Source organism: Mycobacterium sp. IS-1590 (assembly GCF_001500025.1).
Classification (GTDB): Bacteria; Actinomycetota; Actinomycetes; order Mycobacteriales; family Mycobacteriaceae; genus Mycobacterium.
In genome coordinates, this window is the sequence record NZ_LQIW01000012.1 from 396,163 (window position 1) to 452,605 (window position 56,443).

Genomic DNA, 56,443 nt, shown 5'->3' on the forward strand with positions numbered 1-56,443 from the left:
GCCCGACGCCCCTGCCGTATTCGGTGTCGGTGACGACGACCGTCGCGGTGAACTCCTTGTCGTGGTCTGGTCCCGTCGAGGTGACGACGTAGGCCGGCGCGCCCAGGCCCCGCGAGGCGGTCAATTCCTGCAGGCTGCTCTTCCAGTCAAGCCCGGCTCCCAATGTGGGCGCGGTGTCCAGCAGTTTGCCGAAAAGCCGAAGGATGACGTCGCGCACGACCGCGTTGCCATGCTCCAAATATATTGCGCCCAACAGGGATTCGACGCCGTCGGCCAGGATGCTGGCCTTGTCCGCGCCGCCCGAGTTCAGCTCGCCTTTGCCGAGCAACAGGTAGGCGCCGAGCCCGTCATCGGACAACTGGCGACCGACGTCTGCGAGCGCCTGGGTGTTGACGATGCTGGCGCGCAGCTTGGCCAGATCGCCCTCGGACCGGTCGGGGTGCCGGTGGTAGAGCTCCTCGGTGACGGTCAGTCCGAGCACGGCGTCGCCGAGAAACTCCAGTCGCTCGTTGGTCGGCAGCCCGCCGTTCTCGTAGGAGTAGCTGCGATGAGTGAGCGCCATGGTGAGCAGTTCGTCGGGCAGCTCGACACCCAGCGCCGCCAGCAGCGCGGCGCGGTCAGTCACGCGTGTCCTCGCGATCGTCGGCTCCGCCCACAGTGTCGAACATGCCGGCCAGTTTCGCCCAGCGCGGATCGATCTGCTCATGGCGGTGACCCGGTTCGGCGGTGGCCAACGCCACGCCGCAGTCCGGGCACAGGCCCGCGCAGTCGGGCCCGCACAGCGGCGCGAACGGCAGCACCAGACCGACGGCGTCGATGATCGGCTGTTCGAGGTTGACGGTGTCGTCCACCACGCGACCGACCTCGTCGGCTTCGGTGGTCTCGTCGGTGGCGCTGTCGGGATAGGCGAACAGTTCGGTGAGCTGAATTTCGACATCGCCGGTGACCGGCGTCAGGCATCGTGCACAGTCGCCCGACGTCGGCGCCGACACCGTCCCGGAGACCAGGACGCCCTCCGACACCGACTCGATGCGCAGGTCGAGCGCCAGCGGTGCTCCCGGCTCGATCCCGATCAGGTCGAGTCCGATGCGTGACGGGCTGGGCACCGTCTCGCAGACAGCCATCATCGACCCGGGCCGCCTACCGAGCCGGGAAATGTTGATCACGAGCGGCGATTGTGACGCGCGATGCGCCGCCGCTTTGGCATGCGTCGCCATGAGTATCGAGTTTACGGCGACGGGTTATTGGCGGCCCTCCGCGCTCAGCGGGCCGCGTAGTCGTGCGTGCCCGCGGCCGTGCGAAGTTGGTGACGACCTCGACCGACGGAGCGCAACGTGCCGTTGAGGAAGTCCTCGAATTCGGCGAGCTTGCTGTCGACGTAGATGTCGCACTCGCCGCGCAGTCGATCGGCCTCGGCGTGGGCCGAGTCGATCAACCGCGTCGCCTCGGCGGTCGCGGTCTGCACGATCTCGGTCTGCGACACCAGACGCTGCTGTTCCTTGATGCCCTCTTGCACAGCCTTCTCGTAGGCCAGGTTGCCGCTCTCGATGAGCCGATCGGCTTCGGTCTTGGCCCGTCCGGTGCTGGCCTCGTACTCGCGCTTGGCGGTGGCGGCGACGCGGTTGGCCTCCTCGCGGGCCTCGCCGACCATCCGCTCGCTGTGCTGGCGAGCCTCGGCCACCATGCGATCGGCCTGCGCCTTGGCGTCGGCAAGCAACCGGTCAGCCTCCGCGCGGGCGTGGTTCAGGACGGAGTCCGCCTCGGCGGTGGCCGTGGACACCATCGAGTCGGAGTGGTCCTTGGCCTCGCGCAGCATCCCGTCGCGGGCATCGAGGACGTCCTGCGCATCGTCGAGCTCACCGGGAATCGCGTCCTTGATGTCGTCGATCAGCTCCAGGACATCGCCGCGGGGCACGACGCAGCCTGCCGTCATCGGCACGCCGCGGGCTTCTTCCACAATCGCGCTCAGTTCGTCGAGCGCCTCAAAAACTCGGTACACGGCAACACCCTCCAGGCGTAGTTGACAGTTACTAGTGTGCCTGGTGTTACCCCTGTGACTCAGCTTCCGCCCCGGTGTGTCGCCCGGGACCTCGGAAATTCATGGATTGCTGAGTCCCTCCACTCCCCAGGCCGCAACTCCCGGCTGAATTGCTGCTCGCATTATGTCAATCCGCATCAGAGGGGTCGAATGCAGCGGAAAAACCCGCCCCCGGTCGCCGTCACGCCATGGCGTCCGGCCGGCCGGGGGCGGGCGAGTTCTCGTCGAAACTGAACGTGTGCGCGAGAAAATCCACGATTCGCCGAACACAGGTTCAGAATCGGCGGCAGATGAGGGCGGCTATTTCACCGCCGCGCCGATGAGGTCACGAGCCCGGTCGAGCATCGAGGCGAACGGTCCGAGCGCGAAATTGGCCTTGGCCGACTCGACGCCGGCGTGCGGGTGGGTCGGCGCGATCGCCTCGGCGGCCTGAACGGCGCCCGCCATCCGCTTGAGGTCGTCACCGTCGAGGTTCTTCTGCAGGTGGCTGAACTCCTCGCGCTCCTCGAGCTCGGCGTGCTCGATCACGTCCTCGCGGAACTTCTTGAGCTCGTCGATGAACTCCTTGGACCCGATGTCCATCTTCTCCAGCCGCGAGAGGAACTCCTTGGCCTCGTGCTCCTCCTTGAGACGGGCGTCGACGATCGCCTCGCCGTCGGCGACCTCCTTGCGGGCGCGCGGGTGGACCACCATCTCCTCGGCGGTCTCGTGGACGGCCAGCAGCTGCCGCAGGTCGGCGAACGCCTTCTCACGCGCTTCGGTTTCCGATGCGTTCAGCACTTCTTCGAACAGGTCCTTGATCAGGTTGTGTTGATCGGTCAGAAACTTCACGACGTCGTCGGTGTTCTGGACGAACGTTTCAGCCATGGCAGAAACCTCCTGCATTTCGGTAGTGGTGGGGGCGCGAATGGGCTGTGCGCCTCCACCTGACTACCCCGACTGAAGCGGGTTAACCCTGGCCGAGCTTGGCCTGCAGGCGCGTGTTGACCGCGGCCGGAAGCAGTTCGGAGACGTCGCCGCCCATGGACGCGACCTCCTTGGCCAACGACGACGACACGAACGAGTATTGCGGCGTCGCGGCGACGAAGAACGTGTCGACGCCCGCGATGTGCTTGTTCATCTGCGCCATCTGCAGTTCGTATTCGAAGTCGGCGCCGCTGCGCAGACCCTTGACGATCGCTGTGACGCCGCGCTGCCGGGCGAAATCGACCACCAGGCCCTGACCCGATTCGACGCGAAGGTTCGGCAGGTGCTCGGTGGACTCCTCGATCATCGCGATGCGCTCGTCGAGCGTGAACATCCCCTTTTTGTTGGGGTTGACCAGAACGGCGACGATCACCTCGTCGAACTGCGCGGCCGCGCGCTCGAAGATGTCGACGTGGCCGAGGGTGACCGGGTCGAAGGATCCGGGGCATACCGCGCCGCTCATGAGCGAAGACGCTAGCAGGGTCGCTCCGGGGCCTCGGCAAGCTCCAGGCGGGTGTCGCCGTAGGTGCGCGACGGCCAGACGTGCCACCCCGGCGGCCACGTCAGAGGCCGTCCACTCGCCGCGCGCTCCACGACGACGACGGTTCCCGGTCCGGCCCAACCCCGTTCGGTGAGCAGCGTCAGCACCGACTCGACCTCCTCGGCGGTGACGTCGTACGGCGGATCGGCAAGGACGAGGTCGACCGGTCGCGTGCAGCCCGCGGTCAGCACATCGGCGACGGCACCGCGCCGCACGCTCGCCCCGGTGACGCCGAGCGCCGCGATGTTGTCGGCGATGACTTGCGCGGCGCGCCGGTCGGACTCGACGAATGTCGCCTCCGCCGCACCGCGCGAGAGTGCCTCGAGCCCGAGTGCACCCGACCCGGCGTACAGATCGAGCACCGCGATCCCGCCGAACTCGACGCGCGCGGCCAGCACGTTGAACAACGATTCCCGCACCCGGTCGGTGGTGGGACGGGTTCCTCCCCCAGACCTGTTCTGGGGCACGGTGATTCGTCGACCGCCCAGCGCGCCGGCGATGATGCGGGTCAGCTGACCACCACCAGCAGATCGCCGCCTTCGACCTGTTCTGTCTCCGCGACCGCGATGCGGGTCACCTTGCCTGCCTTGGGTGCGGTGATGGCGGCTTCCATCTTCATGGCCTCGATCGTGGCGATCGTCTGACCGGCCTGCACCTCGTCGTCGACGGCGACGCCGACGGTCACCACACCGGCGAAGGGCGCCGCGATGTGGTCGGGATTGGACTTGTCGGCCTTCTCTGCGGTGGGGATGTCGCTGGCGACGTTGCGGTCGCGCACGAGCACCGGACGCAGTTGGCCGTTGAGGATGCACATCACCGTGCGCATGCCGCGCTCGTCGGGATCGGAGATCGCCTCGAGCCCGATCAGCAGTTCGACTCCCCGCTCCAGCCGGACCCGATGCTCCTCGTCGCTGCGCAGCCCGTAGAAGAACTGGTTCGCCGACAGGCTCGACGTGTCACCGTACTGCTCGCGGTGGGCCTCGAGTTCCTTTGTGGGGCCGGGGAACAGCAACCGGTTCAGCGCGGCCTGCCGTTTCGGGCCCGCCTGGGCGAGCACCGCTTCGTCCTCCTCGCTGAGTTCCTCCTGCGACTTGGCCGGCGCACGACCGGCCAGCGCCTTGGTGCGCAGCGGTTCGGGCCATCCGCCGGGCGGGTCGCCGAGTTCGCCGCGCAGGAAGCCGATCACCGAATCCGGAATGTCCAACCGCGCTGGGTCCGAGGCGAATTCATCGGCGCTGATGCCCGCCCCGAGCAGCGCCAGCGCGAGGTCGCCCACCACCTTCGACGACGGGGTCACCTTCACCAGCCGGCCCAGTACCCGGTCGGCAGCGGCGTAGTTGGCTTCGATCTCCTCGAAGCGGTCGCCGAACCCGAGCGCGATGGCCTGCTGGCGCAGGTTCGACAGCTGGCCGCCGGGGATCTCGTGGTGATACACCCGCCCCGTCGGAGAAGGAGGCCCAGACGCCACAACATCGAACGGCGCGTACACCTTTCGCAGCGCTTCCCAGTACGGCTCGAGGTCGCAGACCGCCTGCAGCGACAGCCCGGTGTCGTACTCGGTGTGCGCGGCCGCGGCCACGATCGAGCTCAGCGCCGGCTGGCTGGTGGTGCCGGCCAGCGGCGCCGACGCACCGTCGACGGCGCTCGCGCCCGCCTGCCACGCCGCCAGATACGTCGCCAACTGGCCGCCCGGGGTGTCGTGGGTGTGCACGTGCACGGGCAGATCGAACCGGCTGCGCAGCGCGCTGATCAACGTGTGCGCGGCGTGCGGGCGCAGCAGCCCGGCCATGTCCTTGATCGCCAGGACATGGGCGCCCGCGTCGACGATCTGCTCGGCGAGCTTCAGGTAGTAGTCCAGCGTGTAGAGGTTCTCGCCGGGGTCCGACAGGTCCCCGGTGTAGCTCATCGCGACTTCGGCCACCGCCGTGCCGGTTTCGCGTACCGCGTCGATGGCCGGGCGCATCGATTCGACGTTGTTGAGCGCGTCGAAGATGCGGTAGATGTCGATGCCCGTCGCGGTCGCCTCGGCGACGAAGGCGTGGGTGACGGTCTCCGGATACGGGGTGTAGCCGACGGTGTTGCGGCCGCGTAGCAGCATCTGCAGGCAGATGTTCGGGACGGCTTCGCGCAGCGCGGCCAGCCGCTCCCACGGGTCTTCTTTCAAGAACCGAAGCGCCACATCGTAAGTCGCCCCGCCCCAGCATTCGAGCGAGAGCAGCTGCGGGGTCATCCGCGCGACGTAGGGCGCCACCATCAACAGCCCGGTGGTACGCACCCGGGTGGCCAGCAGCGACTGATGGGCGTCGCGGAACGTCGTATCGGTGACCGCCAACGGTTTGGAGTCGCGCAGCCAGCGGGCGAACCCCTCGGGACCGAGTTCGGTGAGCAGTTGCCTGCTGCCGTCGGGCGCCGGCGCCTGCAGATCGATGTCGGGCAGCTTGTCCTGCGGGTACACCGACGCGGTTCGCGGGCCGTGCGGCTGATTGACCGTCACGTCGGCCAGGTAGTTGAGGATCTTGGTGCCGCGGTCGGCGGGCGTTCTGGCGGTCAACAGATACGGGCGCTCGTCGATGAACGACGTGTTGACGCGTCCGGCCCGGAAGTCCGGATCGTTGACCACCGCTTGCAGGAACGGGATGTTCGTCGACACCCCGCGGATGCGGAACTCGGCCAGCGCGCGGCGGGCGCGCGCCACCGCGGTGCCGAAGTCGCGTCCGCGGCACGTCAGCTTCACCAGCATCGAGTCGAAGTGCGCGCTGATCTCCGCGCCCAGGTGGGTGCCGCCGTCCAGCCGGATGCCCGCGCCGCCCGGGGTGCGGTATCCGGTGATGCGGCCGGTGTCGGGCCGAAAACCGTTGGCGGGGTCCTCGGTGGTGATCCGACACTGCAGCGCGAAACCACGCGGCGACGGCAGCGCCTCCTGGCTCAAGCCGAGGCTCTCGAGCGTCTCCCCATCGGCGATGCGCAACTGGCTGGACACCAGATCGACATCGGTGATCTCCTCGGTGACCGTGTGCTCGACCTGGATGCGCGGGTTGCACTCGATGAACACGTAATGGCCGCGCTCGTCGAGCAGGAACTCGACGGTGCCCGCGAACGTATAGCCGATCTGCCGGGCGAACGCGACCGCGTCCTGGCAAATCCGTTGTCGCAGTTCGTCTGAGAGGTTCGGGGCGGGCGCCAGCTCGATGACCTTCTGGTGCCTGCGCTGCACGCTGCAGTCCCGTTCGAACAGGTGCATCACGTTGCCGTGGGTGTCGGCCAGGATCTGCACCTCGATGTGGCGGGGGTTGAGCACGGCCTGCTCGAGGTACAGCGTCGGGTCGCCGAACGCCGATTCGGCTTCGCGCGCCGCGGCATCGATCGCGTCGGCCAACGCGTCGATGTCGGCTACCCGCCGCATCCCCCGGCCGCCGCCGCCGGACACCGCTTTGACGAACAACGGAAACTCCAGGGACTCCGCGGCGGCCATCAGCTCCTCGGCCGAGGCCGACGGGGCCGACGAGTTGAGCACCGGCAGCCCGGCCGAGCGGGCCGCATCGATCGCCCGCGACTTGTTACCCGTCAGCTCGAGCACCTCGGCACTGGGCCCGACGAAGGTGATCCCGGCCTGCGCGCACGCCGCCGCCAATGCCGGATTCTCCGACAGGAAGCCGTATCCCGGATAGACCGCGTCGGCTTCTGCATGCTGTGCGACCCGGATGATCTCCTCGACCGACAGGTAGGCCCGCACGGGGTGACCGGTCTCGCCGATCTGGTAGGACTCGTCGGCCTTCAGCCGGTGCACGCTGTTGCGGTCCTCGTACGGGTAGACCGCGACGGTGTCGATCCCCATCTCGTAGGCGGCCCGGAAAGCGCGGATCGCGATCTCGCCACGATTGGCGACCAGGACTTTAGAGATCATGGGCGATCACGCACGTACTTTAACCTCCGGGCGGATCAGATCAGCGTGGACCAGTAGCTCCAGAAGCGCACGAGGATCAGCAGGAGCAGGCCGGTGAACCACAAGGTGACCAACGACCACCGCCACGTGTGGAGCACTCGCGCAACGGTGTTTCCGCGTTGTGGTGCGAGCGCGATGACCGCGACGACCACCAACAACGGGATCGTCACCGCCCACACCACCATGCAGTACGGGCACAGCGCGCCGATGCGGTAGAGGCTCTGGAAGATGAGCCAGTGCACGAAGGCGGCACCCAACAGCGTGCCGACAGCCAGGCCGGCCCAGTACCAGCGCGGCAACTCGACCTTGGCGAGCGCGAGCACACCGGTCACCACCACGATCGTGAACGAGATGATGCCGATCAACGAGTTCGGAAAGCCGAGCGCGGACGCCTGCGGGGTGACCATCACCGAGCCGCAGGACAGCACCGGATTGAAGCTGCAGGACGGGGTGTACTGCGGATCGATCAGCAGCTCGATCTTCTCGACCGTCAGCGCGAGCGCGGCCGCAAGCCCCAGCACACCCGCGATGAGGATCCACACCGCGCTCGGACGTCCCACCGACGGGCCCGCCGGCTCATGGGCGGTGGGTTCGGACGGCTGGACGGCCCCGGGCGCGGCGAGCGTCACGGCCTCGCCGGCTGGGTCGGATCGGCGTTGGGCGGCGGCGCGCCGGCGTCCAGTGCGGGCACCTCGCCGACGATCTTCTCGATCTCGGCGATCAGCGCGTCGGGTGTCGACGGCGAGTAGTCCTCACCGTTGATCCGGATGGTCGGCGTCGAGTTGACCCCGCTCGCCTTGGCCAGACCCTTGACCATGTCGTTGAAGCGTCCCCCGTTGATGCAGGCCGGAACCTCACCGGTCACCCCTGCCTGACGGGCGACCTCGATCAGCCGGGCGTTGTCCGGGAAGGGTCCCACACCCTCGGGAGGCTGTTGCGCGAAGAGCGCGCCGTGGAACCGCCGAAACGCTTCCGTGTCCGCTTCGGCGACGCAGTAGCCGGCGTTGGCCGCGCGGGTCGAGTAGCCCTGTCCCGCCCGGTCGAGGATCGACACCATGTTGTAGTCGACGGCCACCGCACCGCTGTCGATCAGCCGGTTGATCGTCGGGCCGAACTGCTTCTCGAAGTTCCCGCACGCCGGGCACAGGAAATCCTCGTAGAGCGCCAGCACCGCTTTGGGCTCGGAGGTGCCCTCTTGGGTGATCACATTGCTCGACGCGACGCGGACCGCCCTGGTCTCGCCCTCACCGGGTTTGTCCTCTTTGGTCATCACGATGTAGAGCACCAGCGCGACCGCGAAGATCACGACGACGGCGGTCAGGCCGATCTGCACAGCCCGGTTCCGCCTGCGGTCGGCCGCCTTCAGGTCGTAGCGCGGGGTCTTCTTGGGTTTCGAGGCCACGCAGGTAAGAGTACCGGCGCGATTCCGCCGCCCCGTCAGCCGCGGGCCAGATGCGCGCGCAGCGCCGAGATGACCTCGGCCATCGCGGTGGCACTGTCACCGCCGAACGGGAAGAAGTTCGCGAAGCCGTGGATCAGCGATCCGAACTCCCGGTGGTCGACGCGAACGCCTGCGGCCCGCATGGCCTCGGCGTACTGCCTGCCTTCGTCGCGCAGCGGGTCGAAACCGGCGGTGATGATCAGCGTCGGCGCCAAGCCCGACAGGTCGTCGGCGAGCAACGGTGACACCCGTGGGTCGCCGGGATCGATCCCGCCGCTGAGGTATTTGTCGCGGAACCAGTCGATGTCGTCGCGCGTGAGGAAGTAGCCCTCGGAGAACAGCACCTGCGACCTGGTCGTGTCGCGGTAGTTGACGACCGGATACAGCAGGAACTGGAGGGCGGGTTGCGGTCCCTCGCTGCGGGCGCGGTGCGCGACGAGCGTGGCCTGGTTGCCGCCCGCGCTGTCACCGCCCACGGCGACGCGGTCGGGGTCGGCACCCAGTTCGGTGGCGTGTTCGCACGCCCAGCGGAAGGCGGCGTAGGCGTCGTCGGTGCCCGCGGGGGCGGGATGCTCGGGCGCCAGGCGGTAGTCGACGGACAGCACGTGCATCTGCCCGCGGTGGCAGATCTCGCGGCACAGGTCGTCGTGCGAGTCGATGCTGCCGATGACCTGTCCGCCGCCGTGGAAGAAGACCAGCAGGGCTCCTTCATCGTCGACGGGCCGGTAATGACGCGCGCGGATCGTCCCGGCGGGTCCGGGAATCGACAGATCGGTCACCGACGCGACGGGGATGTTCTGCTTGAAACCAGCGGCCAGGGTTTCGAGTTGGCCACGGGCGGCGGCGACGCCGTCGGCGTTGACCAGACCGTCGATCCCGGTGAGTTTCTGTCCGGCGAGCATCAACTGCAGCGTCGTGTCCAGCGTGTTGCCGTCGATGCTGACCGTGCGGCGCCCGAGCAGGAGGCGCTTGACCGGCTCGGGGATCCGCGGCAACGCGCGAAGGGTGACGCCTGCCGCGGTGTTGACCAGGGCTTCCTTGCGGGTAGGCCGCCACCGGTCATGGACTGGCAGACTTTGGGTCATGGCTTCTCCCTCGATCACGTTGAACGACGGTAATTCGATACCTCAGGTTGGACTCGGAGTTTGGCAGACCCCGCCCGAGGACACCGAACGCGCGGTCGCGACCGCACTGGAGGCCGGATACCGCCACATCGACACCGCCGCGGCGTACCAGAACGAACGTGAGGTGGGTGCGGCGCTCGAGAAGTCGGACGTTCCGCGCGGCGAGGTGTTCATCACCACCAAGCTGTGGAACTCCGATCAGGGTTACGACAGCACGCTGCGCGCCTTCGACAAGAGCATGAAGCGGCTGGGGCTCGACTACCTGGACCTCTACCTCATTCACTGGCCGATGCCGGCCAAGGGTGCGTTCGTCGAGACGTTCAAGGCCTTCGCGCACCTGCGTGAGCAGGGGCGCATCCGGTCGATCGGGGTGAGCAATTTCGAGCCCGAACACGTGCGCGAACTCGTCGACGCGACGGGAATCGTGCCCACGGTCAACCAGATCGAACTGCACCCGCTGCTACAGCAGGAACAGCTGCGCGAGGTGCACGCCCAGCTGGGCATCGCCACCGAGGCGTGGAGCCCGCTGGGCCAGGGCTCGCTGCTGAAGAACGACACCGTGGTCGCGGTCGCCGAGGCGCATGGCAAGACACCGGCCCAGGTGTTGATTAGGTGGCATATGCAGCTCGGCAATATAGTCATCCCGAAGTCGGTGACCCCCGAGAGAATCGTGAGTAACTTCGACGTGTTCGATTTCGAGCTGAGCGAGCAGGACATGGCGTCCGTCTCGGCGCTCGGCGACGGAACTCGGTTGGGCCCCGATCCGCGAACATTCGAATTCACGGGGTAGGTGAAATGACCGAAACGCCGGGCAATGCGGCCGCGGTTCCGACCGTCACGCTCAACGACGACCACACGATGCCGGTCTTCGGACTCGGCGTCGGCGAGCTGTCGGAGTCCGAGACCGAGGAGGCGGTGCTGGCGGCGCTCTCCGCCGGGTACCGGCTGATCGACACCGCCGCGTCGTACGGCAACGAGGAAGCGGTCGGACGGGCCATCAAGGCGTCCGGGGTGCCTCGCGACGAGATCTTCGTCACCACCAAGCTCGCCACTCCCGATCTGGGCTTCCAGTCGTCGCAGGACGCGCTGAAGGCCAGCCTGGGCAGGCTCGGGCTCGATTACGTCGACCTCTACCTCATCCACTGGCCCGCCGGCGAGCAGGGCAAGTACGTGGACAGCTGGGGCGGGTTGATGAAGCGCAAGGAGGTCGGCGACACGAAGTCGATCGGGGTGGCCAACTTCCACGCCGAGCACCTTTCGGACGTCATCGACCTGTCGTTCTTCACCCCGGCGGTCAACCAGATCGAGCTGCATCCGCTGCTCAGCCAGGCCGAGCTGCGGGAGGTCAACGCCGGTTACGGCATCGTCACCCAGGCGTACGGCCCGCTGGGGGTCGGCCGCCTGCTGGAGAACGAGACGGTGACTACGGTGGCGCAGGCGCACGGCAAAACCCCGGCGCAGGTGCTCATCCGGTGGAACGTGCAGCTCGGCAACGCGGTCATCGCCCGCTCGTCGAAGCCCGAGCGCATCGCCTCGAACCTCGAGGTGTTCGACTTCGAGCTCACCGACGACGAGATGGCCTCACTCAACGGCCTCGACGAGGGCACGCGGTTCCGCCCGGACCCCGAAACCTACACCGGCACATAGCCCTTGGCGGGGCTCACCCCGGCCCCTTTTAGGGCCTCAGCCCGTCGGGCAGGTGGCGGCGGCGTCGCGCAGCGCGGTGGCCGACGGTGCGTCGATCGGCAGTCGGTATCCGCGCAGCACCGCGATGAACTGCATCGCGTACTGGCAGTGAAACGCCGCATTGGGCGGCATCCAGGTCGCGGGCTCCTGATCCCCCTTGTCCTGGTTGGCGTTTCCGGCCACCGCGATGAGGTTCGCTGGATCGTTGGCGAACCGGACGCGTAGGTCTTCTGGCCAGTTGCGCGCCCCGAGATCCCAGGCGAGCGCCAACGGCACTATATGGTCGATCTGCACTGCGGCCCCGGTCTTCTCGCCGCGGGTGAACGCGACGACGGCGTTGGTGTACGGGTCGTGCAGCGTTCCGGTCGCAACGGCGTCGGGACAGCGCTTGATCGACACGAATGTCTTGTCGTCGAGGTCGCGATTGAGAATGTCGTTGCGGGTGTCGCAGCCGTTGTGCCCGCCGGGGGCCGAGTTGTCGTCGGTCCAGCTGTCCCCGAAAGCCGCTCTGCGATAGTCATATCCGCGAATTCGCAGCGGTATGACGGGAACGTCCACGAGAACGTCGACGCCGGGCGCCACGGTCGGGATGTCGGCGCGCGCGATGAATTGGGCCCGATCGCCCGCCGAGTTGACCGCCTGTACGGCGACGATCACCGCGATCGCGACGATCGTCGTCAGCCACAGCAGATGCCTGCGCTTCATGCCTTGTCCAGGAACTCGACGCGGTCGTCGCTGACGAACGGGGTGGCCAGCGCCGCCATACCCGGGTTGTCGGGATCGTCCTCGTACAACCGCGCGCAGAAGTCACGGGCCGTCAGGATGATGTCGAGGTGCTCCTGCAGCGACAGGAACCGGAGCGTGATCGCGCGACCGGATTGGTTGAAGCCCAACACATCTCCCTCCTGCCGCTCGTAGAGGTCGAGGTCGGCGAGCTTGAACCCGTCCAGGGTTGATGCGACGGCGGTCAGCCGGGCGCCGGCCTTGGAGCCCTGCGGGAGTCTGGTGACGAGCAAACACAGGCTCGGGTGCTGCCCGCGGCCGATCCGCCCGCGCAACTGGTGCAGCTGGCTGATGCCGAACCGGTCGGCGTCCATCACGACCATCACCGTCGCGTTCGGCACGTCGACGCCGACCTCGATGACGGTGGTGCACACCAGCACGTCGATCTCGCCCGCGCGGAAGGCGGCCATCACGGCGTCCTTCTCGTCGGCGGGCAGCCTGCCGTGCATGAGCCCCAACCGCAGGCCCGCGAGCGGGCCGCGGCTGAGTCGGGCGAACAACTCGACGACCGTGATCGGCGGCGGACCACCCTCCTTGTCGTTGGCCGACTTGTCGTTCTCGTCGATCCGCGAGGCCACCACGTACGCCTGCCTGCCCTGGCTCACCTCTTCGGTGATGCGTTGCCATACGCGTTCCAGCCAGCGCGGGTGCTCGCTGAGGAAGACGGTGTTGGTGGTGATCGGTTGCCTGCCCCGCGGCAGCTCGCGCAGCGTCGAGGTCTCCAGGTCGCCGTAATGGGTCAGGGCGACGGTGCGCGGTATCGGGGTGGCCGTCATCACCAATAGATGTGGTGTGACGCCCTCAGGGGCCTTGCCGCGCAACCGATCCCGTTGCTCCACGCCGAACCGGTGCTGCTCGTCGACGACCACCATGCCGAGGCGGTCGAACTCGACGGCGTCCTGCAGCAAGGCGTGGGTGCCGATGACGATGCCCGCCTCGCCGCCTGCTACCTCGTCGCGTACCGCGCGTTTCTGCTGCGCCGTCATTGATCCGGTCAGCAGCGCGATGCGGGTGGCACCGTCCACACCACCGAGTTGGCCCGCCATCGCCAGTGGGCCGAGAACGGCGCGGATCGAGCGGGCATGTTGTGCGGCAAGGACTTCGGTGGGTGCGAGCAGTGCGCACTGATAGCCGGCGTCGACCATCTGCAGCATCGCCAGCACCGAGACGATCGTCTTACCCGAACCCACTTCACCCTGCAGCATGCGGTTCATCGGTCGAGTGCTTGCCAGCTCCTCGGAGATGACGTCGAGCACGTCCTTTTGGCCGTCGGTCAATTCGAACGGCAGCTGTTCGCGCATGGCGCCGACGAGCCCGTCGTCACGACGCTCGGCGGGCGGACCCGACTCGCTGCGCTCGCCGTGACGTCGACCGACCAGTGCCCATTGCAGACCGATGGCCTCGTCGTAGGTCAGACGTGCGATGGCCGCGTCCCGGGCGGCCGACCTCTCAGCGGTGTGGATCGCCCGCAGCGCCTGATCCTCGGTGATCAAACCGTGTTGTCGGAGAAAGGCTTTCGGTAGCGGTTCGGGGATGGGATCCAACACGTCGAGCACTTGACGCACACAGGCGTAGATCTCCCAGGTCTGGACCTTCTTGTTGGCGGGATAGATCGGGAAGAAGTCGCGTTCGAATGCCGCCAACAGGTCCTCACCGGTGGCCCCCGATGCTTCGGCGATCGCCTTGAGCGATCTGGACCCCCGCACACCGCCGGTCTCGTGCAGCACGAGGAATGCCGGATGGGTCAGCTGCATGGTGCCCTTGAAGTAGCCGACCTCCCCCGACAGCATCACCTTCGCACCTTCGACCAACTGCTTCTTGAGGTACTTGACGTTGAAGAACGTCGCGGTCACCTTCGGTGTTCTGTGCCCGAGGGTGACGACGAGGTACTCGCGGCGGGGTTGCCGGTTCGTCAACTTCAGGTCCGCCTTGGTGATGGTGTCGACGAACGTGACGTGGACGCCCTCTTCGAGCTCCTCACCCTCGCCGGCCGTCGTCATCTCGTCGCTGTACTTGCGGGGATAGTGGCGCAGCAGATCGTTGACCGTGTGGATGCCGAAGTGCTCGGCGAGTGGGTCGGCGGCCTTCTTGCCGAGCACGAAGTCGAGACGGTCGGACAACGTCGCCACGGTTACTCCACCCCGATCAGCAAGGCGTCGCCGCGGTGGCCGGTGTGGTAGGTCACCAGTTCGGCGCCCAGATGCCGGTCGTGCACGTGCTCGGCGAGGGCGGCCGCGACGCCCTCGTCGACCCCGGTGCCGGTGAGAACCGTGACGAGTTCGCCGCCGGCGGCCAGCAGCAGATCGATCAGCCCGGCCCCCGCCGCGACCAGGTCGTCGCCGACGATCAGAACCTCGTCGCCGGAGATGCCGAGGCCGTCGCCCGGCTTGCACATCCCGGCCCAGGTGAGCGCCTCCTCGGTGGCGATCCGTACCGAGCCGTGCCGGGCGCCCGCGGCGGCCCTGGCCATGGTGTAGCCGTCGTCGACGGCCTCGCGCGAGTCGTCGTGGACCGCTAGCGCCGCCAACCCCTGAACCATGGACGCCGTGGGTACGGGCACCACGTCGACGCCCCAGCCCATGGCGGCCGTGCAGCCGGCGACCAGTTCCTCGGCGGCGACGTATCCGTTCGGCAGGATCATCGCCTGGCCCGCGTCGGCGTTGACCAGCGCGTGCAGCAGCTGCTTGGCGCTGACGGGCGCGTCGTCCTCGATTCGCAGCACGTGGGCGCCCTCGGCCGCGAACAACGCCTCGGCGCCCTGCCCGTCGACGACGGCGAGCACCGTCCGCCCACGCGACCATGCCCCCACCGGGCGGGTGCCGGTGCCGGTGAGAGCGGTGATCTGAATGCGGCTGGTCGTGCCCACCGCGAGGCCGGCCTCGACGGCGGCGCCGGCGTCGTCGGCGTGCACGTGCACCGAGTAATGGCCGCTACCGGCCGACGGGGCGGCGATGGCCACCGAGTCACCCAGCGCGTCGAGGTCGCTGCGCAGTTTGTCCACTCCCGCCGGGTCGCATCCGCTGAGCAGGTACATCACCTCGAACTGTGGAGCCGCGTGCGGCCGGGTGGCAGCGGGGTCGGCGGGCGGCGGCGCGGAGACGTACTCCGGCCTACGCGGAGCGCTGCCGGTCAGCGTCGTGCTCATCGCGTCCAGCAGTACCAGCAGGCCGCGGCCTCCGGCGTCCACCACGCCCGCGCGGGCCAGCACGTCGAGTTGGCCGGTGGTCCTCTCCAACGACCGCGCCGCGGCATCGGCGGCCCTGCCGACGACGTCGGGCAGTTCGGCGCCGTCGGTCGACGCGCGCTCGGCAGCCTCGGCCGCGTCCTGGAGCACGGTGACGATGGTGCCCGGCACCGCCTCACCCATCGCCCGAATCACCAGCACCACGGCGTGGTTCAGCATGGCGGCGAACAGCGGACCGTCCACCCTGTCGAGAGCACCGCGCAGGTCGGCCGAGGCTTGCGCGGTGACCTCGGCCAACGCGCGCAGAATCTGGGACAGGATCACGCCGGAGTTACCCCGCGCCCCGTGGATGGCGCCCCGCGCCAGCGCGGCCGCGACCTCGGCGACGTCGTGGGCGCCGGCCAGCGCGTCGGCCTGCGCCCATGCCGAACGCATGGTGAACAGCATGTTCGTGCCGGTGTCGGCGTCGGCGACCGGGAACACGTTGAGCCGGTTGATCTCGTCGGTGTGGGTGATGAGGTCACCGACCGCGGTGTGTGACCACTTCTGCAGCGTCGCGGCATCGAGCAGTCGAGCCGACATGCTTAACCTCCGCAGAAATGTGACACCCCACGCACCCCGCCGTGCCGGTCAGCCTAGCGATCGGACCCGACAGCCTCGGCACAACGTTCACCGGCCGGTAGGCTGATGCGGGCTCGCACTCAGCGGTGGGATGGCATTTTGGCGTTCGATGCGGCTGCCGGTATCCTGGTCAGGTTGTCGGGTCGAGCCGCGCCGGTCGCGGTGCCGCGACCCGGACCCCACGTACTGATCTGAGGAGTTCTGCATATGGCTGCCGTGTGCGATATCTGCGGGAAGGGACCCGGCTTCGGCAAGTCGGTCTCGCACTCCCATCGCCGGACCAGCCGTCGCTGGGATCCCAACATCCAGACCGTGCGCGCCGTGACCCGTCCCGGGGGCAACAAGCAGCGCATGAACGTGTGCACCTCGTGCATCAAGGCCGGGAAGGTCTCGCGGGGCTGACCCGCGGGCGGTTGCCGCAGCCGGCGACCGGGTAGCCCGTACTGCATGACCTCTCGTGCAGCTGCAAGATCGACCCTGATCGCTCTGGCGTCCGGATGTGCGCTGGCCCTTCTGACGGCGTGCGGCGGCGGAGACTCCGCCGGCGACGAGACCACCACGTCGACGACAACCAATACCACGTCGGTTGAGGTGACGGTGGAGACCAGTGCGCCGGAGACCACCACACCGTCGCCGGAACTGCCGAACACCACCACCGAGGGCGGGGGCGCTGACGGGGGCACCGTCGAGGTTCCAGTTCCCGACGTGCCGTCACCCCCCGCGATTCCGTCTCCTCCGCCGATTCCGTCGCCGCCGCCGATTCCGGGCGTCGGATAGCTAGGGAAGCCGCCAGTCGACCGGCTCGGCGCCCATCTTCTCGAGCAGTTCGTTGGCGCGGCTGAACGGCCGGGAGGCGAAGAAGCCGCGCGACGCCGACAACGGTGACGGGTGCGCAGACTCGATCGCCACGCAGTCGGTGCCGTCCAGCATCGGTTTCAGCGTCGAGGCGTCGCGCCCCCAGAGCACCGCGACCAGCGGCTCACCGCGTGCGATTAGCGCGCGAATGGCACACTCGGTCACCGCTTCCCAGCCCTTACCGCGGTGCGAGGCGGGGGTGCCCGGTCGAACGGTGAGCACCCGGTTGAGCAGCATCACCCCGCGTTCGGCCCACGGCGTCAGGTCGCCGGTGGCCGGGGCGGGATAGCCGAGGTCGCTTCGGTACTCCTTGAAGATGTTCTCCAGGCTGCGCGGCAGCGGGCGCACCTCGGGCGCCACCGAGAAACTGAGGCCGACGGCGTGACCGGGCGTCGGGTACGGATCCTGCCCGACGATCAACACCCGCACCCGGTCCATCGGAAACGTGAACGCGCGCAACACGTTCGGGCCCGCGGGCAGATATCCGTTGCCGGCCGCCAACTCCGCGCGGAGAAACTCACCCATCTGCGCAACCTGACCCGCGACCGGATCCAGAGCCTTGGCCCAGCCCTGCTCGACGAGTTCGTGCAGCGGCCGCGCGGTCATGCCAAACCCTCGATCAGCATCACCACCGAATCGGCGCCGGCTCGGCGGTCCTTCGAGATCTCCTGGTAGTCGGGCGAGTTGGCCCAGTCCCGAAACGAAGGCTCATCGGGAAACGACATCAACACGACCTTCTCGCGGTCGGACTCGCCCTCGAGAATCCGCGGGGACTCATCGGCCGCGAGCAGCGTTCCCGAATACCGATTGAAGATCTCCAGGAACCGGGCCTGGTAGCGGTCATAGGCCGCACGGTCCGTGAACCTCAACTGGGCGATGGCGTACACGGTCACGAGTCGACACCCTAACTAGTCGAACGACTGCCACCCGGGATTCCCCTGCCACGCCGCGCCGTCGACCGACACCCGCTCGCGGCCCTCCTGCACGCGGCCGATCGCCCTCCACCCGGGCGGCGGCGGCCCCGGAAAGGTCGCGACCAGCGCATGATCCTCCCCGCCGCCGAGGATCCACGCCCACGCATCGGCGCCCACCGCTTCGGCGGCGCCGGCGAGGACGTCGCGATCGTCGGACAATGCCGCAGTCGACAGGTCGATGCCGACTCCGGACGCCTCGGCGATGTGGCCGAGGTCGGCCAGCAGCCCGTCGGACACGTCGGTCATCGCGGTGGCGCCGTTCTCGGCCGCGACACGGCCCTGTCCGTACGGCGGCCGCGGCGCCACATGGCACCGACGTAGCTCGTCGAATCGATGAATATCGTTGCGCCACAATTCGAATCCAGCGGCTGAACGACCGATGTCACCAACGACGGCCACCACGTCGCCGGGCCGTGCCCCGCTGCGGCGCACCGGCTCACGGCCGTCGAGGTCACCGAGTGCGGTCACCGAGATCACCCATTGCGGCGCGCTGACAAGGTCTCCGCCGACGATGCCCGCGCCCATCGACTGGGCCTCGCGCCACATGCCGTCGGCGAGTTGCAGGGCCTGGGCAGCCGGCGTATCCGCGGGCGCTCCGAACGCGACGACAAAGGCGGTCGCGCGTGCGCCCATCGCCTCGATGTCCGCGGCGTTCTGCGCGATCGCCTTGCGCCCCACGTCATACGGAGTCGACCAGTCCAGCCGAAAGTGGCGCTCGGCCACCAGCATGTCGGTGCTCACCACGGTCTGACCGTCGGGCGCGAACACCACCGCGGCGTCGTCGCCGGGCCCCAGCGCGACGGCGCCCGGCTGGCGGCGCCCGGCCACCAATCGCCGGATCACTCCGAACTCGCCCACTTGCGCCAGGGTTTCGGCGTCGAACGCCATGTCACCTCCCGTCGCTGCCGCATCTGTCCGTTCCGTGCCGGCCTGAACACCGGCCGCACCTGCGGTACGTTAAGCGCCTGCGGCGTGGAGTCTATGCAGCGATGTGGAGGAACAGCGGGTGGTCGAGGCTTTCATGCTGATTCAGACCGAGGTGGGCCGCGCCGAGGTCGTCGCCCAACAACTCGCCGCGCTGCCCGGTGTGGTCTCTGCGGAGTCCGTGACGGGGCCGTATGACGTGGTGGTGCGCGTGAGCGCCGACACCTTGGCCGACCTCAAGGCCACCGTGGTTCCCAATGTTCAACAGGTGACCGGTATCACCCGCACGTTGACCTGTCCGATCGCCAACGGGACGCCTCTCTGAAGTCTCTAGAGTTGGGCCGTGGCTTCGCAGACCGGTGACGGGCCCCCGCGGGCGCTGCTGATCGCCGCTCTGGTGGTGGGGGTCGCGGCGATCGGGACGATTCTGGTGATCGCCGCGCTGCGCCAGAAACCCGCGGAGCCGCAGGCGGTGCCGTTGGTGTCGGTGCCGGCCCCGCAGGCCACGAGTTCCGAATGCGCCGACCTGATCGCCGAACTGCCCGAGAGCCTCGGCGATTCCACCCGCGCGCCGCTGGCCGACCCCGCGCCGGCGGGCGCCGCAGCGTGGCGAGCCGAGGGCCAAGGTGAGCCGATCGTGCTGCGCTGCGGCGTGGAACGGCCCGCGGAGTTCGTCGTCGGCGCGCCCGTGCAGGTGGTCGACGAAGTCCAGTGGTTCCGGGTGGGCGAGGCCGGTGTCGACGATGCGGGTGCCGAACAGGCGCGCAGCACGTGGTACGCCGTCGACCGAGGCGTGTACGTCGCCCTGACATTGCCGCAGGGCTCGGGTCCGACGCCGATCCAGTTGCTGTCCACGGTGGTCGCCGAGGCGCTTCCCGCCAAGCCCGTCACTCCGGCGCCGGTGCGTTGATCCTGCGCCCAAGCGCGCTGTGGCGGCAGTCTCGACGAAGTGGCGCCCGTCAGCGCAGACCGGTACCGCGTTCGAGTGCGGTTTCCACCATCGTGGCCAGCAGGGTCGGGTAGTCGACGCCGCTGGCCGCCCACATCTGCGGGTACATCGAGATGGTGGTGAAACCAGGCATGGTGTTGATCTCGTTGATCACGGGCCCGTCGTCGGTGAGGAAGAAGTCCACGCGGGCCAGCCCCTGGCAGTCGATCGCATCGAAGGCCTGAATCGAGAGCCGTCGCACCGCGTCGACGACATCGTCGTCGACCTTGGCGGGCACGTCGAGTTCGGCGGCGTCCTGCAGATATTTCGTCGCGAAGTCGTAGAAGCCGTCCTCGCGCCCGCGCACGCCCGCGACCCGGATCTCGCCGACCGTACTGGCCTCGATCCGGCCGTCGGGGAATTCGAGCACGCCGCATTCGAGTTCGCGCCCCGGCACCGCTGCTTCGATGATCACCTTCGGGTCGTGCCGGCGGGCTTGTTCGATCGCCGACGGCAGCTGATCCCACGCCGTGACCCGGCTGACGCCGATCGACGAGCCACCACGCGCCGGTTTGACGAAGACGGGGAGGCCGAGCCGTTCACGAGCCTCGAAGCCCAAGGTGTCCTGGCGGGGCCGCAGCACCTCGTGATCGCCGATCGGCAGCCCGGCGGCGCCCAGCAGCTTCTTGGTGAACTCCTTGTCCATGCCGACCGCGCTGGCCAGCACACCGGCCCCGATGTAGGGCACCCCCGCCAACTCGAGCAGCCCCTGGATCGTGCCGTCTTCGCCGTACGGACCGTGCAGGACGGGGAACACGACGTCGACCGTCGCCAACATCTCCCCCGCCCCCTGACCCAGCGACAGCAGCTGCCCACCGCGACCCGGATCGGCGGCCAGGGCCAGTTCGGTGCCCGACGCGGCGGTGACCTGCGGCAGTCGGCCGTCGGTGATCGCGAGGCTGTCGGGCTGCGCGTCGGTCAACATCCACGTGCCCCCGGGGGTGATGCCGACAGCGACGACGTCGAAGCGCTGCGGATCGAGATTGCGCAGGATGCTGCCTGCGGATACGCAGGAAATCGCGTGTTCGGAGCTGCGTCCGCCGTAGACCACGGCAACCCGGACGCGTCCGGTGCCTGAATCATGGCGGGCAGTCACAACCTAGAGAGGCTACCGTCCGCATCCGCGGCCGGCCGTCCGGCGATGCCCGGCCGCGGTGTCAGCCCAGCGCCTGCTCGATGTCGGCGACCAGGTCGTCGGTGTCCTCGATCCCCAGCGAGATGCGCGCGAATCCGTCGCTGACATCGTCGCCCCAGCGGGCGCGCCGGTCCACCGACGTGTGGATGCCGCCGAAACTCGTCGACGCGATCAGCAGCGCACTGCGCTCGACCAGCCGGTGCACCGCTGCGGCGTCGGCCAACTCCACGGCGACCAGGCCGCCGAACCGTTTCATCTGCGCGCACGCGATGCGGTGTGACGGATCGTCGGGCAGACCGGGATAGCGCACCGCACGCACGGCGGGGTGTGCGTGCAACGCCACGGCCAGCGCCGCCGCGTTGTGGCACTGCCGTTCGAATCGCAGGCCCGCGGTGCCCAGGCTGCGCAACAGCAGCCATGCCTCGAAGGCGCCGAGGATCGCACCGGAGTGCAGCCGCTCACGTGCCACCTCGGCCATCAGGTCGGTGTGCGCGCTCGCGACATAACCGGCGAGGAGATCGCTGTGGCCCGACAGTGCCTTGGTGGCACTGGCGACGACCACGTCGGCGCCCAGCGAGAGCGGTTGCTGGCCGAAGGGCGTGGCGGTGGTGTTGTCGACGACGAGCGTCGCGCCCCTGCTACGGCACTGCAGCGCGAGCCCGTGCAGATCGACGACATCGAGGCCCGGATTGGCCGGGCTTTCGGCGAGCACCACATCGGCGTCCGCCGATGCCGCGCACATGTCACCGCTGGCCGCGGTGATCACCGTAACTCCTTGCTCAGCAAGGTATTCGGAGGCATACCGGCGGACCTGATAGTAACCGTCGGCGGGTACGACGAGCTTATGTCCCGGTTTGGCCAGCACCCGCAGAACGGAAGTGATCGCGGCCATCCCCGACCCGAAGGCCAGCGCGGAGGGCGCACCCTCCAGTTGTGCGAGTGCGGACTCCAGGTGGCGCCAGGTCGGATTGGAGCTCCGCCCGTAGGAGTCCTGCATGTCGGACGGGTCGGACGACAGGTGGAAGGTCGATGCCGGAACCGGTGACGGTGCCACTGCTTGTCCCGGAACAGCTTCCGATGCAACGGCTTTGACGCTGCGAGTCGAATCGCCGTACTGACCGTCCACCGGTCACTCCGGTTTGGTGCTGCGGCCGAGCAGCAAGATGACGGCCTCGTCGACCGACAAACCCCTGTGGCACACCCGGAATACGGCATCGGTCAGCGGCATTTCGACGTCGTAGCTCTCGGCCAACGCCAGCACCGACTGGCACGAAGCGACGCCTTCGGCGACGTGGCCACCGGTGGCGAGCATCGCCGATTCCATGGTGCCGCCCTGGCCCAGGCGCAGCCCGAACGTGCGGTTGCGCGACTGCCCGGATGTGCACGTCGCGACGAGGTCGCCGACCCCGGCCAAGCCGGCGAGGGTCGCGGGCTTGGCGCCCAACGCGATTCCCAGCCGCATGATCTCGGCCAGCCCGCGGGTGATGATCGCCGCGGCGGTGTTCTCCCCCAGCCCGACCCCGGCGGCCATACCGGATGCGAGCGCGATGACGTTCTTGCACGCACCACCGACTTCGGCGCCGATGACGTCGGCATTGGTGTAAGGCCGGAAGTACGCCGTCGAAAGGGCCCGTTGCAGAGCGACGGCCCGTCCGGAGTCAGTGCAGGCGACCACGGTGGCCGCCGGTTGTTCGTCGGCGATCTCGCTGGCGAGGTTCGGACCCGAGACCACCGCGACGCGTGCGGGGTCGGCGCCGGTCACCTGGACGATCACCTGGCTCATACGCATGAGCGTGTCGAGTTCGATGCCCTTGGCCAGGCTCACCAACGTGACTTCGTCGTCGATGAGTCCGGACCACCGTTCGAGATTGCCGCGAAGCGTCTGGGCGGGCACCGCGAACAGCACGGTGCACGCGCCATCGAGCGCCTCGGCCGCATCGCCGGTGGCCCTGATGGTCTTGGGCAGTTCGGTGTCACCGAGATACCCGGTGTTGCGATGGGTGTCGTTGATCTCGTCGGCGACTTCTTGATGACGTGCCCACAGCGTCACCTCATTGCCCGCATCGGCAAGGACCTTCGCCAGTGCGCTGCCCCACGCACCGGCCCCCATCACCGCCGCCTCGACCACGCCTTCAGCGTAACCCGCGGCCCACTGCTGGCAGGATGACGCACATGAGCGGGTCACCGGATGCCGAGATCGCATTGGTGATCGCCGTAAAACGCCTCGCCGCGGCCAAGACCCGGTTGGCCCCCGTCTTTTCCGCATCCACCCGCGAGAGGGTCGTGCTGGCGATGCTGATCGACACGATCACCGCCGCGTCGGCGGTTTCGGCGATCGGCTCGGTCACGGTGGTCACACCGGATGAAGTCGCCGCCGAGGCCGCGGGTCGACTCGGAGCGCGGGTGCTCGCCGACCCGACACCCGACAACCACCCTGATCCGCTGAACAACGCGATCGCCGCCGCCGAAGCCGAAGTCCGTCATGAGACATCGAACGTCGCTGTGTTGCAAGGGGATCTACCCGCATTGCAGACGCACGAGTTGACGGCTGCCGTCGCGGCGTCCCGCAAACACCCACGCAGCTTCGTCGGTGACCGGCACGGCACCGGTACGTCGGCGTTGTTCGCGTTCGGGGTCGCCTTGGACCCGCACTTCGGCGCCGACTCCGCTCAACGCCACCGGCGCTCCGGCGCACTCGAGCTCACCGGCGCGTGGCCGGGGCTTCGCTGCGACATCGACACACCCGATGACCTGCTGGTGGCCCGTCGGCTCGGTGTCGGTGCGGCGACGGCGGCGGCCATCACCGTTTCGAGATGAACGTTCAACTGCGCGCTGGCACGAAGACCGCTGGATAGGGGATCATCGCAGGCATGACGAAAGCCGGAATCGAGGTTCGCGACAGCGACGCCGAACCACCGTCGACCAGCATCCGAACGCTGCGGTCGGACTCCGGTGACTCGGCGCCCGAAGCCCCTCCCGCGGCAACCTCGCCCGCCGTCGAGAACGCGCTGCCCGAAGATCGTTATCTGAACCGGGAGCTGAGTTGGCTCGACTTCAACTCCCGGGTGTTGGCATTGGCCGCCGACACATCGCTGCCGCTGCTGGAGCGGGCGAAGTTCCTTGCGATCTTCGCGTCGAATCTCGATGAGTTCTACATGGTCCGGGTCGCCGGGCTGAAACGTCGCGACGAGATGGGGCTGTCGGTGCGCTCCGCCGACGGGCTCTCACCCCGCGAACAGTTGCGTCGCATCAACGAGCGGACGCAGCACCTCGCCAACCGGCACGCCCACGTCTTCCTCGATTCGGTGCGCCCCGCGCTGGCCGACGAAGGCATCGTCATCGTCACGTGGGCCGAACTCGACGAGGCCGAACGCGCGCGGTTGTCCACCTACTTCCACGAGCAGGTGTTCCCGGTACTGACGCCGCTCGCCGTGGACCCGGCCCACCCGTTCCCCTTCGTCAGTGGCCTGAGCCTGAATCTGGCGATCACCGTCAAACATCCCGACGACGGTGGGCAGCACTTCGCGCGAGTCAAAGTGCCCGACAACGTGGAACGGTTCGTCGAACTGGCCGCCCGCGAAAGCGATGCCAAGATCGTTCGCTTCCTGCCGATGGAGGAATTGATCGCGGCGTTCCTTCATGTTCTGTTTCCCGGGTTGGAGATCGTCGAGCACCACGCGTTCCGCATCACGCGCAACGCCGATTTCGAGGTCGAAGAGGACCGCGACGAAGACCTGCTGCAAGCGCTCGAGCGGGAACTGGCACGGCGTCGATTCGGTTCGCCGGTCCGGCTGGAAGTCTCCGACGACATGACCGAGAGCATGCTCGAGTTGCTGCTGCGCGAACTCGACGTCGCACCGGGTGACGTCATCGAGGTGCCCGGCCTGCTCGACCTGTCCTCGCTGTGGCAGATCTACGATCTCGATCGCCCTGCCCTGAAAGACCGCCCGTTCGTACCGGCCACCCCGCCGGCGTTCGGCGAACGGGAGACACCCAAGAGCATCTTCTCGACGCTGCGCGACGGCGACGTGCTGGTGCACCACCCGTATGACTCCTTCTCCACCACCGTGCAGCGGTTCATCGAGCAGGCCGCGGCGGACCCGAACGTCCTGGCGATCAAGCAGACCCTGTACCGCACCTCGGGTGACTCTCCAATCGTCAACGCGCTCATCGACGCTGCCGCAGCGGGTAAGCAGGTCGTCGCACTCGTCGAGATCAAGGCCCGGTTCGACGAGCAGGCCAACATCAAGTGGGCACGCGCACTCGAGCGCGCGGGTGTGCACGTCGTGTACGGGCTCATCGGACTCAAGACTCACTGCAAGACGTGTTTGGTGGTGCGCCGGGAGGGCTCGCTGATCCGGCGCTACTGCCACATCGGCACCGGCAACTACAACCCCAAAACCGCGCGGCTGTATGAGGACATCGGGCTGCTGACCGCGGCGCCCGACATCGGCGCCGATCTCACCGACCTGTTCAATTCGCTGACGGGCTACTCGCGTAAGGACTCCTACCGCAACCTTCTGGTGGCCCCCCAGGGAGTCCGGAGGGGCATCATCGAACGCATCGAACGCGAGATCGTCGCCACCCGCGACGGCGCCGACGGGCGGATCAGGCTGAAAGCCAACGCGTTGGTGGACGAGCAGGTCATCGATGCGCTGTACCGCGCGTCGCAGGCCGGTGTGCGGGTCGAGGTGGTCGTCCGGGGTATCTGCGCGCTACGCCCCCATGCCCCTGGGTATTCGGACAACATCGTCGTCCGCTCGATCCTGGGCCGGTTCCTCGAGCACTCACGGATCATCCACTTCCGTGCCATCGACGAATCCTGGATCGGCAGCGCCGACATGATGCACCGAAATCTCGATCGGCGCGTCGAAGTGATGGCCGAGGTCAAGGATCCGCGGCTGAAGGCGCAACTGCACGACATCTTCGAATCGGCGATGAACCCTTCGACCCGGTGTTGGGAGTTGGGCGTCGACGGCAAGTGGACGGCGTCGCCGCAGGAAGGCCACACGGTCCGCGACCATCAGGTCTCGTTGATGGAGCGTCACCGGCAACCATGACGGACTTCCTCGCCGCCAGGGATATTCACAATCATCGTCGTGGGCCGCGCACGCCCCGAATGATCTGCAGGAGTTGAGGTGCCGAAGCGGACATCCGAGACCGGCTCCGATACGGAGACGATCCTGGCCGCCGGGGCGGTTTTGTGGCGGCCCAACGGCGAACCCGATGCGCCTGAGGTCGCGCTGATCCACCGCCCTCGTTACGACGACTGGTCGCTGCCGAAGGGCAAAGTGGACCCCGGGGAGACCGAACCCGTGACCGCCGTCCGCGAGGTGTGCGAAGAGACCGGATACACGGCGCATCTCGGCCGACGACTCAGTTCGGTGAGCTACCCCGTCGACGGCGGCAAGAAGAAGGTGCGGTACTGGGCGGCGCGCGTGGTCCGCGGCGAGTTCCATCCGAACGACGAGGTCGACGAACTCAAGTGGCTACCCGTCCGGGCCGCGATCAAGCAGCTGGATTATCCGCACGACCGAAAGGTGCTGCGCCGCTTCGCGAAGTACCCGGCCGACACCAAGACGGTGCTGATCGTCCGCCACGCCACCGCGGGTAGCAAGTCCCGGTTCAAGGGCGATGACCGCAAACGGCCCTTGGACAAGAATGGCCGTGCGCAGGCGGAGTCACTGGCCGGGGTGTTGCTCGCCTTCGGCGCCGACCAGCTGTTCGCGGCGGACAGGGTGCGATGTGTGTCGACATTGGAGCCACTGGCAGAAGAACTCGGGGCGACGATCCGCAGCGACGAGCTGCTGACCGAGGAGGCTTACGCCGAAAACCGCAAAGCGGCCCGGCAGCGCTTCCTCGAGATCGCCTCCACCCCTGGTACGCCGGTGATCTGCACTCAGGGCAAGGTGATTCCGGACCTCATCGAATGGTGGTGCGAGCGCGACGGCGTGCGGCCCGACAAGTCGCGCAACCGCAAGGGCAGCACGTGGGTGATGTCGCTTCACAACGGTCGGTTGATTGCGGCAGACCACATGGGCAGCCCACTGGCCGTGAAGTGACGCCCACGCGTTGAATGCAAATTCCGGCGGACTCCCGCCCGGAAAGATTGAGCCGTAGATGTTTTGGTGGGCCTGAAACGCGAACACGCCGTGGGTCGCGCAGACCCACGGCGTGTTCGGTCAGAACTACTTGCGGCCGCGCTTGGTCGCGGCCTTCTTGGCCGGCGACTTCTTGGCGGCGGTCTTCTTGGCTGCCGTCCGCTTGGTCGCGGCCTTCTTGGCCGGAGCCTTCTTCGCGGCACTCTTCTTGGCCGGCGCCTTCTTGGCCGCCTTGCGGGCACTTCCCGCAGTCACGCCTCTCTTCACTGCTGGTCCTTCCGCCGGGAGGCGCTGCGCCCCAGAGACAACGGCTTTGAACTGAGCGCCGGGCCGGAAAGCCGGCACGGAGGTGGGCTTCACCCGGACGGTCTCGCCGGTGCGCGGATTACGCGCGACGCGCGCTGCGCGGCGGCGCTGTTCGAAAACGCCGAAGCCGGTAATGGTGACGCTGTCACCCTTGTGCACCGCGCGCACGATGGTGTCAACGACATTCTCCACCGCAGCGGTGGCCGACCGACGATCCGAGCCCATTTTCTCCGTGAGTACGTCGATGAGCTCTGCTTTGTTCATGCATAACCTCCGGAAACCAGTGGTCCTCTTTGGACCGACTAGAGGACACGGTAAACCCATTCCCCATTGATTTCCAAGAGCCACGCGCAGTTTCAGGCGAAGCCAGCGAACTTTCTTGCCCCCCTTGACCTCCAGAGGGCACCCGGAGAACCGGGTTCACAGACGGTGATTTCGGCTCACCGGGCGCCGTTATCCGGCCGGCAGAGTCCGCGGTTTCCAGTCCGGCCTACGCGCTTCATAAGCCGCGATCTCATCGCATTTACGCAGCGTAAGGCCTATATCGTCGAGTCCCTCAAGCAGTCGCCAAGCCGTATAGTCGTCAATTCTGAACGGCACCATAACCGTTCCGGCGGTGATGGTTCGATCTTGAAGATTCACACTGATTTCCAGACCTGGCTGCTGCTCGATGAGCTTCCATAAAATTTCCACATCATCTTGCGGAATTTCGGCCGCCAGAAGCCCGGCCTTACCCGCATTGCCCCGAAAGATGTCGGCGAAGCGGGACGAGATGACGACCCGGAAGCCGTAATCCATAAGCGCCCACACGGCATGTTCGCGTGACGACCCGGTACCGAAATCGGGGCCGGCGACCAAAACCGAGCCTTTGTCGAACGGGGGCAGGTTCAATACGAAAGACGGGTCGTTGCGCCAAGCCGCGAACAAACCGTCCTCGAAACCCGTTCGTGTAACTCGCTTCAGGTAGACCGCCGGGATGATCTGATCGGTGTCCACATTCGACCGACGCAGTGGTACGCCGATGCCGGTGTGGGTGTGGAAAGCCTGCATGCCCTCTGCTCCTATCAGTCGGTCAGGTCTGCCGGCGAGGACAAAGTGCCGCGCACTGCGGTGGCCGCCGCGACCGCGGGAGACACCAGATGCGTGCGACCGCCCTTGCCCTGCCTGCCCTCGAAATTCCGGTTGGACGTCGATGCGCATCGCTGACCCGGTGACAGCTGGTCGGGATTCATCCCCAGGCACATCGAACAACCGGCCTGACGCCACTCCGCCCCAGCGGCGGTGAAGATCTCGCCGAGCCCTTCGGATTCGGCCTGCAGCCGCACACGCATCGACCCGGGCACGATCAGCATGCGCACGCCGTCGGCGACCTTGCGTCCGCGCAGCACCTCCGCGGTCACCCGCAGGTCCTCGATGCGACCGTTGGTGCACGATCCGACGAAGACGGTGTCGACCGCGATATCACGCATCGCAGTACCGGGCCGAAGATCCATGTAGGCCAACGCCTTTTCGGCCGCTTGACGTTGCCCCTCGTCGAACATCAGCTCCGGGTCGGGCACCGAATCGGACAGCGGCACCCCTTGACCCGGGTTGGTACCCCAGGTGACAAACGGGCTCAGGGTCGAGGCGTCGATGTAGACCTCGGTGTCGAATTCGGCGCCCTCGTCGGTACGAAGGCTGCGCCAGGCGGCGACCGCCTCGTCCCACTGTTCGCCCTGCGGCGCGTGCGCACGTCCGCGCAGAAATTCGAACGTGGTGTCGTCCGGTGCCACCATGCCGGCCCGCGCCCCGGCCTCGATGCTCATGTTGCAGATCGTCATCCGGCCTTCCATCGACAGCGATTCGATGGCGCTGCCGCGGTATTCGATGACGTGGCCCTGCCCTCCGCCGGTGCCGATCTTGGCGATCACGGCGAGAATGATGTCTTTGGCGCTCACTCCGTCGGGAAGCTCCCCGTCCACGTTGACCGCCATGGTCTTGAACGGCCGCAGCGGCAGAGTCTGGGTGGCGAGTACGTGCTCGACTTCCGACGTGCCGATCCCCATCGCCAGTGCGCCGAAGGCACCGTGCGTCGAGGTATGGCTGTCGCCACACACCACCGTCATACCGGGCTGCGTCAATCCCAGCTGCGGTCCGATGATGTGCACGATGCCCTGTTCGGCGTCGCCCATCGGATGAAGCCGGATCCCGAACTCCTCACAGTTGCGGCGAAGCGTCTCCACTTGTGTGCGCGATACGGGGTCGGCGATCGGCTTGTCGATATCGACCGTGGGCACGTTGTGGTCCTCGGTGGCGATGGTCAGATCCGGCCTGCGCACCGGACGCCCCGCCAACCGCAGCCCGTCGAACGCCTGGGGGCTGGTCACCTCGTGCACGAGGTGGAGGTCGATGTAGATCAGATCGGGCTCGCGCGCGGCGCCCTCGCCGCCGCCTTCGACGACGACGTGGTCGGCCCACACCTTTTCGGCCAACGTGCGCGGTGTGTCACCACGTCCTTGTACAGCAGTGGAACCCTCGACGGACATCTTGACTATCTCACAATCTGGGACGTTAATATCTCCTTGTGAGACAGGATAGCGGCATCGGCGTACTGGACAAAGCCGTGGGAGTGCTGCACGCGGTCGCCGATTCGCCTTGCGGACTGGCCGAACTGTGCGAGCGCACGGGATTGCCGCGCGCCACGGCGCACCGCCTTGCCGCAGGCCTGGAGGCCCACCGGTTGTTGGCGCGCAACGGCGACGGGCGGTGGCGGCTCGGTCCCGGCCTGACCGAGCTGGCCGGACAGGTCAACGATCCGCTCGTGGCCGCGGGCGCGGTCGTGCTGCCCCGGTTACGCGAGATCACCGGCGAGAGCGTTCAGCTCTACCGCCGCGAAGGCACCTCGCGGATCTGCGTGGCGGCGCTGGAACCGCCTGCCGGGCTGCGGGATACCGTGCCGGTCGGCAGCACGCTGCCGATGACCGCGGGCTCCGGCGCCAAGGTTCTGCTGGCCTACGCCGATGCCGCCACCCAGCAGGCTGTACTGCCGAACGCGAAATTCACCGATCGCACACTCGCCGAGGTGCGCAAGCGCGGCTGGGCGCAGAGCGCCGCCGAACGCGAACAGGGCGTGGCGAGTGTCTCGGCTCCGGTGCGTGACGGACGCGGCGTGGTGATCGCCGCAGTGTCGGTGTCCGGGCCGATCGACCGGATGGGCCGGCGGCCGGGTGCGCGGTGGGCCGCCGATCTGGTGGCCGCTGCCGACGCGCTGACCCGCCGCCTGTGAGAGTGACGCAGTTCGCAGAACGCGAAATCTGTACCCCCGATGGGATTCGAACCCACGCTACCGCCGTGAGAGGGCGGCGTCCTAGGCCGCTAGACGACGGGGGCTAGAACTGGTTTCCGGATCGCCAGCATATCTCAGTGAGATTTGTCGGCCTAATCACGGTCATTGGCTGGGGTACCAGGACTCGAACCTAGAATGGCTGAACCAGAATCAGCTGTGTTGCCAATTACACCATACCCCAAAGGTTTCCCGTAACCGCAGGTCACAGGCCCTTTCCGGTCCCCTTGCGCGGCGGGCGGGACCCGTCGCGCGTAGTACCGGACCGACGTGCAGACTACCAAAGATTCTCGGCCGCTTTTTCACGCCTCGGCTTGCGCCGCCGCGTGCTCGCGCCCGGAGCGCAGTCGGGCCAGACTGCGTTCACGTCCCAGCAGGTCAAGCGATTCGAACAGCGGCGGGCTGACCGATGCGCCCGTGGCGGCGACGCGGATGGGGCCGAACGCCTTGCGCGGCTTGAGCCCGAGGCCGTCGAGCAGCGCCTCTTTCAGGGCCGCCTCGATCGCCGGCGTGGTCCAGTCCCCGACGTTGTCCAGGGCGTCCAGCGCAGCGTCGAGCACCGGAACCGCCCCGGGCTTCAGTTCCTTGGCCGCCGACTTCTCGTCGAGGGTGAAGTCCGCGTCGCTGAGGAACCGCAACAGGTCCCACGCGTCGGCGAGCACCACGATGCGGGTCTGCACGAGCGCGGCGGCTTCGGCGAATCGGTCGTCGTCGAGACCGGTGTCGTGACCGTGCTCGGCGAAGTACGCACTCAGGCGGGCGGTGAACTCCTGTTCGCTCAGCATGCGGATGTGTTCGGCGTTCAGCGCGTCGGCCTTCTTCTGGTCGAATCGTGCCGGATTGGAGTTGACGTCGGCGACGTCGAAGGCCGCCACCATCTCGTCGAGGCTGAAAATGTCGCGGTCCTCGGCGATTCCCCACCCCAGCAGGGCCAGATAGTTCAGCAGGCCTTCCGGGATGAACCCCCGCTCGCGATGCAAGAACAGGTTCGACTGGGGATCGCGCTTGGACAGCTTCTTGTTGCCATCCCCCAGAACGCTTGGCAGATGGGCGAACTCGGGGATCCGGTCGGCCACACCGATCCGCATCAGCGCCTGGTACAGCGCGATCTGACGCGGGGTCGACGACAGCAGGTCCTCACCGCGCAGGACGTGGCTGATCTTCATGGCCGCGTCGTCGACCGGATTGACCAACGTGTACAACGGCTCCCCGTTGCCGCGGGTCAACGCGAAATCGGGTACCGATCCGGCCGGGAAGGTGGTTTCTCCGCGCACGAGATCGCGCCAGCCGATGTCCTCGTCGGGCATCTTCAACCGCACCACGGCGCGACGACCCTGGGCACGGAACTCTTCCCGCTGCTCCTCGGTCAGATCGCGGTCGAAGTTGTCGTAGCCCAACTTCGGATTGCGCCCGGCAGCCAGATGACGCGCTTCGACTTCCTCAGGCGTGGAGAACGACTCGTATGCGTCACCGGCCTCGAGGAGTCGGGCGATCACGTCGCGGTAGAGGTCGAGTCGCTCCGACTGGCGGTACGGCCCGTAGGGACCACCGACTTCGGGGCCTTCGTCCCAGTCGAGTCCGAGCCATCGCAGCGCATCCAGTATGGCGCGGTAACTCTCCTCGGAGTCGCGTGCCGAGTCGGTGTCCTCGATACGGAACACGAAGGTGCCGCCGGTGTGGCGGGCGTACGCCCAGTTGAACAGCGCGGTGCGGATCAGGCCGACGTGCGGCGTACCCGTGGGCGACGGACAGAACCGCACCCGGACATCACTTGTCATCGCTTCCCTTTGCGCACAACAGGATTCGTCAACGTTCCGATACCTCCGACGGTGATGCTGACGGTGTCGGAGTCCTCGATCGGGCCGACGCCCTCCGGCGTCCCGGTCAGGATCAGATCGCCCGGCAGCAACGTCATCACCCGGGATATCCATTCCACGATCGCGCCGACGTCGTGGATCATCATCGACGTCCTGCTGTTCTGCTTGACGACGCCGTTGACCTCCGTGCGGATCTCCAGGTCGGAGGGATCGACGTCGGTGACGATCCACGGCCCGACGGGGCAGAACGTGTCATGCCCCTTCGCGCGGGTCCATTGGCCGTCCTTCTGCTGCTGATCGCGGGCCGATACATCGTTGGCAATCGTGTAACCGAGGATGTTCTCCGCCGCGCGGGCGGCAGGCACGTCTTTGCACGGCCTGCCGATGACCGCGGCGAGCTCACCCTCGAAATGGACGGGATCGGCGTCGGCAGGCAACTGGATCGGCACGTTCGGACCGATGATCGACGTGTTGGGTTTCATGAAGATGATCGGGTCATCGAAAGTGGGGGGTTCCGAACGGTCCCCGGCACGTGCGGCCATTTCGGCGATGTGGGCGGCGTAGTTTTTGCCCACACACACCACCTTGGTGGCAAGGATCGGGGCGAGCAGGCGCACGTCGGCCAGCGGCCATTGCCTGCCTGTGAACTGCGGATTGCCGAAGGGGTGCTCGGCAATCTCCCTCGCGATCGCCTGAGCGGGATCGTCGGGTGGACCCTCGACGCTGACGAAGGCGACACCGTCGGGGCTGGCGATTCGGCCAAGGCGCATGGCGTTCAGCCTAGTAGCCGGGCCGGTGGCGGCCGCCGACCGCTCCCACGCCAGCCTTGTCTCGACATATGAGATGCAGATTCAGCATCGTGAGATCGCTGTGCCACGATGGACCGATGTCGGCCGAGACACTCACCACCGCCCGGCGGTGGTCGTTGCTGTGTATCGCGCTGGGAGCGACGACGAGCGCCAACGTCTTCATCAACGGCGCGGCGTTTCTCATCCCGACACTGCACAGCGAGCGTGGCCTCGATCTCGCGGCGGCCGGCCTGCTCTCCGCGATGCCGAGCTTCGGGCTGGTCATCACGTTGATCGCGTGGGGTTATGTGGTCGACCGCTATGGCGAGCGCATTGTGCTGACGGTCGGCTCGGTGCTGATATCCGCGGCGGCGTTCGCCGCTGCCTTCTCCGAATCCCTGGTCGCGGTAGGCGCTTTTCTGTTTCTCGGCGGCATGGCGGCCGCCAGCAGCAATTCGGCCAGCGGTCGGTTGGTGGTCGGCTGGTTCCCGGTCGAGCAACGCGGCCTGGCCATGGGGATCCGGCAGACGGCCACCCCGTTGGGAGTCGGGTTGGGAGCGTTGGTGATTCCGCGGTTGGCCGAAAGCCACGGTGTGACCACTGCATTGCTGTTTCCTGCGGCGGTGTGCGCGGTGTCGGCGCTGGTGTGCTTGGTCGCGGTGATCGACCCGCCACGACCGCCGCGTTCCGAGGCGCCGATCGAACATCTCACGAACCCGTATCGGGGCTCTTCGGTGCTGTGGCGTATTCACGCCTTTTCGGTCTTGCTGGTCGTGCCGCAGGCCGTGGTGTGGACTTTCACGCTGGCGTGGTTGATGTCCGAGCGCGGCTGGTCGGCCGGCTCGGCAGGCCTCGTCGTCATGGCGGCCCAATTGCTCGGAGCAGGCGGACGTATCACGGCGGGGCTCTGGTCGGATCGGTTGGGTCAACGACTTCGCCCGATCCGCGCCATCGCCGCCACCGCGGCGCTCACCATGGGAGCACTCGCGCTGTCGGACTGGCTGAACTCTCCGGTCGCGGTGGCGGCGATGGTGGCCGCCTCGGTGATCACGGTGTCCGACAACGGTTTGGCGTTCACCGCCATCGCCGAGATCGCCGGGCCGTTCTGGAGCGGCCGCGCCCTGGGCACCCAGAACACCAGCCAGCATCTCGCGTCGGCCGTCGCCGCACCGGTGTTCGGCGGGTTGATCGGGGTTGCCGGCTATCCGGCCGCATTCGCGGTCTGCGCACTGTTTCCGCTGGCGGCGATCCCGGTTGTGCCAGCAGATTCTTCAGGTGCGCCGAAACCGGTGCCGGGACTGTGATTTCGGCAAGGTGATTTCTCATTGTGATTTCTTCATTGCGATTTCCGCGCGGATGTTCACGCAGCGTCATCGGTCTCCGCCGGAACCACTTCCGTCATTGTCCGCCTATGAGCGAATAAGTCGCTGACAGCGAATTATTCGCTGTCAGCTGGGCAATGCGGGAGGTAGTCCCCCGCGGGGTGCCTGAGCGTCCGGGGCACCTGAGCGTCCGGGGCACCCGAGCGTCCGGGGCACCCGAGCGTCCGGGCACCTGGGCGTGCGGGGTACCTGAGCCTCCGGGGCACCTGAACGGCGTGACCGCCCCGAAATCGCAAACGCCGACCTATAAATAGCCCGCGATCCGGTCGCCGACCGCGGTGGTGGACAACTTTTCGTCACCGCGCGTGGCCAGATGCTGCTCGACGGCCTTGTCGACGCGGGCGGCGGCATCGACTTCGCCCACATGGGCCAGCAGCAGGGCGACCGACATGATCGCCGCGGTCGGGTCGGCGATCCCCTGGCCCGCGATGTCGGGCGCACTGCCGTGCACGGGTTCGAACATCGACGGATTGGTGCGCGTCGCGTCGATGTTGCCGCTCGCCGCAAGGCCGATACCCCCACACACCGCGGCGGCCAGATCGGTGACGATATCGCCGAACAGGTTGTCGGTGACGATCACATCGAACCGGCCCGGGTCCGTGACCAGGTGGATGGTCGCGGCGTCGACGTGCTGGTAGGCGACCTCGACGTCACCGAACTCGGCGGCGACCTCCTGAACAGTGCGCCACCACAACGCGCCCGCGAAGGTCAGGACGTTGTTCTTGTGCACCAGCGTCAGATGTTTGCGACGCTGCTGGGCACGGACGAACGCGTCCGTCACCACACGACGCACGCCGAAGGCGGTGTTGACGCTGACCTCGGTGGCGATCTCATGCGGAGTGCCGACACGGATCGCGCCGCCCGTCCCGGTGTAGGGGCCCTCCGTACCTTCCCGCACGACGACGAAGTCGATGTCGGGACTGCCCGCCAGTGGGCTGTTCACGCCGGGGTACAGACGGCCGGGTCGCAGGTTGATGTGGTGGTCGAGCTCGAACCGGATGCGTAGCAGCAGCCCACGTTCGAGCACGCCGCTGGGCACCGACGGGTCCCCGATCGCGCCCAGCAGGATCGCGTCGTGTCCGCGGAGCTCGTCGAGCACGGAGTCGGGCAGCACCTCTCCGGTGGCGTGGTAGCGGCGCGCGCCGAGATCGTAAGGCGTCTTGTGCACACCGGGAAGCACAGCGTCGAGAACCTTGACGGCCTCCCCGACGACCTCCGGGCCGATTCCGTCGCCGGCGATGATCGCCAGCTTCATGGCCGAAGTCACGACAGATCAACCACTTCCAGCATCTTCGCGCCGACTTCCTCGGCGATGGAGGACCGGACATCCTCGGGCACATCGCGGTCGATGCGCAGCAGGATGGTCGCACCGGGACCTTCGGCGTCCTCGCTCAACTGGGCGGCGTGGATGTTGATGCCCGCCGAGCCGAGGATGGTGCCGATCTTGCCTAGCGTGCCCGGCTGGTCGACGTAGTTGATGATCAGATAGATGCCCTCGGCGCGCAGGTCGAAGTTGCGCCCGTTGATCTGGACGATCTTCTCGACCAGGTCAGTGCCGGTCAGCGTGCCCGCGACATTGGCGGTCGATCCGTCGGCGTAGACGGCCCGCACGTCCACCACGCTGCGGTGGTTGGGACTCTCGCTCGCGGTGCTGATCTCGGCCTGCACGCCCCGCTCGGCGGCCAGCGCGGGTGCGTTGACGAACGTGACGGGATCTTCGATGATCGCCGAGAACAGCCCTCGCAACGCCGAAAGCCGAAGCACCTCAACGTCTTCGGCGGCGAGCTCACCCTTGACCTGTACCGCCAGCGACACCGGCAGCTCGTCGCACAACACTCCGACCAGCAGGCCGAGCTTGCGGACGAGATCCAGCCACGGCGCGACTTCTTCACCGACCACTCCCCCGCCGACGTTGACCGCGTCGGGAACGAATTCCCCGGCCAGCGCGAGCTTCACACTGGCCGCGACGTCGGTGCCCGCCCGGTCCTGCGCCTCGGCGGTCGACGCGCCGAGATGCGGGGTCACCACGACCTGCGGCAGTTCGAACAGCGGGCTCTCGGTCGTGGGCTCGGTGGCGAACACATCGATGCCCGCCGCGCGCACATGACCCGAGCGCACCGCTTCGGCCAGGGCGTCCTCGTCGATGAGGCCGCCGCGGGCGGCGTTGACGATGATCACGCCGGGCTTCGTCTTGGCCAGCGCCTCCTTGCCGATCAGCCCTGCGGTCTCCGGTGTCTTCGGCAGATGCACCGAGATGAAGTCCGCGCGCTCCAACAGCTCGTCGAGGCTGAGCAACTCGATGCCGAGCTGTGCAGCGCGGGCCGCCGACACGTAGGGGTCGTAGGCGACGACGTGGGTGCCGAACGCGGCCAGGCGCTGAGCCACCAGCTGACCGATGCGGCCCAATCCGACGACGCCGACGGTCTTGCCGTAGATCTCGGTGCCCGAGAACGACGAGCGCTTCCAGGAGTGCGCGCGCAACGACGCATCGGCGGCCGGGATCTCGCGCGCCGCGGACAGCAGCAGGGCCAGGGCGTGCTCGGCCGCGCTGTGGATGTTGGAGGTCGGCGCGTTGACGACCAGCACACCGCGCGCGGTGGCGGCGTCCACGTCGACGTTGTCGAGCCCCACTCCGGCGCGCGCGACGATCTTGAGCTTGGGCGCAGCGGCGAGCACCTCGGCGTCGACGGTCGTCGCCGAGCGCACCAGCAACGCGACCACGACGGCCACCGCGGCCAGCAGCTTGGGCCGGTCCGGACCGTCGACCCAACGGACCTCCACCTGGTCACCGAGGGCGGCGACTGTCGATTCGGCCAACTTGTCGGCGATCAATACAACGGGCAGACTCACGCGGTCAGCCTAATGGGCTTGAATGTTCGGGTGGTCGGTGGGAGAAGCACCAGCGTGGACGTCACCGTCGTCGGCAGCGGACCCAACGGTTTGGCGGCGGCCGTCATCTGCGCCAGGGCCGGGTTGTCGGTGCAGGTGCTCGAGGCGCAGCCGACCCTCGGAGGCGGTGCTCGCACCCTCGCCGACCCGGAGTTTCCCGGCGTTTCCCACGACATCTGTTCGGCCGTTCACCCGCTCGCACTGGCATCGCCGTTCCTGGCCGAATTCGACCTGCCTGCCCGTGGCGTGAGCTTGCGGGTGCCCGAGGTCTCCTACGCCAACCCACTTCCCGGGGCGCCCGCAGCGATCGGCTACCACGACCTCGACCGGACGGTCGCGGAGCTCGAGCACGGGCACTCGTGGCGCCGGCTCTTCGGCCCCATGGTCGAACGCGACGGCGCCGTTCTCGACCTGCTGCTCGGTGACAAACGATCGGTGCCGAGCAACCCGGTCGCCGCCGTCCAGGTGGCGAGCAGGCTGCTCGAACAGGGCACACCCGCATGGAGTGCGCTCAAGGGCGCCGACGCCCGCGCATTGTTCAGCGGCGTTGCCGCACATGTGATCTCGCGGATGCCGTCGTTGGTGTCGGCGGGTGGGGGCCTGATGTTGGCCACGCTCGCGCACACCGTCGGCTGGCCCATCCCCGTCGGGGGAAGTCAGGCCATCGTCGATGCGCTCATCTCGGATCTCCGTGCTCACGGCGGCGCGATCACGGCGGGTCAGGAGGTCACCGAACCACCCGAGGGTGTCGCGCTTTACGACACCGCGCCCACCGCGCTGGCGCACATCTACGGGGACAAGCTGCCCCGCCGCTACGCAAGAGCGTTGCAACGCTATCGATTCGGCCCCGGCGTGGCCAAGGTCGACTTTGTGCTCTCCGAGGACGTCCCGTTCACCGACGAGCGCTTACGCCGGGCCCCCACGCTGCACATGGGCGGCACCCGCGAACAGATGGCCCACGCCGAACGCGAGATCGTCGCCGGGCGCCACCCCGAGTGGCCGATGGTGCTCGCCGCGCAGCCGCACCTGGAGGATCCGAGTCGCATCGACGCCGAAGGCCGTCGACCGTTGTGGACCTATGCGCACGTTCCGAACGGGTCGACCGTCGACCAGTCCGAGCGGGTCACCGACATCTTCGAGCGCTTCGCGCCCGGCTTCCGCGACACCGTGGTGGCCGTCCGATCCGTTCCCGCCGCGCGCCTGGCAGAACACAACGCCAACCTGGTCGGCGGCGACATCGGCGTCGGCGGTAACACCCTCATACATGCGCTGACGGGGCCGACTCCTCGACTCAATCCATGGACCACGCCCATCCCCGGGGCGTATCTGTGCTCGTCGGCCACTCCGCCCGGCGGCGGAGTGCACGGCATGGCCGGTTACTTCGCCGCGCGCACGGTGTTGCGACGCGAATTCGGCATCAAGACGATGCCCGCGCTGTCTCCCTGACAAAGACCCGATCCGATCGATGCAAATTCGATGCATAGGTGCGCGCAGAAGGGGTACCCCGGTTGAGTTCGACCGATTCGGGTACTTGCATCGCATCGAGTGAAGGGGACGCTGCTTGCGCGGTATCAACGGAAACACGCAGACCCCGCTCCTGTCGGTGTCAGAGCTCTCCGCTCCGCCCAGAGGGCTGATGACCACGGCGTTTCCTCGTTGGCGCGACGCCATACGCCATGAGGTGCTTCGGTCACTCAACGAATTCGTGGCAACGCGCTGCGCCGACGATCTCAAGTCCGCCGGCGTCGACATCGCCGCCGACGTCCTGCGGGATTTCGTCGACGGCGGCAAGTGCGTCCGCTCGACGTTCGCCTACCTGGGCTGGCTGTCCAACGCCGACGACGACCCCGGTGCGCTGCGAGCGGCGGCGAGCTTCGAATTACTTCACGCGTTCGCCCTGTTGCAGGACGACGTGATGGACGCCTCCGCGCTGCGGCGGGGACGACCCTCGGCTCACGTCAGATTCGCGCAATGGCACCGCGAACGGGCGATGTCGGGTTCACCGGAGCGTTTCGGCGAGGCCGCGGCCGTCCTTCTCGGTGATCTGTGCCTGGTGTGGGCTCAACAGATGCTGCGGGAAAGCGGCGTCGACGAGGCTGCGCTGGGGCGCGGCTGGCAGAGATACGACGCGATGCGCACCGAACTCGCCGTCGGCCAGTTCGCCGACCTGGTCAACGATGCCGCCGAATTCCCGGAGTGGGAACGGGTTCTCGACGTATTGCGGCGCAAGTCTGGCAACTACACGGTGCGCAGACCGCTCGAGATCGGCGCCGACATGGCCGGATGTCCGCCCGGCGTGCTGATGCTGCTCGGCGAGTACGGCGAAGCGGTCGGCGAGGCGTTCCAACTGCGCGACGACGTCCTCGGCATCTTCGGGTCGCCCGAGATCACCGGGAAGCCGGCGGGCAGCGACCTCTTCGAGCACAAGGCGACCAGCGTCGTGGTGGCCGCCTACCGCCTCGCCGACGCGCCCCGACGGCGCGACCTCACCCATCTGATGAGCGCCTCTGACCTGGACGACGAAGACATCCGCCGGTGGCGCGAGCTGATCGTCGCGACCGGCGCACTGGAGTGGGTGGAACAGCTGATCGATTCGCGCCTCACCCGCGCGCTCGAGCTGATCGACACCGGGCAGTTGGATCCGTTGATCCGCACCGCACTTGCCGACATGGCCACCGCCTGCACCGAACGGGCCGCGTGATGCGCAGCGTCGCGGGACGCACCGACCACGTCGTCGTGGTCGGCGCGGGATTGTCCGGCTTGTCGGCGGCGCTACAACTCGCGGGACGGGGACGCACCGTGACGGTCCTCGAACGCGGACACCACCCGGGTGGACGCGTCGGCCGCGCCGACATCGACGGGTATCGCCTCGACACGGGGCCGACCGTGCTGACCATGCCCGACATCATCGACGACGCGTTCGCCGCCGTCGGCGAGACGGCCGCGGACCGACTGGACCTGATGAACGTCGATCCCGCGTACCGAGCGTCGTTCGCCGACGGCAGCTCACTTCACGTGCGCGCCGATGCCACCGCGATGGCAGCCGAGATCGAGGGCTTCGCCGGCCGCGGCCAGGCGGAGGGCTATCTGCGCCTTCGCGATTGGCTGACCAAGCTGTACCGCGTCGAGTTCGACGGGTTCATCGCCGCGAACTTCGACTCACCGTTGTCGCTGCTGACACCGCAGCTCGCCCGGCTGACCGCCATCGGCGGCTTCCGGCGGTGGGACCGCATGGTGCGCCGCTTCATCAGCGACGAACGGCTGCAGCGGGTGTTCACCTTCCAGGCTTTGTACGCGGGTGTGCCGCCACACCGGGCGCTGGCAGTGTACGCCGTGATCGCCTACATGGACACGATCTCCGGCGTGTACTTCCCCCGCGGCGGCGTGCGGGCGTTGCCTGACGCGCTGGCCGCGGCCGCGACCGACGCCGGCGTCGAATTCCGTTACGGTGCACCGGTTTCGGCGTTGGAACGCATAGGCGACCGAGTGGTCGCGGTCCACACCGAGGGCGGCGACCGGATCACCGCCGACGCGGTGGTGCTGACCACCGAACTGCCCGACACCTACCGGTTGCTCGGTCGCACGCCGCGACGTGCGCTCCCGCTGCGGCCCGCCCCGTCGGCGGTGGTGGCCCACGTCGGCTGCCGCGCTGTGGGTCCGGACGTCGGACACCACACCATCGTCTTCGGCGACCAGTGGGAGAGGACGTTCACCGACATCATCGATGACGGACGCGTCATGTCGGACCCGTCGCTGCTGGTGACCCGCCCCACCGCCGGCGACCCGTCTCTGGCGCCCGCGGGCCGGGATCTGCTGTACGTTCTCGCCCCCGCACCCAACCTCGCAGTGGGACACGTCGATTGGGCGTCGACCCGCGACGACTACGTGAGCCAGATGATGGACGTGGTGAGCTCACGGCTTCCGCAGGTGGGGGTGGACCCCGAGGTGCTGCACGTCGTGGATCCAGCGGACTGGGCGCGCCAGGGGATGGCCGCGGGAACCCCGTTCGCGTTGGCCCACACGTTCGGCCAGACCGGCCCGTTCCGTCCCGCCAACACCGTTCGCGGCGTCGCCAACGTGGTGTTGGCGGGGTCGTCGACCGTTCCGGGAGTCGGTGTGCCGACCGCGCTGCTGTCCGGGCGGCTGGCGGCCGACCGAATCACCGGCCTGCCAGTCCGGCGGGCCCGTAGCCAGGTGGTGCAAGCATGATCGGTTCCGAACTCGACGCCGCGGGCGTACACGACCCGGCACTGCGCGAGGCCTATCGCCGTTGCCGCACGATCAACGCCGAACACGGCCGCACCTTCTTCCTGGCCACCCGCCTGCTCGCGCCCGAACAGCGCCCCGCCGTTCATGCGCTGTACGGCTTCGCACGCCGCGCCGACGACATCCTCGACGACTTCGATCCCGTCATTCCCATGAGCGAGCGCGCCGATCAGTTGCAGCGGCTGGCCACTCAGCTGTTCAACCGGCTCGCGCAGGGCAGCTGCGATGACGGCGATCCGTCGCTCGCCGCCGTCGTGCACTGCGCCCGGCGGTACGGCATCCCGTGGGAACTGTTCGACGACTTCCTCGGCTCCATGCGCATGGACCTGAGCGTCACCGACTATCCCGACCGGGCCGCCCTCGATCGCTACATGTACGGCTCGGCGGAGGTCATCGGTTTACAGCTGCTGCCCGTACTGGGCACCGTCGGTCCGCGCGAGGAGGCCGCGCCGTACGCGGCCGCGCTCGGAAAAGCGTTCCAGCTGACGAACTTCCTGCGTGACATCGACGAGGATCTCGAACGCGGCCGGGTCTATCTGCCCGCCGACGAACTGGCCGCACACGGGGTCGACCGGGATGTGCTGACCTGGTGCCACGAGAACCGCCGCACCGACGCCAGGGTGCGCCGGGCACTGGTCGAACAACACGCCATCAATCGACGCGTGTACGACTTCGCGCGGCGCGGCATCGCTCATCTGAGCCCGCGGTCGCGCCCCTGCGTTTCGGTCGCCCTCACCCTTTACTCCGAAATCCTCGACCGTATCGAACAAATCGACTTCGCCGTATTCAGCCAGCGCGCCACCGTCGGCACGGGTCGCCGCATCCGCGTCGGGTGCGCCGGACTACTCAAGGCGTGGAGGGCACGGCGTCAGGAACCCAAGGCGTGACGATGGACAACTGGCATTACCTGTTGGTTCTTGCCGCCTGCCTGGTGATCACGGCGCCGTTGGAGATCTTCGGCGACGGCGTGTACCGGCAGGCACGCCGAGCCGCCGCCGCGGTGCTGCCCGTGGCCGCGGTGTTCGTGGCCTGGGACGTGATCGCCATCTTCGCCGACGTGTGGACCTACAACCCGAAGTACGTCACCGGCATCGACATCCCCGGCATCATGCCGATCGAGGAACTCCTGTTCTTCATCGTGATCCCGCTGTGCGGCTTGTTGACCTACAACGCCGTCTCCACGATCCTGACGCGGCTACAACGGACGCGGGATCGTGCGGAGCAAGCCAAATGAGCGGTCTCGGATACACGGTGCCCGCCGTTCTCGGGGTGATTGCGGTGTGCGCCCTGGAATTGGGTGTACTGCGCACCGGGTTGTTCCGCAAACCCGCGTACTGGATCTCGATGGCGATCGTGCTCGGCTTCCAGATTCCGGTCGATGGCTGGCTCACCAAGCTCAGCGCACCCATCGTCATCTACGACGAACGGCACACCAGCGGCATCCGGTTCCCGTTCGACATACCGGTCGAGGATTTCCTTTTCGGTTGGGCGATGGTCACCGCGGTGCTACTGCTATGGGAACGGCAGCGGCTGCGCACACAGAGGAGGAACGCGTCGTGAAAGTCAATGCGGGCCGTGACGGCCGTGACCCCGCGGATGTCCCCGCCGCCTTCGACGACGGGGCACCGGCCTATGACACGCTGGTCGATTCCAACCCCGGATACCATGAGCACCTGCGGATTTCGGCACAGCGGATGCGATTGCCCGACGATGGTCGCGGGCTGCGGCTGCTGGACGCCGGCTGCGGCACCGGCGCATCGACCGCGGCGCTGTTGTCGGTGGCGCCGCACGCGGAGATCGTGGGTGTCGACGGCTCGCGAGGCATGTTGACCGAGGCGCGAGCCAAACGGTGGCCCGGTTCGGTGCGGTTCGTCCACAGCCGGATCGAGGACCTCGCCGCAGCCGGTGTGACCGGGCCGTTCGACGGTATCTTCGCCGCGTACCTCATCCGCAACCTGCCCGACCCCGACGCCCAACTGCGTGAGTTCCGCGCGCTCCTGCGGCCGGGAGCGACGCTGGCGGTTCACGAGTACTCGGTGCGCGACTCGCGGCTCGCGACCGCGGTGTGGAACGCCGTGTGCGCCACCATCATCATCCCGAGCGGACGAATCCGCAGCGGTGACGCCTCGCTGTACCGGTACCTGCGGCGCAGCGTGAACCGCTTCGACGGTGCGGCCGACTTTCGTGATCGGCTGCGCCGCAACGGCTTCACCGCCGTGCACAGCGAGACGATGCCGGGCTGGCAACGTAACATCGTGCACACCTTCCTCGCCAAGGCGCCGCGATGACCGATCCGCACCGCATCACGCACTCTGCACCGCCGCCCGACACGCGGGTGGCGCTCGACAAACCGCATGTGGTCGTCGTCGGCGGGGGTATCGCGGGCCTGGCCGCGGCCACCGGTCTGGCCGAACGCGGTGTGAGCGTCGATGTCCTCGAACGCCAGACGTACCTCGGTGGCCGCGTCGGAGGATGGGCCGATACGCTCGACGACGGCACCCCCGTCGCCATGAACCGGGGCTTCCACGCCTTCTTCCGGCAGTATTACAACTTGCGTAATCTGATGCGGCGCATCGATCCTGCGCTGGGGATGCTCACCGCGGTCTCCGACTACCCGCTGATCGACGCGCACGGTCGACGCGACACGTTCCGGGGTCTGCCGCAGACGCCACCCTGGAATGCGTTGGCCTTCGCGCTGCGCAGCCCCACATTCCGGTTCCGCGACCTGGTGCGGCTCAACGCCCGGGCCGCGGCCCCCCTTGCCGCGGTGTCGGTCCCCGAGATCTATGACCGTCTCGACCATCTCGACGCCGATACCTTCCTGCGCGACATCAATTTTCCCGAGCCCGCTCGCCATCTGGCCTTCGAGGTCTTCTCGCGCAGCTTCTTCGCCGAGCCGACCAACCTCTCGGCCGGCGAATTGGCGACGATGTTCCACATCTACTTCCTGGGCTCCAGCGAGGGCCTGGTATTCGACGTCGCCAACGCGAACTTCGACACGGCGCTGTGGGATCCGTTGCGCGCCTATCTGCAGTCGCTGGGAGTGGGTATCCACACCGGCGTTTCGGTCACCGAGATCCGCACCGGCGACCGCTTCGCAGTGCACTCCGACGGCGGCGACCCGTTACAGGCCGACGGCGTGGTGCTGGCCACCGATGTCCGCGGCCTGCAACAGATCGTCGGCAATTCGGCGTCACTCGGCGATGACGAATGGCGGTCCCGGATAGCCGCGATGGGCACGGCCGCGCCCTTCATCGTGCAGCGGCTGTGGCTGGACCGGCCCGTCGCCCAAAACCGTGCGGCCTTTCTCGGGACGGGCGGCCGTCCGCCGCTGGACAATGTGAGCGTGCTCGACAGATACGAGCGGGAGGCGGCGGCGTGGTCGCGGCGAACCGGCGGCTCCGTGGTGGAGCTGCACTCGTATGCGGTGACCGACAGCACGGACGACGTGCTCGAGCGGCTGGGGCGGCGGATGGCCGAACTCTATCCCGAGACCGCCGACGCGAAGGTCGTCGGCGAACGGGTGCTGTGCCGTCAGGACTGCCCGCGCTTCGCCCCCGGCGACTTCGCGCGCCGCCCCACGGTCGCCACGCCGCACCCGGGCCTGGCGTTGGCCGGTGACGGTATCCGCATCGATCTGCCGGTCGCGCTGATGGAGCGCGCCGCCACCACCGGCTGGTCGGCGGCCAACCTGTTGCTGACGCGCTTCGGCCTCACCGGCCATGACCTCCACACGGTACCCACTCAGGGCCGTTTCGCCCCGTTGCGGCGGCTGGCCGAAAGGCAGTACGCATGACCATGCTCTCCGAGCTCAAGGCGCGGTTGGCGAAAACCACACCGTTTCAACTGCTTCCGCGCACCACGTGGGCCGGCCAGCGCCCGACGTACGACGATGCCCAGCCGTCGCTGATCCACAGCGCGCTGCGTCGCTCACAGCGCAGGACGAGCGGCAACTGGTATGCGTTCGCGGCCAGCGACACCATCGGCAAGCGACCACTCAGCGCCGCGGTCGGCGGACTCGAACTGGTCGCCTGGCGCGGCGAGGACGGCAGGTTGGCGGTCGGTCCGGCGTCCTGTCCGCACCTCGGCGCGGACCTCTCCACCGGGACCGTCGAGTGCGGCACGTTGATCTGCCCGTGGCACGGCCTGCGTTTCGACGGCGGCCGAACCTGGAGCTGGCGGCCCTACCCCGCCCACGACGACGGTGTGCTCGCCTGGGTACGGCTCGACGCGATCGGCGGCGAAACTCCCACCGAGGCACCGATATTGCCGATGCGACCCGACGGGCCGCGACTGTCGGCGGTGACGCGGTTGGTCGGCACCTGTGAGCCCAGCGACGTGATCGCCAACCGGCTCGATCCGTGGCACGGGGCGTGGTTCCACCCGTACTCGTTCACCCGGTTGGAGGTGCTGTCCGCACCGGCCGCCGACGACGACCTTCCCGAGGACGGCGACCGCTTCCTCGTCGCGGTCACCTTCCGCATCGGTCGACTCGGCGTCCCGGTGATCGCGGAGTTCACCACACCGGAGCCGCGCACCATCACCATGCGCATCATCGACGGCGAAGGCGCGGGGAGCGTGGTCGAGACGCACGCGACCCCGCTCGGTCCCGACCGCGACGGCAGTCCCCGCACCGCGGTCATCGAGGCGGTCATCGCGCATTCCGATCGTCCCGGATTCGCGCACGCGCTTCGGGGTGCGCCGTTGATCGCCCCGTTCATGCGCTACGCCGCCACCCGCCTGTGGCGCGACGATCTGGCCTACGCCGAGCGGCTCTACCGGCAGCGCGCGCAGGCGTGAGCCGGTTTTGCGTGGAGTCGCCCGGGTATACCGCCACAGATGAGCAAGGACATCCGCAAAGGCGACAAGGTGCAGTGGAAGAGCCACGGCACCACCGTGTCCGGAACGGTTGAGGAGAAGATCACCTCGGACACCGAGGCCGCGGGTCGCACCGTGCGCGCCGATTCCGAGAACCCGCAGTACCGCGTGCGCAGCGACAAGAGTGGCCGCGACGCGGTGCACAAGCCGGAATCGCTGAAGAAGAAGTAGTAGAAAGACGCCGCGTCGCGCTAGTCGTCGCTGAACTGAGGCCACGACCCCTGCAGGTAGCGCTCGTCGAGCAGCGGTATCTGCTCCATGGCCCACGGGCTGATCGACCAGGGCAACCCGACCGCCGAGCGCAGTTGGTCCCAGGACACCCACATCCACTCCATGACCTCGCCCGGATCCGGCCGCAGCCGCCCGTCGCAGCGGGCGACGAACACCGGACAGATCTCGTTCTCGACGGTTCCGTCGGCCGCGACCGCGCGGTACCGGAAGTCGGGTAGCACGCACACCGGGGGTTGGATCGTTATGCCCAACTCCTGGCCGGCACGGCGGCGCACCGCATCCTCGACCCGTTCCCCCGGCGCCGGATGACCGCAGAAGGAGTTGGACCACACCCCCGGCCACGTCGTCTTGTTCAGGGCGCGACGGGTCAAGAGCACGCGGCCGTCCCCGTCGAACAGATAGCACGAGAACCCCAGATGAAGCGGTGTCGCGGCGTGATGCACGGTCGTCTTGGCGGCGCTGCCGATCTGCCGCCCCTCCTCGTCGAGAAGAACGACGCACTCGTTCGTCGTCGTGGTCACTGAAGACACCTCATGTGTGTACCCAAATCCGCCGAGCTAACCGACGCACAGACGATGCAACCCGGTCATCGGGTGGACAGACACCATTCGACGCCCTCCCGCAGGCTGTTGACGCGCACGGCCGCATCACCGTCGACGGCGTCCCACCCCCTGCCGCCGAGCGCCACCTCGGCATTTGCGGTGGCAGCGGCGACCGTGTCCATGTCGGCGGTGTCGGGGGTGTGGGCCCACAGCACCACCCGCGCTGAAGGCGTCACGCGGCCGATCGCCTCGGTCAGCGCCGCTACCGGGACGTCGGCGCCGAGCATCAACGCGCCGTGCCCGCGTTCGGCGAGCGCCGCGCGAAGGGCCTCGAGCGGCAGGACGTGCGCTTCGCGCGCAGTGCAGGCCAGGATGACCGCTGTCGACAGGTCGAGGCGCATGAGCGGCGCTGCGTGCAGTGCGCGCGACACCGCCCACGACAGGGCGTGCTCGACGTCGACGCAACCGCCGTCCTCGTCCTGCCTGGTCACGATCCTTTCGAATGCGGGCCGCACCATCAGGTCCCATGTGTCGATGACCCCGAAATGACGCAGGTGCGTCTCCAGGAGCCGACCCAACGCGGCGAGGTCGAGCTCGAATGCGGCCGACAGCAGCGCATCGACGTCGCCGCGCCGCGGCGCGACGGCCCCAGAGACGATTTGGGCGGCGCTGCGGGCGCTGGTGCCCTGCCCGATGAGTTCGTGCATGTGCTGCACGGCGGCGATGTCGTTGTCGCTGTAGAGCCGGTGTCGGCCGGGCTGGTGCTGCGGCGGCCCGACGCCGTAGCGCTGGCTCCAGCTGCGCAGGGTCGCCGTCGGCACGCCGACGCGCTCGGCCACCACGCGCACGGTGTACCGCGGTGTGTCAGCGTCATCCATGGGGCCTGCTCAGTGGGGGTTTCGGCCTAGCGAGGGTTCACCGATCGCGCGGTGAGCAAACCATCAATGCGGAAACGATGCAAGTCTTCGTCATCTGGATATTGCCGCGGCCAGAAGCGGGTACTTGTAGCCCCATGACCGATCAGCAGAAGGACGAACAACACAGCCGCCCCGAGGGACTCGACGACGCGACCGTCGAGGCCGTCGGCGGGGTCTCGGAGGCATTGGAGTGGGTGGAACGCGCACGCGGCCATCTGTATTCGTTCCACCAGCTGATGGGCCGCGCCGACCTTCTGCTGGGCGAGGCGTGTGACAAGTTGCGCGAGGCCGGCCACGACGGTGTCGCCGAGCGTCTGGAGTCCGAACTCGTCGGCCGCAACGTGCTTTACGGCCGCTGGACCTTCCAAATCGTCGAGGACTTCGACGACAGCTACTGGTCGGTGTTCCGCGACCACGAACGCCGGGTGCGCGACGAGCTACAGCAGGGCCGCAGGCACGTGTTCGAGTCCGAAATGAAGGAGCGGCGCCGCACCCAGGGTCGCCCCGGGCACGAGCACCGCCCCTGACAGTGCGAATTCGGTGCGCTACCGACCGACCAGCGCACCGAAATCCGCTAGGCCGTCTCGGTGATGGGCCGGTCCACCCAGCTCATCAGGTCGCGCAGCTTCTTTCCGGTCACCTCGATCGGATGCTCTGCGTTCTTCTTGCGCAGCGCCTCGAGTTCCTTGTTGCCGCCCTCGACGTTGGCCACAAGCTTCTTGACGAAGGTGCCGTCCTGGATCTCGGAGAGAATGGCGCGCATCCGCTCCTTGGTGTCGGCGTCGATCACCCGCGGCCCGGACAGGTAGCCGCCGAACTCCGCGGTGTCGGACACCGAGTAGTTCATCCGCGCGATGCCGCCCTCGTACATGAGGTCGACGATCAGCTTGAGTTCGTGCAGCACCTCGAAGTACGCCAGCTCCGGCGCGTAACCGGCCTCGACCATGACGTCGAAGCCGGTCTTGACGAGTTCCTCTGTGCCGCCGCACAACACGGCCTGCTCGCCGAACAGGTCGGTCTCTGTCTCGTCCTTGAACGTGGTCTTGATGACGCCGGCGCGGGTGCCGCCGATGCCCTTGGCGTAGGACAGCGCGAGCGCCTGCCCCTCACCCTTGGGGTCCTGATCGATCGCGATCAGGCACGGCACGCCCTTGCCGTCGACGAATTGGCGACGCACCAGGTGGCCAGGACCCTTCGGGGCGACCATGCCGATCGTGACGTTGGCCGGCGGCTTGATCAGGTCGAAGTGGATGTTGAGGCCATGCCCGAAGAACAGTGCGTTGCCGTCCTCGAGGTTGGGTTCGATGTCGCTGGAGAAGATCTCGGCCTGTGCGGTGTCGGGCGCCAGCAACATGATGACGTCGGCCCACTTGGCGACCTCGGCGGGGGTGTCGACCTCGAGGCCCTGCTCGGCGACCTTCTCACGTGACTTCGACCCCTCCTTGAGGCCGACCTTCACCTCAACGCCGGAATCACGCAGGCTCAGCGAGTGCGCGTGACCCTGGCTGCCGTAGCCGATGACGCCGACCTTGCGTGCCTGGATGATCGACAGGTCCGCGTCGTCGTCATAGAACATCTCTACTGCCACTGAATTTCCTTATCTACTCACTTGATTTGGGGCTACTTGGCGGTGCCGATGCTGCGCGGACCGCGCGACAGCGACACCACACCGGACTGCACGATCTCGCGAATGCCGAAGGGCTCCAACACCCGCAGCAGCGCCTCGAGCTTCTCGGGCGTGCCGGTGGCCTCGACCGTCAACGACTCGGTCGATACGTCGACGACCTTCGCGCGGAACAGATTCACCGCCTCGATGACCTGGCCGCGGGTCGACGCGTCAGTGCGCACTTTGATCAGCGCAAGCTCGCGCGAAACGGAGTTCTCCTCCTCCTGCTCGACGATTTTGATCACGTTCACCAGCTTGTTGAGCTGTTTGGTGATCTGCTCGAGCGGCGCTTCGTCCACGCTGACGACGATCGTCATCCGCGACATGTTCTTCTGCTCGGTCGCACCGACCGCCAGGGACTGAATGTTGAACCCGCGCCGGGAGAACAGCGACGCGACCCGCGCCAGGACACCCGGTTTGTCCTCAACCAGGACCGACAACGTCTGTGTGGCGGTGGTACCCATCAGGCGTGTCCTTCTTCCGGATCGTCGAACAACGGGCGGATGCCGCGAGCGGCCTGGATCTCGTCGTTGCTGGTGCCCGCCGCGACCATGGGCCACACCTGCGCGTCGGCGCCGACGATGAAGTCGATCACCACGGGCCGGTCGTTGATCTCACGCGCCTGCCGGATCACGTCCTCGACGTCTTCGGCTCGCTCACAACGCAATCCGACGCAACCGAGCGCCTCGGCGAGCTTGACGAAATCGGGGATGCGATGCGAGTGCGTGGCCAGATCGGTTTGGCTGTAGCGCTCTTCGTAGAACAGCGTCTGCCACTGGCGCACCATGCCGAGGTTGCCGTTGTTGATCAGCGCCACCTTGATCGGCGCACCCTCCACGGCACAGGTGGCCAACTCCTGGTTGGTCATCTGGAAGCAGCCGTCGCCGTCGATGGCCCACACCTCGGCCTCCGGGCGGCCGAACTTGGCCCCCATCGCCGCGGGCACGGCGTAGCCCATGGTGCCCAGGCCGCCGGAGTTCAGCCATGTCTTGGGTTTCTCGTAGGAGATGAACTGCGCGGCCCACATCTGGTGTTGGCCCACGCCTGCGACGTACACCGCGTCGGGTCCGGCCATCTTGCCCAGCGTCTCGATGACGTATTCCGGTGAGAGGCTGCCGTCGCTCTGCGGCCCGTAGCTCAGCGGGTAGGTCGCCTGCACACCTCTCAGGTACTCCAGCCAGTTGTCGATCTTGATCGCGTCGGCGGTGCCGTCGCGGCGCAGGGCCACGATCAGCTCGGCGATGACGGCCTTGACGTCACCCACGATCGGCACGTCGGCGTGGCGGTTCTTGCCGATCTCGGCGGGGTCGATGTCGGCGTGGATGACCTTGGCCTCCGGCGCGAAGGAGTCCAGCCGCCCGGTCACCCGGTCGTCGAACCGGGTGCCCAGCGCGATCAGCAGGTCGCTGCGCTGCAGGGCGGCCACCGCGGACACCGTGCCGTGCATCCCCGGCATGCCCATGTTCTGCGGATGGCTGTCGGGGAACGCCCCGCGCGCCATCAACGTGGTGACGACCGGGATTCCTGTCAGCTCGGCCAGCTCCAGCAGTCCCTCGCTGGCCTCTCCGCGGATCACCCCGCCGCCGACGTAGAGCACCGGCTTGCGCGCGGCGGCGATCAGCTTGGCGGCCTCGCGGATCTGGCGGTTGTGCGGTTTGGTGTTCGGTTTGTAGCCCGGCAGGTCGATGCGCGGCGGCCAGCTGAACGTGCACTGCCCTTGCAGAACGTCCTTGGGGATGTCGACGAGCACCGGTCCGGGGCGGCCCGACTGGGCGATGTGGAACGCCTCGGCGATCGCCTGCGGGATCTCATCGCCGCTGCGCACCAGGAAGTTGTGCTTGGTGATCGGCATCGTGATGCCGGAGATGTCGGCTTCTTGGAACGCATCGGTGCCGATCAGGCCACGTCCGACCTGGCCGGTTATCGCCACCACCGGAATCGAGTCCATGTGCGCGTCGGCCAGCGGCGTGACGAGGTTGGTCGCACCGGGTCCCGAGGTGGCCATCATCACGCCGACCCTGCCGGTCGCGTGGGCGTAGCCGCTGGCCGCATGCCCTGCGCCCTGCTCGTGACGGACCAGGACATGGCGCAGCTTCTTGGAGTCGAACAGCGGGTCGTACACCGGCAGGACCGCGCCGCCGGGGATCCCGAAGATGGTGTCGACGTCGAGTTCCTCCAGCGACCGGATGACCGCCTGCGCGCCAGTCATCTGTTGCGGCGCAGCGCGTTTGGCCGGTGCGGGCGCAGACTTGGCCGCCGGTTGCGCGGCATGGCCGTCGTCGGGCACGGTTGCCGCCACCTGCTCCAGCGGTCGGGTTGTTGGTGCGCTCACGGTGTTCGTTCTCCTAAATCCTTCTTCGGATCCGTCTCTAGGGTCTCAAATTCGGTGGTCGGGCAAGAAAAAACCCCCGTCAGCTGGGCTGCTGTACGAGGGTCGCGCGCTGATGCCGGAGTTATGCCCGAGTAAGGGCGAGCGCGGCATCAACGCGCTTCCCGATTACTACGAGCAACCCCAGGGCCTGCATAACCGTCGACGGTAGCCTCTGCACTGGTCACAGGTCAAATTGCGGTGCGGTGCGAAGATGGCGGGGTGAGTCCGAAAGCCGCGCCCGCCCCCGTCGTCATCCGCATCTCCCCGATGGCGCATTTCGCCGTCGCCTTTCTGGCGTTCAGCATGCTTTCGCTGGTTTTGGCGGGCCTCACCTGGGTGGCTGCCCTGCTGATCATTCCGATCGTGTTGTCGGTGTTCGTCGCGCGCTACCGCACCGTCGCCGACCGCGATCAGGTGACCGCTCGCACGCTGTGGGGCAGCGAGACCGTCGACTGGAGCGATATCGACGGACTGCGGTTCGGCAAGGGGTCGTCGGCCTATGCCCATCTGAAGGACGGCAGGGACGTGCGGCTGCCCGCGGTGACATTCGCGACGTTGCCGCTGCTGACCGAGGCCAGCGGCGGGCGTGTGCCCAATCCGTATTCGACGGATTAGGCGAGTGGGTTGCCGCCGTTGAGCAGCACCCAGATCGCCACACCGGCGCCCGCGCCGAGAATCAACGCTCCGAGCGATCCGAGGAAGGGCCGGCGCGCCCAACCGCGTCCCGCGTCGAAGCCGTACCGGCCGGGACCGGTCAACACCAGTGCGGCCACCGCGCAGGTCAAGAACACCTTGTACTCATGTCCGTCGGTCAGGAAGTCCGACAGCCGCGCCTCCTCGTGGGCGACCATCGCCTCGGCGAGCACGCCGGTCACCAGATAGGCCAGCGCACCGGCGGCGGCCACGGGAGTGAACAGGCCCAGGATGAGGAGCACTCCGGCGGCGATCTGCCCGAAGGCGCCGACGTAGGTCAGGATGTCGGCGTAGCGGAAGCCCATATCGGACAGCTCCGCTTCCCATCCGTTGAGCCCGGGGCCACCCCACAGGCCGAACGCCTTCTGCAGGCCGTGGCCGATGAAAAGGGCGCCGACCGCGAGACGCAACAGCATCAGACCGAGGTCGAGGGTGCCGCGGCGCTCCGGTGCGGCGCGGAACGGATCGGGGCCGATCTCCGCCGGTTCCGCCGAGTAGTCGAGTGCATGCCGGCCGCCGGGCTGCACGTACGGCAGCGGCTCGGGATCGTTGAGCAGTCCGAAGCCGGTCGAGACCGGCGCCCCGCTGTTCGAGTCGTAGTGCGGGATCGCGGTGGTCTCGAAGTCGCCGCCGTAGTTCGCCGACGGCAGATCGTCTTCAGGGTCGACCAGGCTCGCTGACACGGGCCGCCCGGCCGCGTCGTCGGGCCGTTGCCAGGCGCGTGGGTCATTGGAATGACTGGTCACCATGCCAGCGTAAGTGCTTGTCACCCGGTAGCCGGGTATTGGCGCGGTGCTATCGAGGCCTTAATTCGCCGACGGTTCGCGCCGCCGTCGCGCGGGTGTGCGTGGCGCGCACGTCCGAATGATCCGTAACCTGGCTCGCATGAAACCGCGCCGGCCGATGCAGGGTGTGCTCGCCGTGGCGTGCGCGGCGTTGCTCGTCGGGTCGGGCTGTGCTCGATTCGACGATCTGCAGTCGCAGCCGTTCACCACCGAGCCCCAGCTCGAGCCCGGTCCGACGTCGACGCCGCCCCCACCGCCCCCGCTGCCCCCGACGCCGTTTCCGAAGGAGTGCCCGGCGCCGGGCGTCATGCAGGGGTGCCTGGAAAGCACCAGCGGCCTGATCATGCTGCCCGACAGCCAGTCGGCCCTGGTTGCCGAGCGCACGACCGGCGTGGTCAAAGAGGTCTCTGTGCGGGCCGAACCGAAGGTCAAGACGTCGCTGCCCGTCGACGGCTCGGGCGACGGCGGGCTGATGGACATCGTGCTGTCGCCGACGTACCAGCAGGACCGGCTGATGTACGCCTACGTCAGCACCCCCACGGACAACCGCGTCATCCGCATCGCCGACGGCGACATCCCCAAGCCGATCCTGACCGGCATCCCGAAGGGCGCCACCGGTAACACGGGCGCGTTGATCTTCACCAGCCCGACGACGCTGCTCGTGCAGACCGGGGACGCCGGCAATCCCGCCGATGCCGCCAACCCGGGGTCGCTGGCCGGTAAGGCGTTGCGGATCGAGCAGCCCACCACCGTGGATCAGGCCCCCACGACCACGGCGCTGTCGGGTTTGGGCGCTGCGGGCGGTATGTGCCTCGACCACTCGGACGGCTCGCTGTACATCACCGACCGCGCCGCATCCGGTGACCGGCTGCAACGCATCACCAAGGATTCCAAGACGTCGACGGTGTGGACCTGGCCCGACCGCCCCGGTGTCGCGGGCTGCGCCGCGCTCGACGGGTCGGTTCTGGTCAACCTGGTCAACACCAAGCAGACCGTCGCCGTGCGGCTGGCTCCCGAGACCGGCGCGGTGACCGGCGATCCCGAGGTGGTGCGCCAAGACCAGCACGGCCACGCCTGGGCGCTGGCGATGTCGCCCGACGGCAACATCTGGGGCGCCACGATCAACAAGACGGCCGGCGATGCCCAGAAACTCGACGATGTCGTGTTCCCGCTGTTCCCGCAGGGCGGTGGGTTCCCGCGCAGTCCTGCTGACAACACGTAAGCGCCAGCGCGGCAGGCGATTTCAGCTCTCGACGATGCGCAGGCCGATGACGCCCACGACGATCGCCGCAAGACACGCCATACGCGCCGCGCCGTCTGCGCGCTCGACACTGCAACCGGGGCCGTAAATGAGCGTCGCGCACGACCCTGTGGGCAGTCTCGGCGCTAGCTGCAGGCCTCCAGAACCAACTCGCGCACCCGGGCCGCGTCGGCCTGTCCCTTGGTGGCCTTCATGACCGCGCCGACGATCGCACCCGCGGCCTGCACCTTGCCGCCCCGAATTTTCTCGACGATGCCGGGGTTGGCCGCCAGCGCCTCGTCGACGGCGGCCTGCAGCGCCGAATCGTCGCGCACGACCTCGAGGCCGCGGTCCTTCATCACCTGCTCGGGTTCGCCCTCGCCGGCCAACACCCCCTCGACCACCTGCCGGGCGAGCTTGTTGGACAGCTTGCCGTGGTCGACGAGCTTGACGACCGCGGCCACCTGCGCGGGCGTGATCGGCAGCGCATCGAGTTCCACCCCGGCTTCATTGGCCTTCTGCACCAGGAAGTTTCCCCACCATGCCCGGGCGGCGTCGCTGGATGCGCCCTGCTCGACGGTGGCGGCGATCAAATCCAGCGCACCGATGTTGACGAGGTCACGCATCACCTCGTCGGAGATGCCCCATTCCTCCTGAATCCTCTTGCGGGACAACCACGGAAGTTCGGGGATCGTCGCACGCAACCGCTCGATCCAGTCCGCGTCGGGTGCCACCGGCTCGAGGTCGGGCTCGGGGAAGTACCGGTAATCCTCGGCGGTCTCCTTGCTGCGTCCCGGTGAGGTGTATCCGTCCTCGTGAAAATGCCTGGTTTCCTGGGTGATTCGTTCGCCGGAGTCGAGAACCGCTGCCTGGCGGCGCATCTCGTAGCGGACGGCGACCTCGACGCTCTTGAGCGAGTTGACGTTCTTGGTCTCGGTTCGGGTGCCGAACTGCTTTTGCCCCTTCGGTTTGAGCGAGACGTTGGAGTCACAACGCATCGAGCCCTGGTCCATGCGGACATCGGAGACGCCCAGGCCGCGCAGAAG

At 67.7% G+C, this 56,443-nt stretch carries 56 protein-coding genes, 2 tRNA genes and 1 pseudogene (2 of these 59 running past the window's edge); 24 read left to right on the top strand and 35 right to left on the bottom strand.

Annotation, left to right across the window (positions count from 1 at the left end; translation table 11 throughout):
* From rnc to AU197_RS11450, 10 genes are all read right to left on the bottom strand, one after another.
* A protein-coding gene (gene rnc / locus AU197_RS11405) for a ribonuclease III (RefSeq protein ID WP_064402769.1) crosses the window boundary here: on the bottom strand, positions 1-625 show its 5' portion. It extends 74 nt beyond the left edge of the window; 625 of the gene's 699 nt are visible here — the first part of the coding sequence; its start codon is at positions 623-625; the stop codon falls past the left edge of the window.
* Positions 618-1,217, bottom strand: a complete 600-nt coding sequence (locus tag AU197_RS11410) for a YceD family protein (RefSeq protein WP_064402770.1) — start codon at positions 1,215-1,217, stop codon at positions 618-620. The genes rnc and AU197_RS11410 overlap by 8 nt, the downstream gene beginning before the upstream one ends.
* Positions 1,218-1,261: 44 nt before the next feature.
* Positions 1,262-1,999, bottom strand: coding sequence for a cell division protein SepIVA (gene sepIVA, locus AU197_RS11415; RefSeq protein ID WP_064351119.1), 738 nt, complete (start codon positions 1,997-1,999; stop codon positions 1,262-1,264).
* A 339-nt stretch (positions 2,000-2,338) separates the two neighbouring features.
* Positions 2,339-2,905 (bottom strand): hemerythrin domain-containing protein, encoded by a 567-nt coding sequence (locus tag AU197_RS11420; protein WP_064402771.1) that lies wholly within the window; start codon positions 2,903-2,905, stop codon positions 2,339-2,341.
* 82 nt (positions 2,906-2,987) lie between these two features.
* Entirely contained in the window at positions 2,988-3,467 is a 480-nt protein-coding gene (gene coaD, locus AU197_RS11425; protein WP_064402772.1) for a pantetheine-phosphate adenylyltransferase, read from the bottom strand.
* An 11-nt stretch (positions 3,468-3,478) separates the two neighbouring features.
* Positions 3,479-4,057 (bottom strand): 16S rRNA (guanine(966)-N(2))-methyltransferase RsmD, encoded by a 579-nt coding sequence (rsmD, locus tag AU197_RS11430; protein ID WP_082696631.1) that lies wholly within the window; start codon positions 4,055-4,057, stop codon positions 3,479-3,481.
* The gene (locus tag AU197_RS11435) at positions 4,054-7,449 is read right to left on the bottom strand and encodes a pyruvate carboxylase (protein ID WP_064402774.1); all 3,396 of its coding nucleotides are present in this window, start codon (positions 7,447-7,449) and stop codon (positions 4,054-4,056) included. Before AU197_RS11435 ends, rsmD begins: the two co-directional genes overlap by 4 nt.
* Before the next feature lie 35 nt (positions 7,450-7,484).
* Positions 7,485-8,117 (bottom strand): vitamin K epoxide reductase family protein, encoded by a 633-nt coding sequence (locus tag AU197_RS11440; protein WP_064402775.1) that lies wholly within the window; start codon positions 8,115-8,117, stop codon positions 7,485-7,487.
* Positions 8,114-8,890 (bottom strand): DsbA family protein, encoded by a 777-nt coding sequence (locus tag AU197_RS11445; RefSeq protein ID WP_064402776.1) that lies wholly within the window; start codon positions 8,888-8,890, stop codon positions 8,114-8,116. The genes AU197_RS11440 and AU197_RS11445 overlap by 4 nt, the downstream gene beginning before the upstream one ends.
* Before the next feature lie 35 nt (positions 8,891-8,925).
* Entirely contained in the window at positions 8,926-10,014 is a 1,089-nt protein-coding gene (locus AU197_RS11450) for an alpha/beta hydrolase (RefSeq protein WP_064402777.1), read from the bottom strand.
* On the opposite strand from AU197_RS11450, the gene AU197_RS11455 reads away from it, so the two are divergent.
* Both AU197_RS11455 and AU197_RS11460 read left to right on the top strand, forming a co-directional pair.
* On the top strand, positions 10,013-10,843 hold the full coding sequence (locus tag AU197_RS11455) for an aldo/keto reductase (RefSeq protein WP_064402778.1): 831 nt from the start codon (positions 10,013-10,015) through the stop codon (positions 10,841-10,843). The genes AU197_RS11450 and AU197_RS11455 overlap by 2 nt on opposite strands.
* Positions 10,844-10,848: 5 nt before the next feature.
* Positions 10,849-11,700, top strand: a complete 852-nt coding sequence (locus AU197_RS11460) for an aldo/keto reductase (RefSeq protein WP_064402779.1) — start codon at positions 10,849-10,851, stop codon at positions 11,698-11,700.
* 36 nt (positions 11,701-11,736) lie between these two features.
* Here AU197_RS11460 and AU197_RS11465 read toward each other — a convergent pair whose 3' ends face one another.
* Genes AU197_RS11465 through AU197_RS11475 form a run of 3 tightly spaced genes read right to left on the bottom strand, consistent with a single transcriptional unit; the run spans position 11,737 to position 16,288 of the window.
* On the bottom strand, positions 11,737-12,444 hold the full coding sequence (locus AU197_RS11465) for an HNH endonuclease family protein (protein WP_064402780.1): 708 nt from the start codon (positions 12,442-12,444) through the stop codon (positions 11,737-11,739).
* Positions 12,441-14,651 carry an ATP-dependent DNA helicase RecG gene (gene recG, locus AU197_RS11470; protein WP_064402781.1) on the bottom strand — a complete coding sequence of 737 codons (2,211 nt, stop codon included), beginning with the start codon at positions 14,649-14,651 and terminating at the stop codon, positions 12,441-12,443. The genes AU197_RS11465 and recG overlap by 4 nt, the downstream gene beginning before the upstream one ends.
* Before the next feature lie 2 nt (positions 14,652-14,653).
* Positions 14,654-16,288: a DAK2 domain-containing protein gene (locus AU197_RS11475; protein WP_064402782.1), complete on the bottom strand. Its 1,635-nt coding sequence runs from the start codon at positions 16,286-16,288 to the stop codon at positions 14,654-14,656.
* Positions 16,289-16,534: 246 nt separating this feature from the next.
* On the opposite strand from AU197_RS11475, the gene rpmB reads away from it, so the two are divergent.
* Both rpmB and AU197_RS11485 read left to right on the top strand, forming a co-directional pair.
* Positions 16,535-16,729 (top strand): 50S ribosomal protein L28, encoded by a 195-nt coding sequence (rpmB, locus tag AU197_RS11480; protein ID WP_064351131.1) that lies wholly within the window; start codon positions 16,535-16,537, stop codon positions 16,727-16,729.
* A gap of 45 nt (positions 16,730-16,774) precedes the next feature.
* Positions 16,775-17,104, top strand: coding sequence for a hypothetical protein (locus AU197_RS11485; protein WP_064402783.1), 330 nt, complete (start codon positions 16,775-16,777; stop codon positions 17,102-17,104).
* On the opposite strand, the gene AU197_RS11490 is transcribed toward AU197_RS11485, so the two are convergent.
* Genes AU197_RS11490 through AU197_RS11500 form a run of 3 tightly spaced genes read right to left on the bottom strand, consistent with a single transcriptional unit; the run spans position 17,105 to position 19,044 of the window.
* Positions 17,105-17,788 (bottom strand): uracil-DNA glycosylase, encoded by a 684-nt coding sequence (locus tag AU197_RS11490; RefSeq protein WP_064402784.1) that lies wholly within the window; start codon positions 17,786-17,788, stop codon positions 17,105-17,107.
* Entirely contained in the window at positions 17,785-18,075 is a 291-nt protein-coding gene (locus tag AU197_RS11495) for a DUF1330 domain-containing protein (protein ID WP_064402785.1), read from the bottom strand. Before AU197_RS11495 ends, AU197_RS11490 begins: the two co-directional genes overlap by 4 nt.
* Positions 18,076-18,090: 15 nt before the next feature.
* Complete coding sequence (locus AU197_RS11500) at positions 18,091-19,044, bottom strand: thiamine-phosphate kinase (protein ID WP_064402786.1); 954 nt, start codon at positions 19,042-19,044, stop codon at positions 18,091-18,093.
* A 118-nt stretch (positions 19,045-19,162) separates the two neighbouring features.
* On the opposite strand from AU197_RS11500, the gene AU197_RS11505 reads away from it, so the two are divergent.
* Positions 19,163-19,405, top strand: a complete 243-nt coding sequence (locus AU197_RS11505; RefSeq protein ID WP_064402891.1) for an Lrp/AsnC family transcriptional regulator — start codon at positions 19,163-19,165, stop codon at positions 19,403-19,405.
* Positions 19,406-19,423: 18 nt separating this feature from the next.
* A complete protein-coding gene (locus AU197_RS11510; protein ID WP_064402787.1) occupies positions 19,424-19,990 on the top strand; it encodes a DUF3515 domain-containing protein in 567 nt (188 codons plus the stop codon).
* 49 nt (positions 19,991-20,039) lie between these two features.
* On the opposite strand, the gene AU197_RS11515 is transcribed toward AU197_RS11510, so the two are convergent.
* The 3 genes from AU197_RS11515 to AU197_RS11525 form a co-directional block, all read right to left on the bottom strand.
* Positions 20,040-21,164: a D-alanine--D-alanine ligase family protein gene (locus AU197_RS11515; RefSeq protein ID WP_064402788.1), complete on the bottom strand. Its 1,125-nt coding sequence runs from the start codon at positions 21,162-21,164 to the stop codon at positions 20,040-20,042.
* Between the two features lie 61 nt (positions 21,165-21,225).
* A complete protein-coding gene (locus AU197_RS11520) occupies positions 21,226-22,329 on the bottom strand; it encodes a cystathionine gamma-lyase (protein WP_064402789.1) in 1,104 nt (367 codons plus the stop codon).
* A 3-nt stretch (positions 22,330-22,332) separates the two neighbouring features.
* Positions 22,333-23,406 (bottom strand): NAD(P)H-dependent glycerol-3-phosphate dehydrogenase, encoded by a 1,074-nt coding sequence (locus AU197_RS11525; RefSeq protein WP_502687871.1) that lies wholly within the window; start codon positions 23,404-23,406, stop codon positions 22,333-22,335.
* Between AU197_RS11525 and cofC the strand changes: the two genes are divergently transcribed.
* The 3 genes from cofC (at position 23,376) to mutT1 (ending at position 27,265) form a co-directional block, all read left to right on the top strand.
* Complete coding sequence (gene cofC / locus AU197_RS11530; RefSeq protein ID WP_064402791.1) at positions 23,376-24,020, top strand: 2-phospho-L-lactate guanylyltransferase; 645 nt, start codon at positions 23,376-23,378, stop codon at positions 24,018-24,020. The two genes, AU197_RS11525 and cofC, sit on opposite strands and share 31 nt — an antisense overlap.
* A gap of 53 nt (positions 24,021-24,073) precedes the next feature.
* The gene (locus tag AU197_RS11535; protein ID WP_064402792.1) at positions 24,074-26,263 is read left to right on the top strand and encodes an RNA degradosome polyphosphate kinase; all 2,190 of its coding nucleotides are present in this window, start codon (positions 24,074-24,076) and stop codon (positions 26,261-26,263) included.
* A gap of 78 nt (positions 26,264-26,341) precedes the next feature.
* Complete coding sequence (gene mutT1, locus AU197_RS11540) at positions 26,342-27,265, top strand: 8-oxo-(d)GTP phosphatase MutT1 (protein WP_064402793.1); 924 nt, start codon at positions 26,342-26,344, stop codon at positions 27,263-27,265.
* 129 nt (positions 27,266-27,394) lie between these two features.
* On the opposite strand, the pseudogene AU197_RS11545 reads toward mutT1, so the two are convergent.
* The 3 genes and pseudogenes from AU197_RS11545 to leuC all read right to left on the bottom strand — a co-directional run.
* Positions 27,395-27,874 (bottom strand): annotated as a pseudogene (locus AU197_RS11545) (HU family DNA-binding protein); the annotation flags it as partial.
* A gap of 189 nt (positions 27,875-28,063) precedes the next feature.
* Positions 28,064-28,660, bottom strand: coding sequence for a 3-isopropylmalate dehydratase small subunit (gene leuD, locus AU197_RS11550; protein WP_064402794.1), 597 nt, complete (start codon positions 28,658-28,660; stop codon positions 28,064-28,066).
* Positions 28,661-28,674: 14 nt separating this feature from the next.
* Positions 28,675-30,135, bottom strand: coding sequence for a 3-isopropylmalate dehydratase large subunit (leuC, locus tag AU197_RS11555; RefSeq protein WP_064402795.1), 1,461 nt, complete (start codon positions 30,133-30,135; stop codon positions 28,675-28,677).
* A gap of 38 nt (positions 30,136-30,173) precedes the next feature.
* Between leuC and AU197_RS11560 the strand changes: the two genes are divergently transcribed.
* Entirely contained in the window at positions 30,174-30,875 is a 702-nt protein-coding gene (locus AU197_RS11560) for an IclR family transcriptional regulator (RefSeq protein ID WP_064402796.1), read from the top strand.
* A gap of 31 nt (positions 30,876-30,906) precedes the next feature.
* On the opposite strand, the gene AU197_RS11565 is transcribed toward AU197_RS11560, so the two are convergent.
* The 4 genes from AU197_RS11565 to AU197_RS11580 form a co-directional block, all read right to left on the bottom strand.
* Positions 30,907-30,979 (bottom strand) — tRNA-Glu (locus AU197_RS11565).
* Between the two features lie 62 nt (positions 30,980-31,041).
* Positions 31,042-31,116 (bottom strand) — tRNA-Gln (locus tag AU197_RS11570).
* Positions 31,117-31,234: 118 nt separating this feature from the next.
* Entirely contained in the window at positions 31,235-32,710 is a 1,476-nt protein-coding gene (gltX, locus tag AU197_RS11575) for a glutamate--tRNA ligase (protein WP_064402797.1), read from the bottom strand.
* Positions 32,707-33,519, bottom strand: a complete 813-nt coding sequence (locus AU197_RS11580; protein ID WP_064402798.1) for a fumarylacetoacetate hydrolase family protein — start codon at positions 33,517-33,519, stop codon at positions 32,707-32,709. The genes gltX and AU197_RS11580 overlap by 4 nt, the downstream gene beginning before the upstream one ends.
* 116 nt (positions 33,520-33,635) lie before the next feature.
* Here AU197_RS11580 and AU197_RS11585 point away from each other — a divergent pair, with 116 nt between their 5' ends.
* Positions 33,636-34,841 carry an MFS transporter gene (locus tag AU197_RS11585; protein ID WP_064402799.1) on the top strand — a complete coding sequence of 402 codons (1,206 nt, stop codon included), beginning with the start codon at positions 33,636-33,638 and terminating at the stop codon, positions 34,839-34,841.
* A gap of 322 nt (positions 34,842-35,163) precedes the next feature.
* Here AU197_RS11585 and AU197_RS11590 read toward each other — a convergent pair whose 3' ends face one another.
* Positions 35,164-36,174: a 3-isopropylmalate dehydrogenase gene (locus tag AU197_RS11590; protein WP_064402800.1), complete on the bottom strand. Its 1,011-nt coding sequence runs from the start codon at positions 36,172-36,174 to the stop codon at positions 35,164-35,166.
* Between the two features lie 8 nt (positions 36,175-36,182).
* Positions 36,183-37,769, bottom strand: coding sequence for a phosphoglycerate dehydrogenase (serA, locus tag AU197_RS11595; RefSeq protein WP_064402801.1), 1,587 nt, complete (start codon positions 37,767-37,769; stop codon positions 36,183-36,185).
* Between the two features lie 54 nt (positions 37,770-37,823).
* Here serA and AU197_RS11600 point away from each other — a divergent pair, with 54 nt between their 5' ends.
* The 10 genes from AU197_RS11600 to AU197_RS11645 all read left to right on the top strand — a co-directional run bounded on the left by AU197_RS11600 (position 37,824) and on the right by AU197_RS11645 (position 47,123).
* Entirely contained in the window at positions 37,824-39,254 is a 1,431-nt protein-coding gene (locus AU197_RS11600; protein ID WP_064402802.1) for a phytoene desaturase family protein, read from the top strand.
* A gap of 190 nt (positions 39,255-39,444) precedes the next feature.
* Complete coding sequence (locus AU197_RS11605; RefSeq protein WP_064402803.1) at positions 39,445-40,509, top strand: polyprenyl synthetase family protein; 1,065 nt, start codon at positions 39,445-39,447, stop codon at positions 40,507-40,509.
* Positions 40,509-42,017, top strand: coding sequence for a phytoene desaturase family protein (crtI, locus tag AU197_RS11610; protein ID WP_064402804.1), 1,509 nt, complete (start codon positions 40,509-40,511; stop codon positions 42,015-42,017). Before AU197_RS11605 ends, crtI begins: the two co-directional genes overlap by 1 nt.
* A complete protein-coding gene (locus AU197_RS11615) occupies positions 42,014-42,961 on the top strand; it encodes a phytoene/squalene synthase family protein (RefSeq protein ID WP_064402805.1) in 948 nt (315 codons plus the stop codon). The genes crtI and AU197_RS11615 overlap by 4 nt, the downstream gene beginning before the upstream one ends.
* Positions 42,962-42,963: 2 nt before the next feature.
* A complete protein-coding gene (locus AU197_RS11620) occupies positions 42,964-43,308 on the top strand; it encodes a lycopene cyclase domain-containing protein (protein WP_064402806.1) in 345 nt (114 codons plus the stop codon).
* The gene (locus tag AU197_RS11625; protein ID WP_064402807.1) at positions 43,305-43,634 is read left to right on the top strand and encodes a lycopene cyclase domain-containing protein; all 330 of its coding nucleotides are present in this window, start codon (positions 43,305-43,307) and stop codon (positions 43,632-43,634) included. The genes AU197_RS11620 and AU197_RS11625 overlap by 4 nt, the downstream gene beginning before the upstream one ends.
* Entirely contained in the window at positions 43,631-44,362 is a 732-nt protein-coding gene (locus AU197_RS11630; protein ID WP_064402808.1) for a class I SAM-dependent methyltransferase, read from the top strand. The genes AU197_RS11625 and AU197_RS11630 overlap by 4 nt, the downstream gene beginning before the upstream one ends.
* On the top strand, positions 44,359-45,870 hold the full coding sequence (locus AU197_RS11635; protein WP_064402809.1) for an FAD-dependent oxidoreductase: 1,512 nt from the start codon (positions 44,359-44,361) through the stop codon (positions 45,868-45,870). Before AU197_RS11630 ends, AU197_RS11635 begins: the two co-directional genes overlap by 4 nt.
* A complete protein-coding gene (locus tag AU197_RS11640) occupies positions 45,867-46,874 on the top strand; it encodes a Rieske (2Fe-2S) protein (protein WP_064402810.1) in 1,008 nt (335 codons plus the stop codon). Before AU197_RS11635 ends, AU197_RS11640 begins: the two co-directional genes overlap by 4 nt.
* Before the next feature lie 39 nt (positions 46,875-46,913).
* Positions 46,914-47,123: a hypervirulence associated TUDOR domain-containing protein gene (locus AU197_RS11645; protein ID WP_064402811.1), complete on the top strand. Its 210-nt coding sequence runs from the start codon at positions 46,914-46,916 to the stop codon at positions 47,121-47,123.
* 20 nt (positions 47,124-47,143) lie between these two features.
* Here AU197_RS11645 and idi read toward each other — a convergent pair whose 3' ends face one another.
* Both idi and AU197_RS11655 read right to left on the bottom strand, forming a co-directional pair.
* Positions 47,144-47,704: an isopentenyl-diphosphate Delta-isomerase gene (gene idi / locus AU197_RS11650; RefSeq protein ID WP_064402812.1), complete on the bottom strand. Its 561-nt coding sequence runs from the start codon at positions 47,702-47,704 to the stop codon at positions 47,144-47,146.
* A gap of 65 nt (positions 47,705-47,769) precedes the next feature.
* Positions 47,770-48,603 (bottom strand): MerR family transcriptional regulator, encoded by an 834-nt coding sequence (locus AU197_RS11655; protein WP_064402813.1) that lies wholly within the window; start codon positions 48,601-48,603, stop codon positions 47,770-47,772.
* 134 nt (positions 48,604-48,737) lie between these two features.
* Between AU197_RS11655 and AU197_RS11660 the strand changes: the two genes are divergently transcribed.
* Complete coding sequence (locus AU197_RS11660) at positions 48,738-49,169, top strand: hypothetical protein (protein WP_064402814.1); 432 nt, start codon at positions 48,738-48,740, stop codon at positions 49,167-49,169.
* Positions 49,170-49,216: 47 nt separating this feature from the next.
* On the opposite strand, the gene ilvC is transcribed toward AU197_RS11660, so the two are convergent.
* The 3 genes from ilvC to AU197_RS11675 are packed head-to-tail and all read right to left on the bottom strand — an operon-like array spanning position 49,217 to position 52,640.
* Positions 49,217-50,218: a ketol-acid reductoisomerase gene (gene ilvC / locus AU197_RS11665; protein WP_197415519.1), complete on the bottom strand. Its 1,002-nt coding sequence runs from the start codon at positions 50,216-50,218 to the stop codon at positions 49,217-49,219.
* A 44-nt stretch (positions 50,219-50,262) separates the two neighbouring features.
* Entirely contained in the window at positions 50,263-50,772 is a 510-nt protein-coding gene (gene ilvN / locus AU197_RS11670) for an acetolactate synthase small subunit (protein ID WP_064402816.1), read from the bottom strand.
* Positions 50,772-52,640, bottom strand: a complete 1,869-nt coding sequence (locus tag AU197_RS11675) for an acetolactate synthase large subunit (protein WP_064402817.1) — start codon at positions 52,638-52,640, stop codon at positions 50,772-50,774. Before AU197_RS11675 ends, ilvN begins: the two co-directional genes overlap by 1 nt.
* 306 nt (positions 52,641-52,946) lie before the next feature.
* Here AU197_RS11675 and AU197_RS11680 point away from each other — a divergent pair, with 306 nt between their 5' ends.
* Positions 52,947-53,294, top strand: coding sequence for a PH domain-containing protein (locus tag AU197_RS11680; RefSeq protein WP_064402892.1), 348 nt, complete (start codon positions 52,947-52,949; stop codon positions 53,292-53,294).
* Here AU197_RS11680 and AU197_RS11685 read toward each other — a convergent pair.
* Positions 53,291-54,118, bottom strand: a complete 828-nt coding sequence (locus tag AU197_RS11685; RefSeq protein WP_064402893.1) for a DoxX family protein — start codon at positions 54,116-54,118, stop codon at positions 53,291-53,293. The two genes, AU197_RS11680 and AU197_RS11685, sit on opposite strands and share 4 nt — an antisense overlap.
* A gap of 139 nt (positions 54,119-54,257) precedes the next feature.
* Between AU197_RS11685 and AU197_RS11690 the strand changes: the two genes are divergently transcribed.
* Positions 54,258-55,379 (top strand): PQQ-dependent sugar dehydrogenase, encoded by a 1,122-nt coding sequence (locus tag AU197_RS11690; protein WP_064402818.1) that lies wholly within the window; start codon positions 54,258-54,260, stop codon positions 55,377-55,379.
* 164 nt (positions 55,380-55,543) lie between these two features.
* Here the strand turns inward: AU197_RS11690 and gatB are convergent, their stop codons facing one another.
* Positions 55,544-56,443 carry the 3' portion of an Asp-tRNA(Asn)/Glu-tRNA(Gln) amidotransferase subunit GatB gene (gatB, locus tag AU197_RS11695; protein ID WP_064402819.1) on the bottom strand. 603 nt of this gene lie beyond the right edge of the window, so the window shows 900 of its 1,503 coding nt (coding positions 604-1,503); the start codon falls outside the window, past its right edge; its stop codon occupies positions 55,544-55,546.

Bases quoted from the DNA above. Each gene is read 5' to 3' on its own strand.
- AU197_RS11410 (WP_064402770.1), bottom strand. From the start codon at position 1,217: ATGGCGACGCATGCCAAAGCGGCGGCGCATCGCGCGTCACAATCGCCG.
- AU197_RS11420 (WP_064402771.1), bottom strand. From the start codon at position 2,905: ATGGCTGAAACGTTCGTCCAGAACACCGACGACGTCGTGAAGTTTCTG.
- coaD (WP_064402772.1), bottom strand. From the start codon at position 3,467: ATGAGCGGCGCGGTATGCCCCGGATCCTTCGACCCGGTCACCCTCGGC.
- AU197_RS11435 (WP_064402774.1), bottom strand. From the start codon at position 7,449: ATGATCTCTAAAGTCCTGGTCGCCAATCGTGGCGAGATCGCGATCCGC.
- AU197_RS11455 (WP_064402778.1), top strand. From the start codon at position 10,013: ATGGCTTCTCCCTCGATCACGTTGAACGACGGTAATTCGATACCTCAG.
- AU197_RS11450 (WP_064402777.1), bottom strand. From the start codon at position 10,014: ATGACCCAAAGTCTGCCAGTCCATGACCGGTGGCGGCCTACCCGCAAG.
- AU197_RS11460 (WP_064402779.1), top strand. From the start codon at position 10,849: ATGACCGAAACGCCGGGCAATGCGGCCGCGGTTCCGACCGTCACGCTC.
- AU197_RS11465 (WP_064402780.1), bottom strand. From the start codon at position 12,444: ATGAAGCGCAGGCATCTGCTGTGGCTGACGACGATCGTCGCGATCGCG.
- AU197_RS11475 (WP_064402782.1), bottom strand. From the start codon at position 16,288: ATGTCGGCTCGACTGCTCGATGCCGCGACGCTGCAGAAGTGGTCACAC.
- rpmB (WP_064351131.1), top strand. From the start codon at position 16,535: ATGGCTGCCGTGTGCGATATCTGCGGGAAGGGACCCGGCTTCGGCAAG.
- AU197_RS11485 (WP_064402783.1), top strand. From the start codon at position 16,775: ATGACCTCTCGTGCAGCTGCAAGATCGACCCTGATCGCTCTGGCGTCC.
- AU197_RS11490 (WP_064402784.1), bottom strand. From the start codon at position 17,788: ATGACCGCGCGGCCGCTGCACGAACTCGTCGAGCAGGGCTGGGCCAAG.
- AU197_RS11500 (WP_064402786.1), bottom strand. From the start codon at position 19,044: ATGGCGTTCGACGCCGAAACCCTGGCGCAAGTGGGCGAGTTCGGAGTG.
- cofC (WP_064402791.1), top strand. From the start codon at position 23,376: ATGAGCGGGTCACCGGATGCCGAGATCGCATTGGTGATCGCCGTAAAA.
- AU197_RS11525 (WP_502687871.1), bottom strand. From the start codon at position 23,406: ATGCGATCTCGGCATCCGGTGACCCGCTCATGTGCGTCATCCTGCCAG.
- AU197_RS11535 (WP_064402792.1), top strand. From the start codon at position 24,074: ATGACGAAAGCCGGAATCGAGGTTCGCGACAGCGACGCCGAACCACCG.
- leuD (WP_064402794.1), bottom strand. From the start codon at position 28,660: ATGCAGGCTTTCCACACCCACACCGGCATCGGCGTACCACTGCGTCGG.
- leuC (WP_064402795.1), bottom strand. From the start codon at position 30,135: ATGTCCGTCGAGGGTTCCACTGCTGTACAAGGACGTGGTGACACACCG.
- gltX (WP_064402797.1), bottom strand. From the start codon at position 32,710: ATGACAAGTGATGTCCGGGTGCGGTTCTGTCCGTCGCCCACGGGTACG.
- AU197_RS11580 (WP_064402798.1), bottom strand. From the start codon at position 33,519: ATGCGCCTTGGCCGAATCGCCAGCCCCGACGGTGTCGCCTTCGTCAGC.
- AU197_RS11585 (WP_064402799.1), top strand. From the start codon at position 33,636: ATGTCGGCCGAGACACTCACCACCGCCCGGCGGTGGTCGTTGCTGTGT.
- AU197_RS11590 (WP_064402800.1), bottom strand. From the start codon at position 36,174: ATGAAGCTGGCGATCATCGCCGGCGACGGAATCGGCCCGGAGGTCGTC.
- AU197_RS11605 (WP_064402803.1), top strand. From the start codon at position 39,445: ATGACCACGGCGTTTCCTCGTTGGCGCGACGCCATACGCCATGAGGTG.
- crtI (WP_064402804.1), top strand. From the start codon at position 40,509: ATGCGCAGCGTCGCGGGACGCACCGACCACGTCGTCGTGGTCGGCGCG.
- AU197_RS11615 (WP_064402805.1), top strand. From the start codon at position 42,014: ATGATCGGTTCCGAACTCGACGCCGCGGGCGTACACGACCCGGCACTG.
- AU197_RS11620 (WP_064402806.1), top strand. From the start codon at position 42,964: ATGGACAACTGGCATTACCTGTTGGTTCTTGCCGCCTGCCTGGTGATC.
- AU197_RS11625 (WP_064402807.1), top strand. From the start codon at position 43,305: ATGAGCGGTCTCGGATACACGGTGCCCGCCGTTCTCGGGGTGATTGCG.
- AU197_RS11635 (WP_064402809.1), top strand. From the start codon at position 44,359: ATGACCGATCCGCACCGCATCACGCACTCTGCACCGCCGCCCGACACG.
- AU197_RS11640 (WP_064402810.1), top strand. From the start codon at position 45,867: ATGACCATGCTCTCCGAGCTCAAGGCGCGGTTGGCGAAAACCACACCG.
- AU197_RS11645 (WP_064402811.1), top strand. From the start codon at position 46,914: ATGAGCAAGGACATCCGCAAAGGCGACAAGGTGCAGTGGAAGAGCCAC.
- AU197_RS11655 (WP_064402813.1), bottom strand. From the start codon at position 48,603: ATGGATGACGCTGACACACCGCGGTACACCGTGCGCGTGGTGGCCGAG.
- AU197_RS11660 (WP_064402814.1), top strand. From the start codon at position 48,738: ATGACCGATCAGCAGAAGGACGAACAACACAGCCGCCCCGAGGGACTC.
- ilvC (WP_197415519.1), bottom strand. From the start codon at position 50,218: ATGTTCTATGACGACGACGCGGACCTGTCGATCATCCAGGCACGCAAG.
- ilvN (WP_064402816.1), bottom strand. From the start codon at position 50,772: ATGGGTACCACCGCCACACAGACGTTGTCGGTCCTGGTTGAGGACAAA.
- AU197_RS11680 (WP_064402892.1), top strand. From the start codon at position 52,947: ATGGCGCATTTCGCCGTCGCCTTTCTGGCGTTCAGCATGCTTTCGCTG.
- AU197_RS11690 (WP_064402818.1), top strand. From the start codon at position 54,258: ATGAAACCGCGCCGGCCGATGCAGGGTGTGCTCGCCGTGGCGTGCGCG.